Source organism: Actinomycetospora chibensis, assembly GCF_028737215.1.
Classification (GTDB): Bacteria; Actinomycetota; Actinomycetes; order Mycobacteriales; family Pseudonocardiaceae; genus Actinomycetospora; species Actinomycetospora chibensis.
Map to the genome: position 1 here is coordinate 1 of NZ_JAQZAM010000032.1, position 43,058 is coordinate 43,058.

52 protein-coding genes are annotated in these 43,058 nt (G+C 74.9%); 25 read left to right on the top strand and 27 right to left on the bottom strand.

Translation table 11 applies throughout. The features are described 5' to 3' along the window. Positions 1–253, bottom strand: a 253-nt coding sequence (locus PH189_RS28625; protein WP_274192269.1) for a hypothetical protein, incomplete at its 3' end; no start/stop codon positions are given. A 464-nt stretch (positions 254–717) separates the two neighbouring features. Here PH189_RS28625 and PH189_RS28630 point away from each other — a divergent pair. Then, positions 718–1,569 carry an acyl-CoA thioesterase gene (locus PH189_RS28630; RefSeq protein ID WP_274192270.1) on the top strand — a complete coding sequence of 284 codons (852 nt, stop codon included), beginning with the start codon at positions 718–720 and terminating at the stop codon, positions 1,567–1,569. Here PH189_RS28630 and PH189_RS28635 read toward each other — a convergent pair. From PH189_RS28635 to PH189_RS28650, 4 genes are read right to left on the bottom strand one after another with little or no spacing between them, the layout of a single operon-like run. After that, on the bottom strand, positions 1,550–2,032 hold the full coding sequence (locus PH189_RS28635) for an NUDIX domain-containing protein (protein ID WP_274192271.1): 483 nt from the start codon (positions 2,030–2,032) through the stop codon (positions 1,550–1,552). The two genes, PH189_RS28630 and PH189_RS28635, sit on opposite strands and share 20 nt — an antisense overlap. Positions 2,033–2,056: 24 nt before the next feature. After that, on the bottom strand, positions 2,057–3,619 hold the full coding sequence (locus PH189_RS28640) for a flavin-containing monooxygenase (RefSeq protein WP_274192272.1): 1,563 nt from the start codon (positions 3,617–3,619) through the stop codon (positions 2,057–2,059). After that, positions 3,606–4,601 carry an alpha/beta fold hydrolase gene (locus PH189_RS28645; RefSeq protein WP_274192273.1) on the bottom strand — a complete coding sequence of 332 codons (996 nt, stop codon included), beginning with the start codon at positions 4,599–4,601 and terminating at the stop codon, positions 3,606–3,608. The genes PH189_RS28640 and PH189_RS28645 overlap by 14 nt, the downstream gene beginning before the upstream one ends. 26 nt (positions 4,602–4,627) lie before the next feature. Beyond that, positions 4,628–5,527: an AurF N-oxygenase family protein gene (locus PH189_RS28650; RefSeq protein ID WP_274192274.1), complete on the bottom strand. Its 900-nt coding sequence runs from the start codon at positions 5,525–5,527 to the stop codon at positions 4,628–4,630. A 100-nt stretch (positions 5,528–5,627) separates the two neighbouring features. Between PH189_RS28650 and PH189_RS28655 the strand changes: the two genes are divergently transcribed. Genes PH189_RS28655 through PH189_RS28665 form a run of 3 tightly spaced genes read left to right on the top strand, consistent with a single transcriptional unit; the run spans position 5,628 to position 7,314 of the window. After that, positions 5,628–6,437, top strand: a complete 810-nt coding sequence (locus PH189_RS28655; RefSeq protein WP_274192275.1) for a TetR/AcrR family transcriptional regulator — start codon at positions 5,628–5,630, stop codon at positions 6,435–6,437. Then, positions 6,434–6,784 carry a DUF4873 domain-containing protein gene (locus PH189_RS28660; protein ID WP_274192276.1) on the top strand — a complete coding sequence of 117 codons (351 nt, stop codon included), beginning with the start codon at positions 6,434–6,436 and terminating at the stop codon, positions 6,782–6,784. Before PH189_RS28655 ends, PH189_RS28660 begins: the two co-directional genes overlap by 4 nt. After that, complete coding sequence (locus PH189_RS28665; RefSeq protein ID WP_274192277.1) at positions 6,784–7,314, top strand: hypothetical protein; 531 nt, start codon at positions 6,784–6,786, stop codon at positions 7,312–7,314. The genes PH189_RS28660 and PH189_RS28665 overlap by 1 nt, the downstream gene beginning before the upstream one ends. A 55-nt stretch (positions 7,315–7,369) precedes the next feature. Here PH189_RS28665 and PH189_RS28670 read toward each other — a convergent pair whose 3' ends face one another. Further along, on the bottom strand, positions 7,370–8,764 hold the full coding sequence (locus PH189_RS28670) for an FAD-dependent oxidoreductase (RefSeq protein WP_274192278.1): 1,395 nt from the start codon (positions 8,762–8,764) through the stop codon (positions 7,370–7,372). A 208-nt stretch (positions 8,765–8,972) separates the two neighbouring features. Between PH189_RS28670 and PH189_RS28675 the strand changes: the two genes are divergently transcribed. Further along, complete coding sequence (locus PH189_RS28675; RefSeq protein ID WP_274192279.1) at positions 8,973–9,269, top strand: hypothetical protein; 297 nt, start codon at positions 8,973–8,975, stop codon at positions 9,267–9,269. Positions 9,270–9,272: 3 nt separating this feature from the next. Here PH189_RS28675 and PH189_RS28680 read toward each other — a convergent pair whose 3' ends face one another. Then, complete coding sequence (locus PH189_RS28680; RefSeq protein WP_274192280.1) at positions 9,273–10,019, bottom strand: class I SAM-dependent methyltransferase; 747 nt, start codon at positions 10,017–10,019, stop codon at positions 9,273–9,275. A gap of 211 nt (positions 10,020–10,230) precedes the next feature. On the opposite strand from PH189_RS28680, the gene PH189_RS28685 reads away from it, so the two are divergent. Next, entirely contained in the window at positions 10,231–10,473 is a 243-nt protein-coding gene (locus PH189_RS28685; protein WP_274192281.1) for a hypothetical protein, read from the top strand. 75 nt (positions 10,474–10,548) lie between these two features. Next, on the top strand, positions 10,549–10,812 hold the full coding sequence (locus tag PH189_RS28690; RefSeq protein WP_274192282.1) for a hypothetical protein: 264 nt from the start codon (positions 10,549–10,551) through the stop codon (positions 10,810–10,812). An 85-nt stretch (positions 10,813–10,897) separates the two neighbouring features. Here the strand turns inward: PH189_RS28690 and PH189_RS28695 are convergent, their stop codons facing one another. Next, complete coding sequence (locus PH189_RS28695) at positions 10,898–11,104, bottom strand: DUF2795 domain-containing protein (RefSeq protein WP_274192283.1); 207 nt, start codon at positions 11,102–11,104, stop codon at positions 10,898–10,900. Between the two features lie 91 nt (positions 11,105–11,195). Here PH189_RS28695 and PH189_RS28700 point away from each other — a divergent pair, with 91 nt between their 5' ends. Both PH189_RS28700 and PH189_RS28705 read left to right on the top strand, forming a co-directional pair. After that, complete coding sequence (locus PH189_RS28700; RefSeq protein ID WP_274192284.1) at positions 11,196–11,663, top strand: HAD family hydrolase; 468 nt, start codon at positions 11,196–11,198, stop codon at positions 11,661–11,663. 4 nt (positions 11,664–11,667) lie between these two features. Continuing rightward, the gene (locus PH189_RS28705) at positions 11,668–12,975 is read left to right on the top strand and encodes a DNA polymerase IV (RefSeq protein WP_274192285.1); all 1,308 of its coding nucleotides are present in this window, start codon (positions 11,668–11,670) and stop codon (positions 12,973–12,975) included. Here PH189_RS28705 and PH189_RS28710 read toward each other — a convergent pair. Continuing rightward, the gene (locus PH189_RS28710) at positions 12,914–13,570 is read right to left on the bottom strand and encodes a TetR/AcrR family transcriptional regulator (protein ID WP_274192286.1); all 657 of its coding nucleotides are present in this window, start codon (positions 13,568–13,570) and stop codon (positions 12,914–12,916) included. The genes PH189_RS28705 and PH189_RS28710 overlap by 62 nt on opposite strands. Before the next feature lie 83 nt (positions 13,571–13,653). Between PH189_RS28710 and PH189_RS28715 the strand changes: the two genes are divergently transcribed. Next, entirely contained in the window at positions 13,654–14,706 is a 1,053-nt protein-coding gene (locus PH189_RS28715; protein WP_337994204.1) for a zinc-binding dehydrogenase, read from the top strand. A gap of 12 nt (positions 14,707–14,718) precedes the next feature. Here the strand turns inward: PH189_RS28715 and PH189_RS28720 are convergent, their stop codons facing one another. Continuing rightward, positions 14,719–15,873: an epoxide hydrolase family protein gene (locus PH189_RS28720; RefSeq protein WP_274192287.1), complete on the bottom strand. Its 1,155-nt coding sequence runs from the start codon at positions 15,871–15,873 to the stop codon at positions 14,719–14,721. Between the two features lie 180 nt (positions 15,874–16,053). On the opposite strand from PH189_RS28720, the gene PH189_RS28725 reads away from it, so the two are divergent. From PH189_RS28725 to PH189_RS28750, 6 genes are all read left to right on the top strand, one after another. Then, positions 16,054–16,278: a hypothetical protein gene (locus PH189_RS28725; RefSeq protein ID WP_274192316.1), complete on the top strand. Its 225-nt coding sequence runs from the start codon at positions 16,054–16,056 to the stop codon at positions 16,276–16,278. 126 nt (positions 16,279–16,404) lie between these two features. Beyond that, positions 16,405–18,018: a benzoylformate decarboxylase gene (mdlC, locus tag PH189_RS28730; protein WP_274192288.1), complete on the top strand. Its 1,614-nt coding sequence runs from the start codon at positions 16,405–16,407 to the stop codon at positions 18,016–18,018. A 155-nt stretch (positions 18,019–18,173) separates the two neighbouring features. Further along, complete coding sequence (locus tag PH189_RS28735) at positions 18,174–19,190, top strand: ABC transporter ATP-binding protein (protein ID WP_274192289.1); 1,017 nt, start codon at positions 18,174–18,176, stop codon at positions 19,188–19,190. Further along, on the top strand, positions 19,187–19,981 hold the full coding sequence (locus PH189_RS28740; protein ID WP_274192290.1) for an ABC transporter permease: 795 nt from the start codon (positions 19,187–19,189) through the stop codon (positions 19,979–19,981). Before PH189_RS28735 ends, PH189_RS28740 begins: the two co-directional genes overlap by 4 nt. After that, the gene (locus tag PH189_RS28745) at positions 19,981–20,550 is read left to right on the top strand and encodes a dimethylsulfonioproprionate lyase family protein (protein ID WP_274192291.1); all 570 of its coding nucleotides are present in this window, start codon (positions 19,981–19,983) and stop codon (positions 20,548–20,550) included. Before PH189_RS28740 ends, PH189_RS28745 begins: the two co-directional genes overlap by 1 nt. Positions 20,551–20,594: 44 nt before the next feature. Then, on the top strand, positions 20,595–21,299 hold the full coding sequence (locus tag PH189_RS28750) for a DUF2267 domain-containing protein (RefSeq protein WP_274192292.1): 705 nt from the start codon (positions 20,595–20,597) through the stop codon (positions 21,297–21,299). 42 nt (positions 21,300–21,341) lie between these two features. Here the strand turns inward: PH189_RS28750 and PH189_RS28755 are convergent, their stop codons facing one another. Further along, entirely contained in the window at positions 21,342–21,962 is a 621-nt protein-coding gene (locus PH189_RS28755) for a maleylpyruvate isomerase family mycothiol-dependent enzyme (RefSeq protein ID WP_274192293.1), read from the bottom strand. A 49-nt stretch (positions 21,963–22,011) separates the two neighbouring features. Further along, entirely contained in the window at positions 22,012–22,626 is a 615-nt protein-coding gene (gene wrbA, locus PH189_RS28760) for an NAD(P)H:quinone oxidoreductase (protein ID WP_274192294.1), read from the bottom strand. A gap of 117 nt (positions 22,627–22,743) precedes the next feature. Between wrbA and PH189_RS28765 the strand changes: the two genes are divergently transcribed. Next, positions 22,744–24,063 (top strand): PucR family transcriptional regulator, encoded by a 1,320-nt coding sequence (locus PH189_RS28765; RefSeq protein ID WP_274192295.1) that lies wholly within the window; start codon positions 22,744–22,746, stop codon positions 24,061–24,063. Continuing rightward, a complete protein-coding gene (locus PH189_RS28770) occupies positions 24,060–26,012 on the top strand; it encodes a homocysteine S-methyltransferase family protein (protein WP_274192296.1) in 1,953 nt (650 codons plus the stop codon). The genes PH189_RS28765 and PH189_RS28770 overlap by 4 nt, the downstream gene beginning before the upstream one ends. 3 nt (positions 26,013–26,015) lie before the next feature. On the opposite strand, the gene PH189_RS28775 is transcribed toward PH189_RS28770, so the two are convergent. Then, positions 26,016–26,162, bottom strand: a complete 147-nt coding sequence (locus PH189_RS28775) for a hypothetical protein (protein WP_274192297.1) — start codon at positions 26,160–26,162, stop codon at positions 26,016–26,018. Between the two features lie 212 nt (positions 26,163–26,374). Then, entirely contained in the window at positions 26,375–27,142 is a 768-nt protein-coding gene (locus PH189_RS28780; RefSeq protein ID WP_274192298.1) for a tyrosine-protein phosphatase, read from the bottom strand. 98 nt (positions 27,143–27,240) lie between these two features. Between PH189_RS28780 and PH189_RS28785 the strand changes: the two genes are divergently transcribed. Beyond that, complete coding sequence (locus tag PH189_RS28785) at positions 27,241–27,768, top strand: GNAT family N-acetyltransferase (RefSeq protein WP_274192299.1); 528 nt, start codon at positions 27,241–27,243, stop codon at positions 27,766–27,768. Between the two features lie 90 nt (positions 27,769–27,858). Here the strand turns inward: PH189_RS28785 and PH189_RS28790 are convergent, their stop codons facing one another. Beyond that, the gene (locus PH189_RS28790; RefSeq protein WP_274192300.1) at positions 27,859–29,073 is read right to left on the bottom strand and encodes a methyltransferase domain-containing protein; all 1,215 of its coding nucleotides are present in this window, start codon (positions 29,071–29,073) and stop codon (positions 27,859–27,861) included. Between the two features lie 88 nt (positions 29,074–29,161). Between PH189_RS28790 and PH189_RS28795 the strand changes: the two genes are divergently transcribed. After that, complete coding sequence (locus PH189_RS28795; protein ID WP_274192301.1) at positions 29,162–29,908, top strand: Clp protease N-terminal domain-containing protein; 747 nt, start codon at positions 29,162–29,164, stop codon at positions 29,906–29,908. Here the strand turns inward: PH189_RS28795 and PH189_RS28800 are convergent. Genes PH189_RS28800 through PH189_RS28820 form a run of 5 tightly spaced genes read right to left on the bottom strand, consistent with a single transcriptional unit; the run spans position 29,896 to position 32,921 of the window. Continuing rightward, positions 29,896–30,327, bottom strand: a complete 432-nt coding sequence (locus tag PH189_RS28800; protein WP_274192302.1) for a pyridoxamine 5'-phosphate oxidase family protein — start codon at positions 30,325–30,327, stop codon at positions 29,896–29,898. The two genes, PH189_RS28795 and PH189_RS28800, sit on opposite strands and share 13 nt — an antisense overlap. A gap of 20 nt (positions 30,328–30,347) precedes the next feature. Beyond that, positions 30,348–31,082, bottom strand: a complete 735-nt coding sequence (locus tag PH189_RS28805) for an energy-coupling factor ABC transporter ATP-binding protein (protein WP_378014888.1) — start codon at positions 31,080–31,082, stop codon at positions 30,348–30,350. Next, a complete protein-coding gene (gene cbiQ, locus PH189_RS28810) occupies positions 31,079–31,843 on the bottom strand; it encodes a cobalt ECF transporter T component CbiQ (RefSeq protein WP_274192303.1) in 765 nt (254 codons plus the stop codon). Before cbiQ ends, PH189_RS28805 begins: the two co-directional genes overlap by 4 nt. A 2-nt stretch (positions 31,844–31,845) precedes the next feature. After that, positions 31,846–32,241 carry a PDGLE domain-containing protein gene (locus PH189_RS28815; RefSeq protein ID WP_420791504.1) on the bottom strand — a complete coding sequence of 132 codons (396 nt, stop codon included), beginning with the start codon at positions 32,239–32,241 and terminating at the stop codon, positions 31,846–31,848. Further along, positions 32,238–32,921 (bottom strand): energy-coupling factor ABC transporter permease, encoded by a 684-nt coding sequence (locus tag PH189_RS28820; protein WP_274192319.1) that lies wholly within the window; start codon positions 32,919–32,921, stop codon positions 32,238–32,240. The genes PH189_RS28815 and PH189_RS28820 overlap by 4 nt, the downstream gene beginning before the upstream one ends. A 214-nt stretch (positions 32,922–33,135) precedes the next feature. On the opposite strand from PH189_RS28820, the gene PH189_RS28825 reads away from it, so the two are divergent. Beyond that, complete coding sequence (locus PH189_RS28825) at positions 33,136–34,476, top strand: FAD-dependent oxidoreductase (RefSeq protein WP_274192304.1); 1,341 nt, start codon at positions 33,136–33,138, stop codon at positions 34,474–34,476. Here the strand turns inward: PH189_RS28825 and PH189_RS28830 are convergent. Continuing rightward, positions 34,407–34,802 carry a VOC family protein gene (locus tag PH189_RS28830; protein WP_274192305.1) on the bottom strand — a complete coding sequence of 132 codons (396 nt, stop codon included), beginning with the start codon at positions 34,800–34,802 and terminating at the stop codon, positions 34,407–34,409. The two genes, PH189_RS28825 and PH189_RS28830, sit on opposite strands and share 70 nt — an antisense overlap. A 9-nt stretch (positions 34,803–34,811) precedes the next feature. Continuing rightward, positions 34,812–36,170: a cytochrome P450 gene (locus PH189_RS28835; protein WP_274192306.1), complete on the bottom strand. Its 1,359-nt coding sequence runs from the start codon at positions 36,168–36,170 to the stop codon at positions 34,812–34,814. 186 nt (positions 36,171–36,356) lie between these two features. Here PH189_RS28835 and PH189_RS28840 point away from each other — a divergent pair, with 186 nt between their 5' ends. Then, positions 36,357–37,547, top strand: coding sequence for an isochorismate synthase (locus tag PH189_RS28840; protein ID WP_274192307.1), 1,191 nt, complete (start codon positions 36,357–36,359; stop codon positions 37,545–37,547). A gap of 17 nt (positions 37,548–37,564) precedes the next feature. Then, positions 37,565–38,290: an RluA family pseudouridine synthase gene (locus tag PH189_RS28845; protein WP_274192308.1), complete on the top strand. Its 726-nt coding sequence runs from the start codon at positions 37,565–37,567 to the stop codon at positions 38,288–38,290. 42 nt (positions 38,291–38,332) lie between these two features. Here the strand turns inward: PH189_RS28845 and PH189_RS28850 are convergent, their stop codons facing one another. Continuing rightward, positions 38,333–38,782: an SRPBCC family protein gene (locus PH189_RS28850; RefSeq protein ID WP_274192309.1), complete on the bottom strand. Its 450-nt coding sequence runs from the start codon at positions 38,780–38,782 to the stop codon at positions 38,333–38,335. 43 nt (positions 38,783–38,825) lie between these two features. On the opposite strand from PH189_RS28850, the gene PH189_RS28855 reads away from it, so the two are divergent. Next, complete coding sequence (locus PH189_RS28855) at positions 38,826–39,362, top strand: O-acetyl-ADP-ribose deacetylase (RefSeq protein ID WP_274192320.1); 537 nt, start codon at positions 38,826–38,828, stop codon at positions 39,360–39,362. 252 nt (positions 39,363–39,614) lie between these two features. Further along, the gene (locus PH189_RS28860) at positions 39,615–40,085 is read left to right on the top strand and encodes a L,D-transpeptidase (RefSeq protein WP_274192310.1); all 471 of its coding nucleotides are present in this window, start codon (positions 39,615–39,617) and stop codon (positions 40,083–40,085) included. A gap of 123 nt (positions 40,086–40,208) precedes the next feature. Here PH189_RS28860 and PH189_RS28865 read toward each other — a convergent pair whose 3' ends face one another. From PH189_RS28865 to PH189_RS28880, 4 genes are all read right to left on the bottom strand, one after another. Then, on the bottom strand, positions 40,209–40,769 hold the full coding sequence (locus PH189_RS28865) for a copper resistance CopC family protein (RefSeq protein WP_274192311.1): 561 nt from the start codon (positions 40,767–40,769) through the stop codon (positions 40,209–40,211). Further along, entirely contained in the window at positions 40,766–41,422 is a 657-nt protein-coding gene (locus PH189_RS28870; RefSeq protein ID WP_274192312.1) for a hypothetical protein, read from the bottom strand. The genes PH189_RS28865 and PH189_RS28870 overlap by 4 nt, the downstream gene beginning before the upstream one ends. A gap of 85 nt (positions 41,423–41,507) precedes the next feature. Next, positions 41,508–42,476: an alpha/beta hydrolase gene (locus PH189_RS28875; RefSeq protein ID WP_274192313.1), complete on the bottom strand. Its 969-nt coding sequence runs from the start codon at positions 42,474–42,476 to the stop codon at positions 41,508–41,510. 52 nt (positions 42,477–42,528) lie between these two features. Further along, complete coding sequence (locus PH189_RS28880) at positions 42,529–42,945, bottom strand: organic hydroperoxide resistance protein (RefSeq protein ID WP_274192314.1); 417 nt, start codon at positions 42,943–42,945, stop codon at positions 42,529–42,531. Positions 42,946–43,058: the final 113 nt, after the last annotated feature.

A 43,058-nucleotide genomic window follows, 5' to 3' on the forward strand; every position in this document is an offset into this window, starting at 1 on the left:
TGAGGATGTCGTTGCAGACGATGTTGAGGGCGTTGGCGCCACCCACCGGGGCCTGCGCGAGGACGTTGCCGGCGAGCGCGTCGCCGTCGATGCCGCCGTTGGCCTCGGCCGAGCCGCCGGTGACGTTGCAGGACCCGGAGTCCTTGTGCCCGCCGTCGTGGTCGTGGCCGCCCTCGGTCGCGGAGGCGAACGGCGCGGCAACCATGAGGCCCGCGGCCACACCGACGGTCACGACACCCAGCTTCTTGATCACATGAACTCCTCGAAGAACTTGTCGGGGGAGCGGGACGCACCGGCTGGTCCGCCCGGACGGAGCCGGAGGGACGTGGACGGTGTGTCCCCGCAGGAGTCATCGCTCCGGGCCTGATCGGCCCCGGGGATGACGCCAGGGGTTCCAACGAGGTGGTCACGAGACGGTTACGCAGAGGATCGAGGTCACGCGGTTCTGTCACGGTGCGTGGTAGCACTGCGCTGATCGTCCCCACGAGCCGCCGACCGGCCGGAGGCCGTGGGACGTCACGATCGGACCAACGACGCCGCCGCGGGTGACCGGAGTGGGGGCTCCGTCACCGCATCGGGCCCATCCCGTCATCAGATCCACCGACGCTCCGGGTGACGCACCACTCGGACCTCTCTGCGCCACACGTGCGCGACGATGTGCGCCGCAGACAGGACTTCGGAGAGGCGGTGGGCGTGGGTCAGGCCCTGAGGGAGCTCGTGGACGACGTGCTCGACCTCGAGCGCATCGAGCGCGACATCTTCCGGGGCCGCAGCCCTCGGGAGTCGTTGTTGCGGGTGTTCGGCGGCCAGGTGGCGGGGCAGGCGATGGTCGCCGCCGGCCGCACGGTCGACGACGACCGCGGGGTGCACTCGTTGCACGGCTACTTCCTGCGGCCCGGGGACCCGTTCGCCCCGATCGTCTACGAGGTGGACCGCACCCGCGACGGACGCTCGTTCACCACGCGCCGGGTCACCGCCGTCCAGCACGGCGAGACGATCTTCACGATGTCGGCGTCGTTCCAGCGTCCCGAGCAGGGCGTGGAGCACCAGGCGCCGATGCCGGAGACGCCCGGCCCCGAGGGGCTGCACCGCCGGGACATGCCGCCGGTGCCGGCCGACCGCCCGGCGTGGACCACGACGGGCAAGGCGCTGGTGTGGCCGCTCGACGTCCGTTACGTCGACCACTCGCCCTGGGACGAGACGGCGGAGCGCGACCCGACCAACCGCGTGTGGGTGCGCGCCGACGGCGAGCTGCCCGGTCCCGACTCGCCCTACGGCCGGCTGCTGCACGTCTGCGTCCTCACCTACGCCAGCGACCTGACCCTGCTCGAGGCGGCGGTGTTCCCGCACGTCGTCGGCGGCGCGGCCTCGGGCGAGGTCAGCCTGGCGAGCCTCGACCACGCCGTCTGGTTCCACCGCCCGTTCCGGGCCGACGAGTGGCTGCTCTACGTGCAGGAGTCGCCGAGCGCCGGCGGCGGCCGCGGTCTGGCGGCCGGGCGCTTCTACACGCGCGACGGGGTGCTCGTGGCCTCCGTCGTGCAGGAGGGGCTCATCCGGCGCCGCTCGTAGCGCCCGCTGTCGGTCCCGTCGCCGGGCGCGGCAGGCCGTGCTCGAGATATCCGCCGCCGGCGAGGGTGCTCGTCACCCGGCGGCACAGGGGTGGCGGCAGGTGGTCGGCGAGGTCGGCCGGGGCGACCCACGCCCATCGATCGAGCTCGTTCTCGCCCAGCACGATGCGGTGCTCGTCGTCGCCGAGCGGGCCGCCGTCGAAGAGGAAGAGAATCTTGTCGTACCCGTCTCCCCGGGTGTGGTCGACGGAGAGGAAGGCCCCGGTCGCCCGGTCCAGGCCGAGCTCCTCGGCGATCTCGCGGCGGCAGGCCTCGGCCGGAGACTCGCCCTCCTCGACCACGCCGCCGGGTACGTCCCAGCCGGGCTTGTAGGTGGGGTGCACGAGCAGCACCCGCCCGGCGGCGTCGCGGAACAAGGCCCCGGCGGCGACCACGGGGCGGGCGGTCCCCGGCGGGAGCGGCATCCGCGCGAGCCTACGGGCGGGGGATCAGGCGGGCACCGTCTCGGCGCGGCCCGTCGACGCCTCCTCCGGCGTCGGCGCGGCCGCGGCGTCCGCGGCCCGGCCGAAGAGCTCGAAGTCGGACGGGGCGAACCGCCGGGTCTCCCACCAGTACCGCACGGTGAAGCCCGGCCAGATCGTGCGGTTGACCCCGGCGGCGTCGAGGTACCAGCTGGTGCACCCGCCACGGGTCCAGATGCCCGTGGCGAGGCGCCGCTGGACGGCGGCGTTGGACCGCTGCTGAACCTCCGCGCGGACGTCGAGCCCGCCCATCCCCATCGCGTGGACCGTGCCGATCGCCTGCGCGACGTAGCGCGTCTGGCACTCGATCATGAACACGACGGAGTTGTGGCCGAGCCCGGTGTTGGGGCCGAGCAGGAAGAACATGTTCGGGAAGTCGGTGACGGTCAGGCCGAGGTGCGTCGCCATCCCTTCCCGCGCCCAGACGTCCCGCAGCGTCCGCCCGCCGCGCCCGGTGATCTCGAGCGAGTCGAAGGCGTCGGTGACGTGGAAGCCGGTGCCGTAGATGATCACGTCGACGTCCCGCTCGGCGCCGTCGCCGTCCACGATCGACGACGCCCGGACCTCGCGGACGCCGGCGGTGATCACGTCGACGTCGGGGCGGTTCAGCGTGGGGTAGTAGTCGTTGGAGACCAGCACCCGCTTGCAGCCGATCGAGTAGTCGGGCGTCAGCTTCGCGACGAGCTCGGGGTCGTCGATGTGGCGCTCGATGTTCTTGGTGGCGAGCCACTCGACGGGCCGCAGGGCCGCCGGGTTCGAGGTGAAGCCGAGGGCGCGCGACTCCAGCGCCGCGTACATCACCGAGCGGTACGCCCGGTGGGCGCGCGGATGGCGGGCGAAGAAGCGCCGGCGGCCCTCCGGGAGCGGCTTGTCGTTCTTGGGCAGGACCCAGGCCGGGGTGCGCTGGTAGAGCTGCACCTCCGCCGCGACGCCGGCGATCTGGGGCACGAACTGGATGGCGCTGGCCCCGGTGCCGACGACCGCGACCTTCTTGCCCCGCAGGTCCACGTCGTGGTCCCACCGCGCGGAGTGGAAGGAGGGCCCGACGAACGAGCCGGCCCCGGGCAGGTCGGGCGTCTTCGGCAGGTGCAGGGCCCCGACGCCGTGGACGAGGAAGCGGGCGCGCCAGCTCCGTCCGCCCCGGGTGTGCACCGTCCAGGTACGGCTCTGCTCGTCCCACGTCGCGCCGGTCATCTCCTGGCCGAACCGCACGTGGCGGCGCAGGTCCTCGGCGTCGGCCACCCGCTCGAGGTACTCGCGGATCTCCGGCTGGGGCGAGTAGGACCGCGACCAGTCGGGGTTGGGCACCGTCGAGAGCGAGTACATGTGCGACGGGATGTCGCACGCGCACCCGGGATAGGTGTTGTCGCGCCAGGTGCCCCCGAGCGCGTCGGACTTCTCGAGCAGCACGACGTCGGTGATGCCGGCGCGGCGCAGAGCGAGCAGCTGATCGAGGCCCGCGAACCCCGAGCCGACGACGAGGACCTCGTGGACGCGCTCGGCGGTCCTGGACGTCTCAGGCGCTGACACGGCCGGCGTCCTCCTGCGGGATCACGGTGGTGGTCGGGGCCTGCGCGGCGGGCAGGGCGAGCAGCCCCGCGACGTGGGCGGCGACCTCGGTGCTGCGCTCGAGGTTGATCATGTGTCCGGCGCCGGGGAGCAGGACGATCCGGGCGTCGGGCAGTGCGTCGGCGATGTCGCGGGCGCGCTGCTGGGGGCAGAGCCGGTCGTGGTCACCGACCAGCACCACGACGGGGATCCCGCGCAGCGCGGCCAGCGAGCCCCGGCGCCGGTGCTCGCCGATCGAGGCGCGGAAGGCGGCGACGCTCGGCGGGTGCGCGGCGAGCGCCTGCTCGGCGACGGAGAGGACGTCGTCGCGGCGGGCGTGGCGCCCGAACACCAGCGCCCGCACGCCCGGGGCCAGCAGCGACGCCCGCACCCGGGGCGCGTGCTCGCGGGAGCGGCCGACGGTGCCGATGCGCCGCGACGGGGCGCGGCGCCCGAGCCGGGCGGTCAGCGGGATGAGCACGTGCTCCCCGCGGGCGACCAGCCGGCCCCGCCGCCCGGGCAGCCCGAGGGTCAGCTCGTCCATCTCGTCGCTGGCGGTCGCCACGAAGGCCACGGAGACGACCCGGTCGGCGACGAGACGGGGGTGGCGCTCGGCCAGGGCCATGAGCGTCATCCCGCCCATGGAGTGCCCGGCGAGCACCAACGGACCGTCCGGGACGCGCTCGGCGATCATCGCGGCGAGGTCGTCGGCGGCGCGCCCCACCGTCGCGGTGCCCTCGGCGGCCGCGTCGGACCCGCCGTGCCCGCGGTGGTCGTAGCGCAGGATGCGCCCGGCGAACCCGGTGCGGCGCAGGTCGTCGACCACCCGGTCCCACGTCCGCAGGTCCTGCGACCAGCCGTGGACGAGCACGAGCGTCGGCCCCCCGGCGCCGTCCCCGGACTCCGCCACGCGCAGGTGGGTCCCGTCGGACGTGGTGAACCGGTCGACCTGTTCGCGCAGCACCGAGCGTTCCTTTCTCTCGCGTCGGATCAGCCCTCGGACAGGAGGAACGACCGTCGCCACCAGGTCATGCCCGGCCGGCCGACGAGTCCGGCCTCCGTGAGGAACGGCATGATCTTCTCGCCGGCCCAGCGGATCATCTCGCGGTGGTGGGGGTTGGCCAGCGCGGCGCGGCGCCCCTCCTCCGGGTCGATGCCGACGGCGGCGTAGACCTTCGGGTTGATCAGGCTGCGCACCACGAACATCGAGATGAACGCGACGATGAAGCGCTGGTAGGCCAACTCGGCGGGCGAGAGCTGCGCCACGCCGCGGGTGACCTCGTCGCGGGCGAAGGAGACGTGGCGCGCCTCCTCCATGATGTGGATGCGGTTGACCTGGCGCATCAGCGGCTGGACGCGGTCGTCGTTCGCCTGCTCGCGCTGCAGGCGGTCGAGCACCTCCTCGGCGACGAGGATCGCGCCGTAGGACGCGGGGCCCCAGCTGACGACGGAGAAGAGCTTGCCGAGCTGGCGGATCGACTCCCGCGGCCCGTAGGGCTCGACGCCGGCCGCGTCGACCATGCGCGCGAACATCTGGGAGTGGCGGCACTCGTCGGCCACCTCGGTGAGGGCGTACTGCGCCCGGGGCGACGTCGGGTCCTCGGCGTAGAAGTCCTTGAGCAGGCGCTGCATGAGCAGGACCTCGAACCAGAGGCCGACCGAGGCGACGCTGCAGGCCTCGTGCTTGCCGAGCTCGACGCGCTGCTCGGGGGTGAGGCGCTCCCAGAGCTCGGTGCCGTAGAGGGAGACGCGGTGCTCGGGGACCCAGATGCCGTCCGGCACGAGCGGGGCGTCCCAGTCGATGTCGACCGCGGGGTCGTAGGACTTCTTGGCCGACGACTTCAGGAGTCGTTCCGCGGTCTGGTGCCGGTCCGCCGTGGGCGCACTCATGGCTGGGTCCTCCTGCTCGCCGTGGACCGGACTCCAGGTATCACGCACCTGGTGTACGTCTTACCGCTGGTAACTGTAACTGGTGGTAGCGTGCGGACCCGTGCCGGACGATGTCAAGCCGAACCGCTCGGGTCCCACCGCTGGGCGTGACGGACGTCGCACGCGGTGGGAGAAGCACCGGACGCAGCGCCGCGCCGAGTTCGTCGAGGCCGCCATGCGCGTGCTCGCGGACGTGGGGCCGGACTTCGGGATCGAGCAGGTCGCGGTCGAGGCGGGCGTCACCAAGCCCGTGCTCTACCGGCACTTCTCCGACAAGGCCGACCTCGTGGAGGCCATGGGTGAGCGCGCCACGGAGATCCTGCTCGACCGGCTGATCCCCGCGCTGAACAGCGAGGAGGCGCCGCTCCCGCGCATCCGCAAGTCGATCGACGCGTTCTTCGGGACCCTCGACGAGTACCCGAACCTCTACTGGGTGCTGGCGCGGCACACCCCGATCGACGGGCGTGGCTCCGACGTCGTGCGCGAGGACAAGGAGATCATCGCGACGGCGCTGTCGGCGCTGCTCGGCGACTACCTGCGGTCCTTCGGGCTCGACTCCGGGCCCGCCGAGCCGTGGGCGTACGGCGTGGTCGGCTTCGTGCAGAACGCGGCGGAGTGGTGGCTCGAGCGGCGTTCGATGAGCCGCGAAAGCGTCACCGAGTACCTCACGACGTTGGTGTGGTCGGCGATCGACGGGTTCGCCCGTCAGCACGACGTCCTCATCGACCCGAACGCACCCCTCGCCATCAACAAGGTCATCCAGTTGCACGCGGGGGACGTGCGGGCCCCGGCGAGGCGGCTGGGGGAGTCAGGCGGCCCGAGTGGCGGCCGAGCGAGTACCGATCGAGCAGTGAGGAGCCCGGAGCGATGACGCCAGAGGCAACACCCGCGCACGACCACGACGAGGACGGCTACGCCGGGCCCGCGACCCTCGAGGTCGACGGCACGGAGTACGACGTCCACGTCACCCTGCTCGGGCACTTCGAGCCCCTCGACGGGCGCTTCCACTGGTACGGCCGCGTGGCCGTGCACGCCGAGCTGCACGCGGCCCTCGACGGCCGCAAGCGCCCCACCCGCGTCACGACCCCCGTCGGCGCCGCGGACGGCGAGCTCTCCGACGTCGACCCGTGGGGCCGCTACCGGATCGCCGGCGTCTCGACGCCGCCGTTCCCCGTCGGTACGGAGGACACGCCCGCCGAGATCGTCGGGGTGCGCTGATGACGCCCGGAGAGGCAGGGCGCGCCGTCGCGGAGCAGGTCTGCGATCCCGCCACCGTCCGCTCGCTCGCCACCCCGGAGCGCGCCGTCCGGGTCGTCGGCGGCCTGATCGGCGACCGGGTGACCTTCGGTCCGGTGCCCGCCGGCCCGCACGACATGGCCACCGCGTACGCCGAGGGCGCCGTCGGCCGGCTGACGGCGCGCCGCGAGGGCGAACAGCGCGTCGTGGTCCGGGTCCCGGTGTCGCTCGACCTCACGGTCGTCATCGGCACCCGCCGGATCCCCGCGGACGTCGCGCTCCTCGTGCGCGTCGGCCTCGTCGCGCGGGCGGCGCCGGACGCGGTGGAGATCGACGTCGAGCCGGTCCGGTACGAGGACATCGACGCCGACATCCGCACCAGCGGCGTCGGCGGCGTGTTCCTGCGCCGCCTCGGCGACCTCGACTCGGAGATCCGCCATCACGTCGGCGTCTACGTCTCCACCGTGCTGGCCACGCCCGAGGCCGTCGCGGAGTGCCGCATCGCCCTGTGAGCCCCGCTCCCGTGAGCGATGTTCGGGGCCATGGCCCCGAACATCGCTCACGGGGTCAGCGGCGGGAGAGCTCGATGAAGTGGTCGCGGTCGACGACCTTGACCCGCGGGCGGCCGTGGGGCTCGCCGCGCCCGCGCTCGTGGGCGTCGATGGCCTCCCAGCCCTCCTGGTCGACGAGGTCGGGGCAGCGCTCGCGCAGCCAGGTCTCGACGGCGTCGTGGTGGTCGTCGGCCTGCTCGATCGGCGCGCGCTCGGCGAGGTCGGCGAGCAGGTGGCGGACGGTCTCGTTGGCGTCCTTCTTGTTGGTGCCGATGATCCCGGTGGGCCCGCGCTTGATCCACCCGACGACGTACTCGCGGTCGTGGCCCTCGACGCGGCCCTCGGTGTGGGGCACGGTGCCGCTGTCGTCGTCGAAGGGCAGCCCGGGCAGGGCGACGCCCCGGTAGCCCACGGCGCGCAGGACGAGTCCGGTCGCGACGGTCTCGCGCTCGCCCGTGTCGACGGCGCGGGTGCGCCCGTCCTCGCCGGTCTCGAGGCGGTTGATCCCCAGGACGATCTCCTCGACCCGCCCGTCGCCGCGGATCTCGACGGGCGAGCGCAGGAACCGGAACTCCATGCGGTGCTTCGCGTCGGGGTCGGGGCCCTTCTGCGCCCAGCCGCTGAACAGCTCGAGGTTGCGGCGCGCGCCCTTGGTGAGGGTGTCGTCGTCGGCGATCCCGGGCGGGGCCTGCTCGGGGTCGACGACGACGGTGAGGTCGGCGATGTCGTCGAGCTCGCGCAGCTCGGTGGTGGTGAACGCGGCCTCTCGCACGCTGCGGCGCCCGCAGATCAGCGTCTCGCGCACCCCCGAGGCGACGAAGGCGTCGAGGGCGTGGTCGGCGGTGTCGGTGGCGCGAAGGTCGGCCTCGGGCAGCAGCAGCATCCGCGCCACGTCCAGGGCGACGTTGCCGGCGCCGATCACCACGGCGCGCTCGGAGTCGAGCTTCGGGTCGAGGGCGGCGTGGTCGGGGTGGCCGTTGTACCAGCCGACGAAGTCGACCGAGGCGATGCTGCCGGGCAGGTCCTCGCCGGGGATCCCGAGCCGGCGCTCGGTCTGCGAGCCCACCGCGTAGACGATCGCGTCGTAGCGCTCCAGCAGCTCGTCGCGGGTGATCACCCCGCCGCGCTCGCCGCTCGAGCGCAGCTCCTCGTCGTCCCCCAGGTGCACGTGCCCGAAGAACCGGAACTCGTCGCGGCGGGCGGTCTTGTCGTACTGCGCGCTCACTGACTTGATCTTCGGATGGTCCGGGGCGACCCCGAGTCGCACCAGGCCCCACGGGGTGGCCAACCGATCGAACATGTCCACCCGTACGTCGAGCTCCGCGTCGAGCAACGCGGCCGCGGCGTAGAACCCCGACGGCCCGGAACCGACGACGGCGACGTGGTGGGGTCGCGTCGTGTGATTCTCCACCGGAGCATCGTGGCCCACCCGGACCTGCCGCGCACCCGTCTGCCGGATCGGTCGAAACCGGGCGTGCGGCGCCACGCCGCGGCCGGACACGCCGACGGACGAGTGATCCCGAGCCGGGGCGTGGCCGGAACCGTCCTCGGTCGAGGCATCACTCCATGGGATCATCGAGCGCGAGAATGCCGCGCCACCAGGGCTAACGTCCCTCGTGATGATCAGCGACGAGGTCGGGACCCGGCACGGTGCCCACGAGGACCGAGCCGGCACCAGCGTGCCGTGGCGCCGCGGGGTCGACGTGCTCGACGACTACGCCGGTGGTGGCGTCCTGTCCGAGGAGCTGGCCGACGACCTCGTCAACGATCTCGTCGGGCTCGTCGGCGCAGCCCGGCCCCGCCGCTCGCGCCGGGGACCGCACACCGGGTCACGGCCCGGCCCCCAGCCCAGCCGCCCGGCGGTCACGCCGCCGGCGCACCGCCCCCGGCTCACGCTGGTGCGTGGCGGGGGCTGAGCACTACTCCTTGACGGCCACCAGCACGAGGTAGTGCAGCTCGGCGCCGGCCATCGACAGGCGGTGCCGGAAGGTGCGCCGGACGACGATGCGCGAGGGGTGCTCGGACCCCTCGGTCGTAGCCAGCATCGCCTCGACGTCCGTCGCGTCCTGGCCGGCGTCGCCTCCGGCGAGGGTCAGGGCGAGGAACGAGCCGGGCGGGAACGCGTCCCACAGCTGCGCGAGGGCGTCGACGGGGACGTGGCCCTCGCCGACGGCACCCGCGGCGACCAGCGCGGTCAGCCCCTCGTCGCGCACCAGCTGCCTGACCTCGTCGACGTCGAGCCGCTCGCCCACCAGGTAGTGCGCGTAGAGGCCGGGACGGTCGCGGTGCGCGGCGTCGCGGGCCTCGGGGACGCCGTCCGCCCCGGCGACCACGGTGACGCCGCGGGCGCGCAGCTCCTCGCCCACCACGCCGTTGCCGGCGCCGAGGTCGAAGGCGCGCAGGTCGTCGACCGAGGAGCCCGACGCGGCGACGGCCTCGGCGAGCGCGGCCGCCACGGTGGCGGGCGACGCGCACTGCAGCCGGTGCTGGACGACCTCCTCATAGAGGCCGGGCACCGAGTACACCCGCGCGTAGTCGTGCAGGACGAGGCGCTCGTCCGTCCCGTCGGGGTGGTGGAGGACGAACTCCTCCTGGGCCTGCCGACGTCCCGGGGTCGTGTCGAGCTCGACGGTCCAGCCGGCCGCCGGCTCCTTCGCTGTGGCCATGGCGGTCATCATGCCCGGCCGCGGTGGCCCGGACCGGGCCCTCGGCTGTGGCGAACGTCCCGGTGCGAGCGCTGTGGTCCGGATCCCGCTGTCGTTCCCTCCGGCCTCGCCGCTCGGTCACGCTCGGTGCGTCAGGCACGCGCCGACGTCGTCGCGGCTCGCCCACCCGCCCCGGGTCCGTCCGGTCGACGGCCCGGCAGGGGAGGTCGTCATGAGTGCTGTGCCCGCCCACTCGCCCGTTGCCGCGCTGCTGCGCCCGGGGACGCATCCGCGTGCGGTCGCGGTCGACGCCGCCGACCGGGAGCACGCCGTCACGGTCGTCGCGCACCTCCTCCACGCCGAGTGCGAGCAGTGGAGCTGGACGACCCACCACTCCGACACCCACCGGCCGGAGGCGCTGCGCATCGTCGGTGCGCTCACCCGGGAGGGGTGGGCGCCCCGATCAGCTGCGTGAGTGGGCGTGTCCGACGACCCGGACGGTCGGTAGATTCCTGCTCCGATCGGCCCAACGGAGCCTGAAGGGGTGGGCATGGCCATCGAGGTGGACGGCGTCTCCGTCAAGGAGACGACCCGGGGGTCGGGGGCCGCGTGGCGGTGGAGCTCGGTGGGACCGAGCCCGATCGACTACGAGATCCAGTGGGTCGAGAACAAGGACACGTTCCTCTACTCGACGCGGGTGCGCCCGGGCGGCTGGAACGTCTCCCAGCTCGACCCGAACACGTGGGTGGGGGACGGGACGCTCGAGGGCGCCCGGGAGATGGTCGAGCGCGGCCTGCCGACGCTGCCGCACTGAGGCGGGCGCCGGGACCGGACGAACGAACGGCGGGTTCGCTGCTTGCGTAGCAGCGAACCCGCCGTTCGTTCTTTCCGGAGGTGGCTCAGCTGCCGCCGAGCACCCCGGCGTCGCCGAGCTTCGCCATGACGGCGTTGGGGCCGTCGAACTGGTCCTTGTCGAGACCCTTGAGGGTGTCGACGAGCTGCTGGTCGGCCCCGTTCGAGGAGGCGTGGTCGGCCAGCTCCTGCGGCCCGCCCGGGTACTGGAACCCGGCGAGCGTCTTCTGCACCTGCGTGACGTCGTAACCCATGACGGCGGTTAGCCGACCGCCCGTCGCTCGAACCGTCGGGCGCTCGAACCGTTGGGGCGCTCGAACCGTCCGGTACGCGACACTCCCGGCCGTGGCGTCCCCGTTCCCGGCCGTGGTGTTCGATCTCGACGGCACGCTGGTCCTCACCGGGACGAACCGGCCCGCGCCCGGCGCCGTGGAACTCGTCGAGACCCTGCACGCGCGGGACGTGCCGCTCGCCGTCGCGACGTCGGCGCCGGTAGCGCTCGCCCGCCGGGTGCTCGCCGGGCTCGGGGTCCTCGCGTGCTTCACCGAGGTCGTGGGACGCGGGGCCGACGGCGTCTACGCGGGCAAGGACGCTGTCGTCGGCGAGGCGCTGCTCGGGCTCGGGATCACGACGGCCGAGCCGGGCACGCCGATGCTCGGCGACAGCCCCGCCGACCTCGACGCCGCCGTCGCGCACGGCCTGGTGCCCGTCGGCGTGGCCTGGGGCGGGTCGCGGCCCGACGTTCTGCGCGCCGCCGGGGCGCGCGCCGTGCTCGGGCACCCGGACGAGCTGTGGTCGTTGCGGGCATCCTGAGACCGTGCCCCGCTGGGTCCTGCACCTCGACCTCGACTCGTTCTTCGCGTCGGGCGAGCAGCTGACCCGTCCGACGCTGCGCGGGCGCCCCGTGCTCGTCGGCGGTCTGGGTCCACGAGGGATCGTGGCCGGCGCGAGTGGCGAGGCCAAGGCGTGCGGGGCGCGCTCGGCGATGCCGATGGGCCAGGCGCGGCGGCTGTGCCCGCACGCCGTGGCGCTGCCCCCGCGCACCGCGCTCTACCGGGTGCTCTCCGAGCGCTTCTTCGGTGTCGTGCGGGCCTGGGCGCCGGTGCTCGAGCAGATCGCCTACGACGAGACCTTCGCCGAGCCCGAGGCCCTCGCCGACGCGGGGGCCGACGACGTGCGCGCGTTCGCCGAGCGGCTGCGCGCCGAGGTCCGCGCCGTCACCGGGCTCGCGGTCTCGGTGGGCGCCGGGTCGGGCAAGCAGGTCGCGAAGATCGGGTCGGGCCTCGCCAAGCCGGACGGGGTGCACGTGGTGGCCCAGGGCGGCGAGCGGGCGCTGCTGGACCCGCTGCCGGTCCGGGCGCTCTGGGGCATCGGCCCGGTCGCCGAGACGACGCTGCACCGGTCCGGCGTCGACACGGTGGCGAAGCTCGCCGCGCTCGACCTCGCGGACGTGACCTCGCTGCTCGGGACGGCCGTCGGGACGGGCCTGCACCGCCTCGCGCGCGGCATCGACGACCGGCCGCTGGTCGAGCGCGGCGAGGCCAAGCAGGTGAGCGCGGAGACGACGTTCGACGCCGATCTCTCCGACCTCGGCGCCGTGCGCACCGCCGTCGCCGAGCTGGCCGAGGGCGCCCACCGCCGCCTGCTCGCCTCGCACCGCGCGGCGCGCACCGTCAGCGTCAAGATCCGGAGCTCGTCGTTCGGGACGACGAGCCGCGCTGAGACCCACACGGTCGCGACGACCGACCTGGCCACGCTCACCGACACCGCCCAGCGCCTTGCGGTCGCCGCGCTGCCCGACGCCGGCGTGCGCCTCGTCGGCGTCTCGTTCTCCGGGCTCACCACCGCCGTGCAGGAGGCGCTGTTCCCGGAGACCCCGACGGCCCCTGCCCCGGTGCCGGAGGTGGTGCCCCTGCCGGAGCCCGAGCCGGAGCCCCGTCGGGAGTGGCGCACCGGCGACGACGTCGCCCACCCCGAGCACGGGCACGGCTGGGTGCAGGGCGCCGGCCACGGCCGCGTCACCGTGCGCTTCGAGACCGCGTCCTCGGGTCCGGGGCGGGCGATCACCTATGCCGCCGACGACCCGGCCCTGACTCGCGCCGATCCGGCGGCGAGTCTGAGCTGACGCTCACGCCTCCCGCGCCACCGGCCGCCTCCGCCAGCTGCCGTGCGATCGCCGAGGCCGCCCGGGGGGCCGTCGGCTCCGCCGCCACCGCGTGCGTCACCAGCGCGCCCTCGTGCACGACGAGCAGCTGCAGGGCCAGGCCGTCCGGGTCGGCGACCCCCGCCGGCCCGAGCTCGCGGGCGAACAGCTCCCGCAGCCAGCGCTTCTCGTCGTCGATGACGGGGCGGCCGGGGTGGTCGGTCCGGTCGAGCTCGGCGAAGGCGTTGACGAACGCGCACCCCCGGCTCGCGTCGTCGACCCAGCCCTCCAGCACGGCGAACGGGGCCAGCGCGCGGCGCACGGGGTCGGTCTCCGCCTCGACCGCCGCCACGACCCGCGCGCGCCACCGCTCGTCCCGGGCCCGCAGGTAGGCGGCCACGAGCTCGTCCTTCGAGCCGAAGCGGTCGTAGAGGGTGCGCTTGGTGACGCCGGACTCGGCCGCGATCGTGTCGACGCCGACCGCGTGGATGCCGTGGCGGTAGAAGAGCGCCGAGGCCACCTGGAGGATGCGCCGCGCCCCGGGGGTCAGGCGCGGCCCCTCGCCCGTCGTCGTCATGCGCGGCCTCCTCCCGTTGTGTTCACCGACCTGTGAACCTACTCTGCGCCGGGAGTGGTTCACAGACCTGTGTAGGAGGATCGGTGGAGGACACCATGCTGGCCGCGGTGCTCACGGGCTTCGGCGGACCGGAGGTGCTGGAGCTGCGCAGGGTCCCGGTGCCCGTCCCGGGCGCGGGCGAGGTGCTCGTGCGGGTGACGGCGGCCGCACTCAACAACACCGACCTCTGGACCCGCCGCGGCGCCTACGGGCTCCCCGGCGACCCGGACGCCCTCGCGGGCTGGCGCGGCCCGGTGGACTTCCCGCGCATCCAGGGCGGGGACATCGCCGGCGAGGTCGCGGCCGTGGGCGACGGTGTCGATCCCGGACGGGTCGGCCGGCGCGTCGTCGTCGACCCCGCGTTCTACGACGGCCCGGGCCCGGACGCCGGCCCGATCGGTCTGCTCGGCAGCGAGGCCGACGGCGGCTTCGCGGGCTACGTCGTCGCCGCGGACGGGCGCGCCCACGACGTGACGGCCTCACCGTTGTCGGACGAGCAGCTCGCGGCGCTCCCGGTCGCCTACGGGACGGCGGCGGGGATGCTCGCGCGCGGCCGGATCGGTGCGGGCGAGACGGTGTTCGTCACCGGGTCGTCGGGCGGTGTCGGCCTCGCGGCGGTCCAGCTCGCGTCGGCCCGGGGCGCGCGGGTCGTGGCGCTCACCGCGGCCGGGAAGGAGGACGCCGTCCGCGAGGCGGGCGCCGCGGCCGTCGTGGTCCGCGGGTCGGACCCGCACGCCGTGGCCGGGGCCGTGCACGACGCCGCGGGCGGGGCGCTCGACGCCGTCGTCGACGTCGTCGGCGGTCCCCTGCTGCCGGCCCTGCTCGAGCACGTCCGCGACGGCGGGCGGTGGGTGGTGGCGGGCGCGCTGGGCGGCGCGTCGGTGGACCTCGACCTGCGCCGGCTCTACCTGCACAACGTGTCGCTCGTCGGCTCGTCGATGCACACGCCGGCCCACTTCGCCGAGCTCGTCGAGGAGGCCGTCGCCGGGCGCGTCCGGCCCCGGATCGCAGCGTCGTACCCGCTGGCGTCGATCCACGCCGCGCAGGAGGAGTTCAGCCGCGGCGACTACGTGGGCAAGATCGTCGTCCGGGCCTGACAACGGGCGTCCTCAGGCCCGCGCGAAGGCCGCCCGCAGTTCGTCGACGAAGTCACCGGGGACCTCGAGCGAGGCGAAGTGCCCGCCGGTGGGCAGGGCGTTCCAGTGCCGGAGGTCGACGTAGCGGGCCTCCACCCAGGCGCGCGGCGGCTTCACCATCTCGGCCGGGAAGATCGAGACCGCGCTGGGCACGGTGACCGGGCTCGAGGTGTCGACGCCGCCGAAGCTCTCCCAGTACAGCCGCGCCGACGAGGCGCCGGACGCGGTGAGCCAGTAGATCGAGGCGTTGTCGAGCACGCGGTCGCGGGGCACCCCGCCGAAGCCGTCGCCGTCGGTCCAGGCCACGAACTTCTCGGCGATCCACGCGAGCTGGCCCGCGGGCGAGTCGACGAGGCCGTAGCCGAGGGTCTGCGGACGCGTGCGCTGCTGGCCCGAGTAGCCGGAGCCGACACGGCGGAACTCGGCGGACTCGGCCAGCCAGCGCTGCTCGGTCTCGGAGAGGGTCGCGTCGTCGAACCCGTCCGGGCGCGGCGCCATCGGCATCGTCGTGTGCATCATCGCGACGCGGTCGGGGTGGCGGACGGCCAGCGCGGTGGTGACCATCGCACCCCAGTCGCCGCCCTGGGCGAGGAAGCGCTCGTAGCCGAGGCGGGTCATGAGCTCGGCCCAGGCGTCGGCGATGCGGTCGACGCCCCAGCCGGGACCGGTCGGCTTGTCGCTGAACCCGAAGCCGGGCAGCGACGGCGCGACCACGTCGAAGGCGGGGACGGAGTCGTCGCCGGGGTCGGTCAGGGCGTCGAGGACGTCCAGGACCTCGATGACCGAGCCGGGCCACCCGTGGGTGACGAGCAGTGGCTGTGCGTCACTTCGTGGTGACCTTACGTGCAGGAAGTGGATGCCGAGACCATCGATCGCGGTGCGGAACTGACCCCGCCGGTTGAGCTCGTCCTCGACGTGGCGCCACTCGTGCTCCTCGAGCCAGGCGCGGCACAGCTCGGCGACCGCGTCGAGGCCCAGCCCCTGGCCGGCGTCGGTCGCGGGCTCGGGCAGGCGCACGCGTCGGAGGCGTTCGTGCAGGTCAGCGATCTGTTCGGGGGGCACGTCGAGCACGAACGGCACGATCTCGACAGTGGGGTCCCCGGCGGGCACGGGAGCGTGGGTGGCCACGGGTCGGCACGGTAGCCACACGACGCCCCCCTCGCCGGACGGCCGCGTAGGACACCTCCGAACGCGTGGTGCGACGACACGCCGAAGGCTGGAGTTCGTGACCCGAACGAGCCAACTTCGCCCCGAGGTGTCACACCGGGCCTCATGGTGGCGATGCACGAGGTGGAGGTGATCAGCGTGATGAACGATCGGTCGGCGGCCCTGCTCGCCGCAGCAGTGGATCTGGACGAGTGCGACGGCTACGTGGTCCTGGTGTTCGACCCCGAGACGGGGGAGCTCGACGCCCACGGGCCCTACGAAGGGGTCGAGGCCACTCTGCGCGCCGAGGAGATGCGGCGCGAGTTCGACAACGACGGGCTGCGCGACGTCGTCATCCGTCTCTCGCGCCTCCACCGCCCCCGCTGAGGGCCGTCCCGGTGCCGTGTCCCCCCACCGGCACCGGGATGGTCCTCAGATCGAGGGGTACTCCTGCCGCCGGCAACGGAGCACGGTGATCATCGCCGTGATCGGCCACGATCGGCGGGAGGACGCATGGCGCAGGGACCCACGGTCCGGGAGGCCTCGCTGGAGGTGCTCCGGGCGCACGGGATGACCACGATCTTCGGCAATCCCGGGTCCACCGAGCTCCCCATGCTCTCCGAGCTCCCCGACGACTTCCGGTACGTCCTCGGGCTCCAGGAGGCCGCGGTCGTCGGCATGGCCGACGGCTACGCCCAGGCCCGCGGACGTCCGACCCTGGTCAACCTCCACACCGCACCCGGCGTCGGCAACGCCGTCGGCGCCCTGGTCAACGCGTCCGCCAACGGGGCGCCGCTGGTGGTCACGGCCGGGCAGCAGGTGCGGCCGATGATGAATCTCGAGGCCCTGCTCACGAACCCGGACGCGACGGTGCTGCCGCGGCCCACGGTCAAGCTCTCCCTCGAGCCGGCCCGCCCGGCCGACGTCCCCGCCGTGCTGGCCCGCGCGATCCACGTGGCGACCAGCCCGCCGTGGGGCCCGGTGTTCGTGTCCGTCCCGATGGACGACTGGGACGCCGTGCTCGACCCGGCCACCGAGGCGGCCGGCCTCGTCGCGGGCCGCCGGGTGCACCAGCGCGCGGCCCCGGACCCGGCGGGGCTCGACCTCCTCGTCGAGGCCCTCGACGCCGCCCGCGCCCCGGCGCTCGTGGTCGGCGGTGACGTCGACGCCACCGGCGGCTTCCACGACGCCGTGGCGCTGGCCGAGCGGATCGGCGCCGCGGTGTTCGCCCCGCCCGTCGAGGGGCGCGTCGGCTTCCCCACCGACCACCCGCAGTTCCAGGGCCCGCTACCGATGGCGATCGCCCCGGTGGCGCAGGCCCTCGAGCCCTTCGACGTCGTACTCGTCGTCGGCGCGCCGGTGTTCCGCTACTACCCCTACGTGCCCGGCCCGTTCCTGCCCGAGGGCACCCGCCTGCTGCACGTCACCGCCGACCACGACCAGGCCGCCCGCGCCCCGATGGGCGACGCGGTCGTCGCCGACCCCGCCCTCACCGTGCGCGCGCTGCTCGAGCGCGTCGGGCCGGGACCGGCGGACCGGGCGGCGCCGCCGTCCCGCCGGGAGCTCGACGCGCCGCGCCCCGGCGGCGAGGGACGGCTCTCGGCCGAGGAGCTCTTCACCGCCCTCGCCGACGAGTGGCCGGACGGCGGCGTCCTGGTCAACGAGGCGCCCTCGCACCGGGCGATCCAGCAGGAGCGTCTGCCGATCACGCAGCCCGGCAGCTCGTACTTCACCACCTCGGGCGGGCTCGGCTTCGGCCTCCCGGCCGCGGTGGGGGTGGCGATCGCCGACCCGTCGCGCCCCGTGGTCGCCGTGCTCGGCGACGGCTCGCTGCAGTACGCGATCCAGGCGCTCGCCACCGCGGCCACCCAGCAGGCGCCGGTGACGATCATCGTCCTGGACAACCGTGAGTACGCGATCCTCAAGTGGTTCGCCCAGCGCGAGCAGACCCCGAAGGTGCCGGGGCTCGACCTGCCCGCGATCGACCACCTCGCCCTCGCGCAGGGCTACGGGGTGCCGGCCGAGACCGTCGGGACGGTCGAGGAGTTCCGCGCCGCGGTGCGCCGGGGCGTCGCCGGTCCGGGTCCGCGCCTCGTCCACGTGCCGGTGCCGCCGGCGGGGGGCTGATCTCGTCCGCTTGACCTCGACCGCCGTCGAGGTCGCACGGTGACGAGTCATGAGCGTCACCGAGGACCGAGATCGACACGAGGTCCGTCGTGCCCCGGGCGTAGCGTCGCTCAGGCGCGCTGGCGACCGGTCCGGGGCGCTGGGGAGGACCAGGCGTGAGCACGGAGACCACGACGCGGCCGTCGGCCGACGAGCTGACACCGGACGCCGCGCCCGCGGTCGAGGTGCGCGATCTCGTCAAGCGCTACGGCCGCAGCACCACGCCCGCGGTCGACGGGCTGAGCTTCGCGGTGCGCCGGGGCGAGGTGTTCGGGCTGCTCGGCCCGAACGGCGCCGGCAAGACCACGACGGTCGGCGTCCTGACGACGCGGGTCACCAAGACCTCGGGGCTCGCCACCGTCGCGGGCATCGACGTCGCGACGAACCCCGTCGGCGCGCGCGCCGTGCTCGGCGTCGTGCCGCAGCGGCCGAACCTCGACCGCTCGCTCGACGCCCGCGGCAACCTCGTCTGGCACGCCGCCTACCACGGTGTTCCGCGGGCGCAGCGCGGTCGACTGGCCGACGAGCTGCTCGAACGGATGGGGCTCGCGGAGAAGGCGAAGACCAACCCGGACGAGCTCTCCGGCGGCCAGGCCCAGCGCCTGATCATCGCGCGCGGCCTGATGCACGACCCGCAGGTGCTCTTCCTCGACGAGCCGTCGACGGGGCTCGACCCGCAGGCCCGCCTCTTCGTGCACGACCGCGTCACCGAGCTCGCGGCGTCCGGCGTCACGGTCGTGCTCACGACGCACGACATGGACGAGGCGGCGAAGCTCGCCGACCGCGTCGGCATCGTCGACCACGGCAAGCTGCTCGCGCTGGACACGCCGTCCGCGCTCGTGGCGGCGCTGCCCGGCGAGGCCACCATCGATCTCACGATCACCGGTGCCGACGTCGACGTGCTGGCCGGGCGGCTGGGTGAGCTGCGCGGGGTGTCGAGCGTCGAGGACCTGTCCGGCGAGGCGGCGTCGGCCACGCACCTGCGGGTGGGCTGCGACGGCGAGGCCGGTGCGGCGCTCCCGCCGGTGCTCGCCGCGGTGGCCGACGCCGGAGCCGTCGTCACCCAGGTCGAGCTGGGCGAGCCCACGCTCGAGGACGTCTTCATCGACCTGACGGGGAGGGGGCTGCGGTGAGCGTCCCGGTGAAGGTCGGGCCCGGGCAGGGCCGCGCGTTCCTCGGTGTCCTGGGCCGCGACCTCGCGGTCACCGGCAAGGAGTTCGGCAGCTTCATCAGCCAGGTGCTGATGCAGCCGTTCTTCCTGCTGTTCGTGTTCGGCGTGGTGCTGGGGCAGCTCGGCTACGTCACGCCGGGCTACGCGCAGCTGCTGCTGCCCGGGCTGCTGGCCCTCAACGCCTTCTTCGTGGCCGTGCAGGCCACCGCGATCCCCCTGGTCATCGACTTCTCGTACACCAAGGAGATCGAGGACCGCCTGCTCGCGCCGCTGTCCACGCGCCTCGTCGCGGTCGAGAAGATCGTGTTCGGGGCCTCGCGGGGCCTGTTCGGCTCGCTCGTGATGATCCCCGTCGGCTACATCGTGCTCGACGAGGTCAACTGGGTGCTCTCGGGCCTGCCGTTCGCGGCGGTGCTGCTCGTGCTCGGCTCGCTGTCCGGCGGGGCCGCGGGGCTGGTCCTGGGCACGCTGGTGTCGCCCAGGAAGATCAACGTGGTGTTCGCGCTGGTGATCACGCCGCTGCTGTTCACCGGGTCGACGCAGTTCCCGTTCCTGCAGCTCGAGAACCTGCGCTGGTTCCAGGTGATCTGCGCGCTCAACCCGATCACCTACGTCTCCGAGGGCCTGCGCGGCGCGCTGACCCCCGCCGTGCCGCACCTGCCGGGCTGGCTCTGCCTTCTGGCGCTCGTGGCCTCGTGCCTGCTCCTCGGGGCGATCGGCATCCAGGGGTTCGTGCGGCGCGCGCTCGACTGATGGCCGGCGCGCTCGACGCCCTGCGCGAGCGGCTCGCGACGGCGATGACCGCCCGGGGGTTCGCGGCGCAGGCGGCGGCCCTCGGGCGGCTCGCGGCGCGGTCCGAGGGTCCGGACGGCGTGCTCCCGGTGCTCGCCCACCTCGACGACGCCGTGGCGCGGGCCGGCGAGGAGGTCGACGCCCACCTCGCCGGGGCCCTCGCTCCGCTCGCGGCGGCGGCGGCGTGGCAGCAGACCGCGGCCTACGTCGCGAGCCCGCCCGACGCGTCGTTCCTCGACCTCTACGCGCACGCCACGCTGGCGGACGCCGAGGACGTCGCGCTGGGCCTGGTCCTGCTCGGCCCGGGCGTGCGATATCCGCCGCACCACCACCCGGCCGAGGAGTTCTACCTGCCCGCGGGCGCGATCCGGTGGGTGCACGCGGCCGGCGCCGACCCCGCACCCGAGCCCGCCGGCGTCCTGGTCCACCACGAGCCCTGGCAGCCCCACGGGATGTGGACCGGGGACCGCGCCGTCCTGCTCCCCTACGTCTGGATCGGTGAGGTGGGGACGTCCGCGGCGTTCTGCTGACGACCTCGATTGTCGGGCGGGGTGCTCCGGGTAGGCCCGGAGCCATGCGACACCAGGAGTTCCTCACGGGCGTCGCCACCCGAGGTGGCTTCGCCGAGACCGACGACGCGCGCCGGGCTGCGGACGCCGTGCTGGCCACGCTGGCCGAGCACCTGCCCGGCGACGACCGCACCGCGCTCGTGGAGGCGCTGCCCAACCTGCTCGAGGTCGAGTCCGGCGTCGACCGGGCGAACGGCGGCGGGGGCACGCCGACGGAGGCCGGCCTCGTCGACGAGGTCGCGCGCCGCAGCGGATGGGCCCCCGAGCGCGCCCGCTACGCGCTGATCGCGGTGATCGGCCAGCTGGGGGCCGAGGACGCCGACCTGGGCGAGCGGATCGGCCGGGTCGTGCCCGCGGACCTGCGCGGCACGGGGCCGACGCTCCCGCCCGACGCCGCGTCCGAGGGCGCCCAGGGCCGCCCGCAGCCGGTGGACGCCGACGAGCTCGCCCGCGAGCTGCAGCGCCTGCCCGAGTGGTCGGGCGACCTGAGCGGCATCGAACGGACCGTCGAGCTGCCGCCCGAGCGCCTCGACCTCGTGCTCGAGCGCCTGCGGCGCACCGAGAGCGAGCTCGGGGCACGGCTGCGGATCGTCGACCGCACCCCGACCTCGCTGACCGTGCGCGCCCGCACCGAGAGCCTGCAGGCGGTCGCCGCCATCGACCTCGACCTCGCCGCCCGGTTCGACGAGATCGTCGGCGCGGTCGGCTGATGTTTCGCACGTGCGTGATCTTCTGAGCTACAGCTCAGAAGATCACGCACGTGACGAGACCACCGAGAACCCCGGCGGCAGGCCGCCGCGGCCGGTGAGGGCGTGCAGGAGCATCGGGCCGTGGCCGAGGCGCACGCCGGTGCGGGTGAGCACCGTCGCCACCTGGGTCGTCGTGTGCGCGCTGAACGCGACCTCCAGCCCGGTCGCCGTCGCGATGTCGTACCCGTGCACGACGAGTTCGATGGTGCGCGTCGGCACGTAGGACGCGACGCGCAGGCCGCCGGCGATCGTGGTGATGAGCGCGTCCGGGTCGGCGGCGCGCGTGGCCGCGACGGCCCGCTCGGCGAGCGTCGCGAACGCTGCAGCCGGGTCGTCCCCGAGCGCCACGCCCGCGTCCCGTCCGCGCTGTGCGACGGCGGCCTGGTCGATCCCCTCGCCGGTCATCGACGACATCAGGGCGTAGTAGCCCTCGGGCGAATCGATGTCCTCGGTGTCGGCGGGCCGCTCCAGGTAGGTGAGCACGGTGACGAACGCGCGGCTGGTGTGCCCCACCAGCGAGCGCAGGTCCCACTCACCCAGCGCCGGCGCGTCCCAGGCGTCCGGCGGCACCCGCCCGACCAGCTCCGTGACCACCTGCGCCGCTTCGGCGTAACCCTCCAGCATGTGAGCGATTTTCGGTGCTATTGCCCCGGAAAGCACTCACGAGACGACGTCACAGCAGCTTCGCGGCCACCTCCGCGAGGCGGGTGCCCTGGATCCGCGCGGCCTGGAGGGCGGCCTCGTCGGGCGCGGCGGACTTGCGCGACACCCAGGAGGCGCCGTACGGGTTGCCCGACGACATCAGCGACGCGTCGGCGGCGTAGCCGAGCGGCATCACCAGCGCGCCCCAGTGGTAGAGCACGTTGTTCATCGACAGGATCGTCGCCTCGAGCCCTCCGTGGCCCGTCGAGGCGCTGGTGAACGACGTGCCGACCAGGCCGGCGAGCTTCCCCTGCGCCCACAGACCGCCCGTGGTGTCGAGGAACGCCTTGAGCTGCTCGGCGCTGTTGCCGAAGCGGGTCGGGCTGCCCATCGCGAGGCCGTCGGCCCACTCCAGGTCGTCCAGCGAGGCGACGGTGTCGTAGGGGTTGTCCTCGACCCAGGCCTTCCAGCGCCGGTTCGCCTCGATGGCCTCGGCGGGGGCGCGCTCCGCGACGGGCCGGACGCGGGTCTCGGCGCCGGCGTCCCGGGCGCCCTGCGCGAGCGACTCGGCGAGCGCCGCGACGTTGCCGGTCGCGGAGTAGAAGACGACGACGATGCGCGGCGCCCTGGTGGTCGAGGCGGTCACGGAGCCCTCCCGGGTCGGTGGTCGGACCCCGATCATCACCCGGACGTCCGCACCCCGCGGCCCGGGGGTCACCCGCTCGGCTCCCACGAGCGTCGGAGACGGAGCAGGATGGGCCGGGTGACGACGCGGGAGGCCGGCGGGGCCCGGACCGGTGCGCCGACGCCCGGCCGGGACGTGGCCGGGCCCCGCGGTCTCGTCGCGCTCTACCGCCGCCTGTCCGGCCTCGTCGCCGCCCCGTCGGCCGACGCCCAGGCCGTCGCGGCCGTCGTGGCGGGCGAGCTGGGGGTGCTCGCGGCCGTCGTCGGTCCGCAGCGCGAGGTGCTCGCCGCGGCCGCGCCCGGCATGGGCGTCGCGGAGGCCTCGGCCCTCGTGCGCGCCGACGCCCGCACGGCGGCGTGGCCCCGCACCCTGGAGGTGGCCGCCGCGGCCGGGCGGGCGCTGCGCGTGCCCGGGCCCTGGCTGCGCGCCCAGGTCGTCGCCCCGGTGCTGCTCGGTCGCGAGGTGCCGGCGTTCGTGTTCGCCGAGGAGGACACCGCCACCCGCGACCGCCCCGAGGCGCTGACCGGGGACGACGTCCTGCTGCTGGTGGCCGAGCACGCCGCCACGGTCGTCGGGGTGCTCCACGGTCGCGACCGCGTGCTGGCCACCGCGGCGGGCCAGGTGCGCGGCGACCTGGTGTCCGGGCTGCTGCTCGACCGCGCCCGCGACGCCGACCAGGCCGCCCAGTGGGCCGAGCACGTGGGCTACGACCACGGCGTCGCCCACCGCGTCGTCGTCGTCTCCCCGGACGACGACGACGCCTACGGCGCCGGGCCGGCGAGCCTGCTCGGCGAGGCCGAGGAGCACCTGCTCGCGGCCGCCCCGGCCGCGCTGACGGTCGTGCGCGACACCGAGACCGTCGCCGTCGTCCCCGAGACCGCCGACCCCGTGGCCGTCGGCGCCACGTGCGCCCGCCGGCTGGCCCGCGGCCGCGTGCCCGACCCCGACGCCCGCTGGCCCGTCACGGTCGCCGTCGGCGGCCCCGTCTCCGAGCCCGCCGACATCGCCGCCTCCTACGACCAGGCCCGCCGGACCCTGCTCGCCTCCCGCCGGCTCGGGCGCGCGGGGAGGGTGCTGCGCTTCGACGAGCTCGGGGTGCACCGGCTCCTGCTGCAGATCCCCGACCCCGACGCCGCGCGCGCCTTCGCCCGCGAGGTATTGGGACGCCTCGCGACCGACCGGTCCGAGCGCACCGTCGAGCTGCTGCGCACCCTGGCCCGCTACTTCCGCGAGGACGGCAGCCCGCAGCGCGTGGCGCGGGCGCTGAACGTCCACCCCAACACCGTCGGCTACCGCCTGCGGCGCGCCGAGGAGCTCAGCGGCCTGGACCTCGACTCCTACCGCGACCGCCTCGCCGCCCAGGTGGCACTCGAGATCCTGGGGGAGATGGAGGCGTGAGCGGGTCCTTCGCCACCGAGTCCTTCACCGCAGCGCTCGCCCGGCGCGTGCTGCTCTGCGACGGCGCGATGGGCACGCTCGCCCGGGCCAGCGGCGTGCGGGTCGAGGGGCCCGGCGCCGAGCTGTGCGTCGTCGCCCCGGAGCTGGTCACGGCGCTGCACGAGCGCTACCTCGCCGCCGGCGCGGACGTCCTCCAGACCCACACCTTCGGCGCCTCGCGGCCGCGCCTGGAACGCCACGGCCTGGCCCGGCGCACCCGCGAGGTCAACCTCGCCGGGGCGCGCCTGGCTGCCGCCGCGCGCGACGGCGCCGGTCGTCCCGCATGGGTGGCGGGCTCGGTCTCGCCGGTGACCCAGCCGGGCCGGGGCAGCGCCGTCGACGCGCCGGCGGCGGCCGCGGCGATCCGCGAGCAGGTCGAGGCGCTGGTCGAGGGCGGCGTCGACCTCGTCGTGCTCGAGACGTTCAGCCGCGCCGACGAGCTGCTCGCCGCGGTGCGCGCCGTCCGCGAGGTGACCGAGCTGCCCGTCGTCGCGGAGGCCACGTTCGTCGACGAGGACGGCAGCCCGCTGACCACCGCCGGCGAGTCACCGGCCGAGGTCGTCGCACGCCTCGCCGACGCGGGCACGGTGGCGATCGGCAGCAACTGCACGCTCGGTCCGCAGGGCCTGCTCGACGTCGTGCGGCGGATGGGGCCGACGGGCGGGCTCGCGCTCGCCGCGCAGCCCAACGCGGGCCTGCCGCACGTCGTCGCCGACCGCAGCGTGCGCTTCGCGGGCGACGCGGAGCACTTCGCACGCTACGTGCTGCGCTATGTCGAGGCCGGCGCGCGCTTCGTCGGCGGGTGCTGCGGCACGACCCCGGAGCACACCGCGGCGGCCGCGACGGCGCTGACCACGCACGACGCGTGGGCGCCGGCGCCCGCGCCCGTCGCGGACCCGGCCCCCGAGAACGGGCCGATCCACATCGTCGAAGGCCGCCGCGCGGCCCCCGAGCCCGAGCTCGACGACCCGGGGCCCGGCTCCGGCCCCGACGCCCGCGGCGCCGTCGAGCGCTGGCTGCGCCACCGCGGGTCGGGCGAGTTCCTCGTCGCCGCGGAGGTCGCCGGGGCGGGCGGGCCCGCCGAGCACCTCGCCCGGGCGCGCCGCGCGGTCGCCGGTGGCGCCTCGGTGCTGTGGGTCAGCCGACCCCGCGCCCGGCGCGCGACCACCAGCAGCGCCGCGCTCGCCGTCCACCTCCACGACCGCGTCGACGTCGACACCGCCCTGACGGTCACGAGCTGGCAGACGGGCCTGCTCGCGCTGCAGGCCGACCTCCTCGGGCTGCACGCCCTGGGTCTGCGCACGCTGGTCTGCGAGACGGGGAACCCGCCGGTGCACGCCGAGCAGGCCGTGCGCGACGGGGTGTGGGAGGTCGACGGGGCCGAGCTGCTCCGCACGGCGGCCGGCCTCAACCGCGGCGTCGACATCGACGGGGTACAGCTCGGCACGGCGACGGCGTTCCGGCTCGGCGCGCGCTTCACCCCGGGTTCGGACGACCTCGAGCACGAGGCCGCGCGGGCGATCGCCAAGGTCGAGGCGGGGGCGGAGTTCCTCGTCTCGCGGCCGGTGTTCGACCTCGACGGGCTCCGGCGGATCGTCGACGCGCTCGCCGACGCGGGCGCCCGCGTGCCGGTGCTCGCGTCGGTGGGGGCGCTGACCGGCTACACCCAGGCCGAGCACATGCGCCACGAGGTGCCCGACGTCGTCGTCCCGGACGCCGTCATGGACACGATGCGCCGCGCCGGCGACGGCCCGGAGGCGGCGCGGGCGGGGCTGTCGCTGGCCGCAGACCTCGTCGGTGCGGCCGCCGACGTGGTCGAGGGCGTCGTCGTCCGGTGGTCCGGGCCGGCCTGGCCCGGACTCGACCCGGCGACGGCGGTGGCGCGGCTGCACGCCGCCGCAGGCGCCTGATCGTCAGACGGCGACGGGGGCCCGCCGGACGACGGGCGTCGGCTGCGGGGTGCCGCGCAGGTGGGCGATGGTCGCGCGCAGGTAGGCCACCTCGCGCGTCAGCGAGGCGACGGTCTCGCCGTCGTAGTCGTAGGACATCTCGCGTGGCATGACCACGACTCCGCAGCAGGGGCACGTCGTCGGGGCGTTCATCCTCGTCACCTCGGTGCTCACGATCCGGTGGGGTCACGGGTCCTGACGGCCCCGGCCCCTTCCAGTCTTCGCGTCCGACGGCAGCCGGGCACTGTGTCGGCCCACAGAGATCACGGCGGCGGCGTTGTGTCCCGGCACAGGGTGCGCCGGTCACTGCGCCGGATGCCGCGTCAGGCTCCTTCGACCAGTCGAGCGCGCCACGCGTCCAGGTCCGCATCGGAGACGCCGGCCTCCCGGAACGGCGTGCGGGGGTCGTCGTCGAGCCGGTCCAGCACGGGCTCGAGGTGCGCCGGGTCGACGCCGACCCGCTCGGGGTCGGCACCCGGCGCCGCCGAGCCCTGGCGGACCAGCCGGTCGCGCAGGGCGACCCGGTGGTCGTTGGTGGCGGCGAAGTCCGCGGCCACGACGTCGCGCGGGACGCCGGCGGCGCGCAGCAGCAGCGCCACCGCGACGCCGGTGCGGTCCTTGCCCGCCGCGCAGTGCACCAGCAGCGGACCCGGCCCGTGCGCGGCCACGCCGACCAGCGCGGGCAGCCACGCCTCGCCGATCCCCAGCAGGAGCATGTAGAGCTCGTCGAGACCCCGGCGCTGGCGGCTCTCGGGCGGTGCGTCGCGCATGAGCACCTCGGGGGCGAGGGCCTGGATCAGCGGGAGCGGCGTCAGCTCGCTGCCGAGGGCCACCAGCGGGTGCGGCCGCCCGTCGAGCTCCTCGGGGTTGCGCAGATCGATCACGCTGCCGGGCGGCCAGGCGAGCCCACCGGGGCCGTGTGTCGTGGCGTCGTCGGCCAGCGAGGCGTCGGAGCGCCACAGCACCCCGGGCCGCGTGCGCAGGCCGTCGACGGTCGGCATGCCGCCGACGTCGCGGAGGTTGGCGAGGTGCCGGATGTCCGGGAGGTCTCCGGTGTCGGGGACGGTCTGGTCCGTGCGCGTCGCGGGCACCGGGCTTCTCCTTCGTCGGGCCCTCCATGATTCCGCGCACGACCGCCGCGCCCGGCCCGTCGTGCGCGACCTCACCTCGCGGGTGCCAGGGTGATCCCGTGGAGGGTGACGACACGCTCGTGCTCCGGGCGCCCCGCCCGTCCGACGAACCGATGGCCCGCGAGGCCCAGGCCGCCCTCGCCGCGGACGGCTTCGACTTCGGTCTGCGCCCGGACTCCGAGCCCTGGCTGGCCTATCTGGACCGGCTCCAGCGTGAGCACCGCGGCGAGGACCTGCCGCCGGGCCGGGTGGCGTCGACGTACCTCTACGGCGAGGTCGAGGGACGGGTCGTCGGGCGCACGTCGATCCGGCACACGCTCACCGACACGCTGCGCGCCGAGGGCGGGCACATCGGGTACGCGGTGCTGCCCGCCGAGCGCCGCCGCGGCTACGCGACCGCGATCCTGCGCCGCAGCCTCGAGGTCGCCCGCGACCTCGGCATCGATCGCGTCCTCGTCACCTGCCGCGAGGACAACGCCGGCTCCCTGGCCGTGATCGCGCGCTGCGGCGGCCGGCCCGATCCGGAGTGGCCGGTCAACCCCCACGGCCCCGGTGGCGTGCCCCTGCGGCGGTTCTGGATCGACTGACCGGCGCCACCGGGCCGCCGACCGTGTCCCGAGGACACGGTCGCGCGAACCCCCTCGACGACCTGGGGGAGCCTGATGCGTCGCCGCGCTCTACGCGCGGCCGGGGTTCGTCGGGGTGGTCGACGTGGACGCGGCCCTCGTCCCGGTCGCGCGGAAGAACGTGTAGCTGAAGGTCCCGCCGGGCTCGGTGGTGCGCAGGAGGTCGCGCACGCCGGCATCGAAACGCTCGGACGTGATGAGCCCCGCGGCCAGGGCCGGTTCGCGCACCCCGGCGACCATGGGGGTGAAGGTCCGGCGCACGAGGCTGTCGGCCAGGTCGGGGCGTCCGGCGTGGGCGTGGGCGGTGCGGGGCACGACGGCGACGTCGTCGAACCCGGCGGCCGCGAGCAGCGGGTGGAGCCGCCGGCCGATCCCGGCGTCGCCCCCGGCCTGGCGCTGGAGCACCTCCTGACACGCGATGACGGCGCGGGCGTCGTCGGAGTCGGGGTGGAACGAGGTGGCGCCGTGGTCGCCCTCGACCACGGTGATCGTCCCGCCGGGCCGCAGCACCTGCCGCAGCGCGACGAGGGCCTCCTCCGGGCGGGGGAGGTGCTCGAGCAGGAAGAACACGACGACGTGGTCGACGGACCCGGGCGGCACCGGCGGGGCGTGGACGTCGCCGGCCCGCACGTCGACGCGGTCGGCGAGGCCGGCCGCCTCGACGCGGGCACGGGCGGCGGCCACCTGCGTCTCGGTGAGGTCGATCGAGGTGAAGCGGGCGCCGGGGCTGCGCGCGGCGAGCACGACGGTCTGCGCGCCGACTCCGCATCCGGGCTCGAGGACGTGGGCGCCGTCGGGGAACGTGACGCCGTCGTGCAGGAGGTCGGCGAGGGTGGCGGCCTGGTCGCGCAGCCGCGTCGCCTCGGTCTCGTGGTAGCCGTGGACGTAGGACCCGATCATGGTCATCTCCCGGAGCACGGTGGAAAGGACGTCGTCGCCGGTGTCCGCGAGGACCTCGGCGAGCCGGTCGCGCACCGTGCGGCGCCGGCGCAGGTCGGCGTCCACCCCCGCGAGGTGGGCGCGCAGCGTCGCGGCCGGATCGGGGTCGGTGCCGTTGAGCAGCGCCGCGACCCGGTCGAGCGGGAGCCCGAGCGCCCGCAGGGTGATCGCCCGGTGGAGGCGGACGACGTCGTCGGCGCCGTAGAGGCGGTGGCCCGCCGGGGTGCGCGACGGCGAGACGACGCCCCGCTCGTCCCAGTGACGCAGCACCCGCACCGACAGGCCGGTGGCCTCGGCGAGCTCGCCGACCGTCCGCCCGCGCGTCATGGGCGGAACGCTAGGTCCTCACACGGTGAGAGGAGCAAGCGTCAACTCAAGATTGACGATTTAGCGATCGTCAACCTAGGGTGGACGGATGGCACCGACTCCCGCCCAGCCCGTCCGTCTCGACGACCTCATCAACGCGATCACCTCGGTCCACTCCGACGCCCTGGAGCAGCTGCAGGACGCCGTGCTCGCCGCCGAGCACATGGGCGAGGTCGCCGACCACCTCATCGGCCACTTCGTCGACCGCGCCCGGCGTTCCGGGGCGTCGTGGACCGACATCGGCAAGCGCATGGGTGTCACGAAGCAGGCCGCCCAGAAGCGGTTCGTGCCCAAGGGCTCCAGCGGCGAGATCGACTTCGAGGAGGGCTTCGGCCGCTTCACCCCGCGGGCGCGCAACGTCGTCGTCTCCGCGCAGGAGGAGGCGCGGTCGGCCGAGAACGCCGAGATCACGCCGACGCACCTCGCGCTCGGGCTGCTCCACGAGCCCGAGTCGCTGGCGGTGCTCACGATGACGGCGCTCGGCGTCGCCCCGGAGACGGTCCGGCGCACGCTGCTCGGCACCCTGCCGGCCCGGTCCGACGAGATCGGCGCGCTCATCCCGTTCGACGGCGCGGCCAAGAAGGTCCTCGAGCTGACGTTCCGCCAGGCGCTGCGGCTCGGGCACGACTACGTCGGCACCGAGCACATCCTGCTCGCGCTGCTCGAGCACGAGGACGGCGCGGGCACGCTCACCGGCCTGGGGTTGGGGCGCGAGGCCGTCGAGAGCCACGTCGTGCGGGTGCTGTCGAGCCTGTCGGGCTCCCCGCAGGACCCCGGGACGACTCAGACCCCGTAGATCCGCGTCGGGGTGACGAGCACGGCCGCGCGGCGCTCGCGCGCCATCGTCTCGTCGTAGGAGATCCAGTCGTCGTGCGTCCCACCGGCGGCGACGAAGACCTCGCGCAGCAGGGCGGGGACATCGGTGACCCCGGTGAGGGCGTCGTCCGGCCCGGCGATCTCGGTGGAGCCCTCGACGGTCGTCCAGCGCCACCCGGCGCGCACCGTCACCGTCATCCGCGGCCGGGCGCGCAGGTGGGCGAGCTTCACCGATCCGCCTGCCGCCACGAGCGCCACGATCGGCGTCCCGTGCACCGGGTGGTCCATCACGCCGGCGTTGACGACGGACGACTGGATCGAGCCGTCGGCCCGTGCGGTCGACACGACGACCAGGAAGTGCTCACCGGCGGCCCGCTCGCGGAAGTCGTCGAGGTCCATGGCGTGAGCCTGGCACGCGCTCAGTCGAGAGCGAAGCCGAACGGGAGCTCCAGCCGGTGGGCGCGCAGGAAGTCGGCGTCCGCGAGCAGGTCGCGGGTCGGGGCGTCCGCGACGACGACCCCGCCGTCGATCACCACCGAGCGCGGGCAGAGCTGCAGCGCGTAGGGCAGGTCGTGGGTGACCATGAGCATCGTCCGGTCGAGTCCCAGCAGGACCTCCGCGAGCTCGCGGCGCGCAACGGGGTCGAGGTGCGTGGAGGGCTCGTCCAGCACGAGGATCTCGGGATCGCACGCGAGCACGGTGGCCAGGGCGGCGCGCCGGCGCTGACCGCCCGAGAGGTGCATCGGCGAGCGGTCGGCGAGCTCCGCCACGCCGACGGCCTCGAGCGCCTCCTTGACCCGCAGCGCCAGCTCCGGCTCGGTGACCCCGAAGTTGGCCGGCCCGAACGCGACGTCGTCGGCGACGGTCGGCATGAACAGCTGGTCGTCGGGGTCCTGGAAGACGATGCCGACGCGGCGGCGGATTTCCTGCACGTGCTCGCGGGTGACCTCCATCCCCCCGACCCACACGGTGCCCGCGCCCGCCCGGTGCACGCCGTTGAGGTGCAGCACCAGCGTCGTCTTGCCCGCCCCGTTCGGCCCGAGGAGGGCGACGCGCTCGCCGCGCTCGATGCGCAGGTCCACGCCGAAGAGGGCCTGGTGGCCGTCGGGGTAGGCGAACGCCAGCCCCGAGACCTCGAGGGAGGGGACCGTCACCAGACCCAGTATCCGGACAGCGCGAGCAGCGCCGCCGCGACGGCCGGCACCAGGGCCACCGACCAGGTGGCCGTCGAGGCGGACGCCGTGGTGAACGCCGGCATCGTCCCGGTGTAGCCGCGGGAGAGCATCGCGAGGTGCACGCGCTCGCCGCGCTCGTAGGAGCGCAGGAACAGCGCCCCGACCGACCGCACCGTCGCCCCAAGCTGCCAGACGAAGCGCGGGTCGTGGCCGCGGGACACGCGGGCGAGGCGCATCCGCCGGGCCTCGGCGGCGATGACCTCGAGGTAGCGCAGCATCAGCGTCGCGATCACGCAGACCATCGACGGCACCCGCAGCCGCGAGAGCCCGGAGACGAGGTCGCGCAGCGGGGTGGTGGCGGCGAGCGTCACCGAGACGAGCACGCCGAGCGTGCCCTTGACCAGGATGTTCCACCCGGCGAGGAGGCCGTCGACGGCCAGGGACATCCCCATCCACTCGACCCGCGGGCCCGTCGCGAAGAACGGCAGCAGCACGGCGAGCACGACGAACGGTGCCTCGATGAGCGCCCGCGCCGCGAGCCACCCGGGAGGGATGCGGGCGACCGTCCACACCCCGACGAGCAGCAGGAACTGCAGCCCGAACACCGCGAACGCCTCGCGCGGCGTGGCCACCACCGCCAGGACGAAGACGAAGGCCACCACGATCTTGACGTGGGCGGGCAGGCGGTGGACCACCGAGTCCCCGGCCCGGTAGAGCGGGTGGGCGTGACCGGCACCCACGGCTACTCGACCCGGCTGGGCGTCTCGTCCTTCGACGACCGCCGTCGCAGGGCCCAGAACAGGCCGCCGGCCAGGATCAGCGTGACGAGCACGCCGATCACGCCGGCGATCCCCGTGGTGCCCTCGGAGCCGCCCACGGTGTAGTCGGCGAGCGGGCTGGCGGCGGTGGCGTGCTCGCCGGCGTTCTGCGCGATGCACGTGCCGCCGACGGGCTCGCCGGACTCGTCGAGCTCGCAGCCGGTCTGCGTCACGGCGTCGAGGCCGTCGGGGCTGCTGCTCGCGGCGTACGAGACGACGCCGGCCAGCAGCAGGGCGACGACGAGGAAGCCGGCGTAGAAGGCCACGGGGAGCCGGGAGACGGAGCGGAGCGGAGCTCGACCCGATCCAGCGCTGCTCACGAGCGCACCCCCTGGCTCTTGATCGTCAGCGAGGGCGCGGCACTGCGCGTCAGGTAGACGAGGTCCGGGCGCACGGCCGCGACGGCGCCGACGGTGAGCGCGGTGATGATCCCCTCGCCGATGCCGATGAGGGCGTGGAACCCGGTCATCAGCCCGAACACCGTGCCGAGCGCCAGGCCCTGCCCGCCGATCGCGTACTCGAGCACGAAGCCCAGCGACGCGACGACGGTGTTGACCCAGGCGGCGACGAACGCGACGACCACGAGGCCGCCCCGGCTGCGGAGGGCGACGCGACGCAGGGCGACGGCGACGCCGTAGCCGACGAACGTGCCGATCAGCGCCATGTTCGTGATGTTCGTGCCGAGCGCGGAGAGCCCGCCGTCGGCGAAGAGCAGCGCCTGGAGCAGCAGCACGATCGACACGCAGATCGCCCCGACGTAGGGGCCCACGAGGATCGCGCACAGCGCGCCGCCGAGCAGGTGGCCGCTGACGCCCGGCAGGATCGGGAAGTTCAGCATCTGGACCGCGAACACGAACGCGGCGACGAGTCCGGCCATCGGCGCGGTGCGGTCGTCGAGGTCGCCGCGGGCGCGGGCGACGCAGACGGCCAGACCGAGCACGGCCACCAGCCCGAAGATCACCGAGGTCGGTGCGTTCACGATCCCGTCGCTCATGTGCATGGCGACGAGGTCGGTGTGCGGTTCCACGACTCACCCCCGCGTCCGGCGTGACGCCACCCGGACGGGCGACGCCGGTCAGTGTGTCGCAGGAAGGTCGTTGTCGCACTACTCCTGCGACAACCGGGTACTGGCCGAACGGAGGGTGTGCGCGGACCGTCGTTCTGTTCGCCCGGTTCGGGCATGCTGGCCGGGCGCCGAGCGAGGGAGGGCCCCCATGGCACAGCAGCGGACGACGTGCGCGATCGTCGGTGGCGGCCCCGCCGGGATCGTGCTGGGGCTGGTCCTCGCGCGGGCCGGGGTCGAGGTCACCGTGCTGGAGAAGCACGGCGACTTCCTGCGGGACTTCCGTGGCGACACCGTCCACGTCTCGACGATGACGCTGATCGACGAGCTGGGTCTCTGGGACCGCTTCGCCGAGCTGCCGTGGAAGCCGATCGAGCAGGCGCGGGTCGTCCTCGACGCGGGTCCGGCGACGGTCGCCGACCTCTCCCGGCTCCCCGTACGGCACCCGTTCATCGCGATGGTCCCCCAGTGGCACCTGCTCGACATGCTCGCCGCGGCCGCCGAGGAGGAGCCGACGTTCACGCTGCTCCGCCACGCCGAGGTCACGGACCTGCGCCGGCGCGGTGGCCGGGTCGCCGGGGTGCGGTGGCGCGACCGCACCGAGGGGTCAGGGGACGCCGGGGACACCGAGCACGACCTGGCCGCCGACCTCGTCGTCGCCTGCGACGGGCGCAGCTCCCGCGTGCGCGACCTGACGGGCCTCCCGCTGCGCGACCACCCCGTCCCGATGGACGTGTGGTGGTTCCGGCTGCCGCGCGGGGAGGGCGACGACCCGGCGGGCGGTCTGGGGCGCGTCACCGAGGGCCGCTTCGTGATCATGCTCGACCGGGGTGACTACTACCAGGTCGGCTACCTCATCCCGCGCGGCGCGGACGCCGAGCACCGGCGGCAGCCGATCCAGACCCTGCGCGACGACCTGCGGGACCTGCACCCCTGGCTGGGCGACCGCGTCGACGGCGTGGCCTCCTGGGACGACGTCAAGCTGCTGCGCGTGACCCTGGACCGGTTGCGCCGATGGTCGGCCCCCGGCGTGCTGTGCCTCGGCGACGCGGCGCACGCGATGTCCCCGGTCGGCGGCGTGGGGATCAACCTCGCCGTGCAGGACGCCGTGGCCGCCGCGCGGCTGCTCGCGCCGGTGCTCGCGGCCGCGCCGGCCGACCCGGCCATGGTCGACCGCGCCGCGGCCCGCGTGCAGCGCCGGCGCTGGTGGCCGACCTGGGCGACCCAGACCGGCCAGCGCCTCGCCCACCGCGGCGTCATCGCCGCCGTGCTCGGCGAGGGCGAGCAGGCGCCCGGCCGCGAGCGCCTGCCGCTGCCGCTGCGCCTGCTGCAGCGCGTGCCGGCGCTCCAGGTGATCCCGGCGTACCTGGTCGGGGTCGGGGTGCTGCCCGAGCACGCGCCGTCGTGGGCGCGCCGGGACGGTCAGCCGGCGAGCGCGAAGAACTCCAGCGCGTTGCCGTCGGGGTCGACGAACGACAGCGCCCAGCCGTAGTCGGCCTCCACGACGCCGCTGTGCACGACCCCGATCTGGTCGAGGTGGGTCTGCCACGCGGAGACGGCGGCGCGGTCGGCGCAGGCGAACCCGACGTGGTCGAGGCCCGGCGCGACGACGTCGAACGTGTCGCCGGAGCGGGCGCCGTCGTGCGCGGTGAGCCCGAAGAGCTGCCCGCCGGCGAGCGCGAAGACCTTCCGCTCGAACGGGCCGTCGGACAGCGTCATCGCCGGCTCGACGCCGAAGAGGCGCTCGTACCAGGGCTGGCTCGTGGCGAGGTCGGTCACCGAGAGCGCGACGTGGGAGATCGAGGGGAGTTCGGGCACGGCGACAACCTAGTCCGCGCGGACCGGGAAGTGGACCGGCCCGCGCAGCACCGTCGCGACGCGGGGCTCGATCTTCCCGGCGGGTCGCAGGCCCGGCATCCGCTCGGCGAGCATCTCCAGCGCGACCTCGCCCTCCATCCGGGCCAGCGCGGCGCCGAGGCAGTAGTGCGCGCCGCCGGAGAACGCCAGGTGCGTGGTGGTCTGCTCGCGGCGGGGGTCGAAGCGGTCGGGGTCGGGGTGCGCGGCCGGGTCACGGCCCGCGCTCGCGAGCAGGACGAGCACGCCGGAGTCGCGACGCAGCCTCCGGCTGCCGATCTCCACGTCCTCGTGCGCGAACCGCGCGGTGAGCTGGACGGGCGGGTCGAAGCGCAGCGTCTCCTCCACGGCGCCGGCCGCGAGCCCGGGGTCGGCGGCGAGGTCGTCCCAGGTGCCCGTGGCCTGGAGCGCGCGTACGGCGTTGCCGACGAGGTTCGTCGTCGTCTCAAAGCCGGCGACGAGCAGCAGCTGGGCGAGCGAGACGAGCTCGTCGAGGGTCAGCGTGTCCTCGTCGAGGGCCGCGACGAGCTGGGAGATCACGTCGTCACCGGGGTCGGCGCGGCGGCGCTCGACGAGGTCGGCGAACAGCGCCCGCAGGTCGGCGGTGGCCCGGGACAGCGCGTGCGCGTGGCGCACCGAGCGGACGCCGTCGAGCGCCGCGCCCAGCGCCCGGCCCCACCGGGCGAAGCGCGGGGTGTCGACGTCGGGGATCGCGAGCAGCTCGGCGATGACGCTGATCGGCAGGGGCGCGGCGAGGTCGGTGGTGAGGTCGAACGTCCCCTTCGCGGCGGCGTCGTCGAGCAGGCGGCCGGTGACGGTGCGGGCGGTCTCGCGGTACTGCGCGAGGCGCTTCGGGGCGAACGTCGGCTGGGCGAGGCGACGCAGCCGCGTGTGGTCGGGCGCGTCGAGGGCGAGCAGCGAGAGGTCGATCGGCTCGATGAGCGCGGTGCCCGGATCGGTCGGATCGTGACCACTCGCCGAGCCGGCGTCGTCGGTGGGGTCGAACGGCATCCGCCCGTCCGCGAGCCGCACCCCGAAGCGGCGGTCGCGCAGGACGGCCGTGCAGGCCTCGTGCGTGGCGACGGCGTTGATGCCGGTGCGGCTGCGGACGACGCCGCCCGTCTCCGCCGCCGCGGCGCGCAGCCGGGCGTAGGTGGGGTAGGGGTCGAGGCGCCAGGGCCGGTGCATGAGGCGGGCGACGGGGTCGCCGCGCAGGGCCAGGGCGAGGCCGCCGGCGCGCATCACGGCGATGCGGGTGCCCAGGCGGAGGTCGGCGCGCCATCGGGGCGTCGCCCGCCGTGTCACGGGCGGGGGTGCCTGATCCGTCGTCACTGGGTCGTCGCCTCCTCGGAAGTGCGGCGGGTACCCGCCGTACCGTGGCGCACCGGTCCCGGCCGCCGGTGCGGAGCGTCACGTCGGCTCCGCTGGACCGGACAGGACCCGGCGCGGAGGGTGAGAACGGACGGCTCCACGATGCCACCGGGGCGCCGACGGGACCGACACGACAGGAGGCGGGACGTGACGAGCACCAGCGCGGCTCGACGTCCGTCCACCGAGAGCCCCACCGATCCGGTGCGCCTGCTCCGGTCCTGGGCGCCCGGCGAGGGCTCGTGGTTCTCGGGTCCGCGCGGCGCGATGCTCACCCGCGGCGTCCGCGCCCGCCCGTCGTCGGCCGACCCGGACGCCGTGCTGGCCTGCCTGCGCGAGGTGGGCACACGATCGGGATCGCCCGCGGTCGCGATCGGCGCGCTGCCCTACGACGCCACGGCGAGTGCCCATCTCGTCGTCCCCGAGCACGTGGAGCGCGCCGGCCCGCTCGGCGCCGTGCTGACCGCCGAGCAGGCCCACGCCCCGGTCACGGGTGTCGCCCGGCCGGTGCCCGAGCCCGCCCGCTACGAGGCCATGGTCGCCGAAGCTCTGGCGCGCATGGAGGCCGGTCCGCTGGAGAAGGTCGTGCTGGCCCGGACGCTCGAGGTCCTCGCCGACCGGCCCGTCGACACCGTCCCGATGCTGCGTGCGCTGGCCCGCCGCGACCCGCGGCTGTACCTGTTCGCCGTCGACCTGCCCCCGGAGCGGACGGGGACGCCGCGGACGCTGCTCGGCGCGAGCCCCGAGCTGCTGCTCGCCCGCGAGGGACACCGCGTGACGGTCAACCCGCTGGCCGGCTCCGCCGCCCGGTCGAGCGATCCCGCGGAGGACCGCCGCCGCGGCGAGGCCCTGCTCGCCTCGGCCAAGGACCGGCACGAGCACGCCCTGGTCGTCGACGACATCGTCGAGCGCCTGCGCCCCCTGGCTGTCGACCTCGAGGTGCCCGACGGCCCGTCGCTGGTCGCCACCGCGACGCTGTGGCACCTGTCGACGACGCTGCGGGCGCACGTGGCCGGCACCGAGGTCTCCGCGCTTCACCTCGCCCAGGCCCTGCACCCCACCCCGGCCGTCTGCGGCGTCCCGCGCGCCGACGCGGCGGCCGCGATCGACGAGATCGAGCCCTTCGACCGCGGCTTCTACACCGGCACCGTCGGTTGGACCGACGCGCGCGGCGACGGCGAGTGGGTCATGGCGCTGCGCTGCGGCGAGGTGGAGGGCGACCGGGTCCGGCTCTGGGCCGGCGCCGGCATCGTGCCCGCCTCGTCCCCGCCCGACGAGCTCGTCGAGACCACCGTGAAGCTGCGGACCCTGCTCGACGCGCTGGGCCTCGACGAGGGCTGAGACGAGGGCCGGGCAGGGTGGAGACCTGGGACGAGCTCCGCGACGGCCGCGAGCTCCTGCGCGACGACGACCTGCTCGTGCTCGACAAGCCCGCGGGCTGGTCGGTGATGGGCGAGCGCCACGCCACCGACGTCGTGAGGCTGGCGCGCGACGCCGGCGAGACGCTGTGGCCCGCGCACCGGATCGACAAGGTGACCTCGGGGCTGGTGCTCTTCGCCCGCCGGCTGGAGGCTCACGGCGACCTGACCCGCCAGTTCGCCGACCGCACCGTCGCGAAGACCTACCTCGCCGTCGCGACGGGCACCGGCCTGCCCGAGCGCGGGACGATCGAGCTGCCGCTGTCGGTGGGTCGCAAGAACCGCGTGAGGATCGCGGCGCCGCGCGAGGCGATCACCCGCGACGGCACCTCCGACGGCGAGACCTGGACCGTCCCCGCCGACGCCGTCCTGCCCGGCGACCACTACCCGTCGACGACGGCCTTCGAGCGGCTGTGGGTCGGCCACGAGCGCACCCTGCTCGCGGTCACGCCGACGACGGGGCGCCGCCACCAGATCCGCGTGCACCTCGCCTGGATCGGCCACGCCCTCGTCGGCGACCCGCTGTTCGCGAAGAACCCGCCGACCCGCACCGGCCTGCACGCCTGGCGCCTGGCCTTCACCGGCCCGGACGGCACCCGCCACGAGCTCGAGGCGTCCCCGGGCGAGGACTTCCGGGAGCTCGCGGCGGCGTACGACTTCTCCTAGAGACGCTTCGGTTCCCGAAGCATCCCCAGGAGCGGTCCTCGGTCAGGCCAGCGCCTCGGCGAGGTTCTCGATCGTCGCCCGCATCTCGTCGGGCGTGACCTCTCGGATGCGGTCGAGCAGCGCGGGGTCGGTGACGTCCGCCCAGTCGTGGTAGTGGGTCACGGCGGTGCGGTCGTCGCTGTCGGAGGCGAGCTCCCAGCCCCAGACGTGGCCCGACGGGCGCTCGCCGGGCTTCGCCGGCATCCAGGCGAGGGCACGGTCGGGCTCGTAGCGGACGACGTGGTTCTCGACCCGGTAGTGACCGCGGGTCGGGTTCTCCATCTCCATGACGAACACGTCGCCCTCCTCGGTGATCGCGAGGTGGGTGTGGGACGCCCGCACCGTCCCGCTCCCGTCGATGTCGGGGTGACGGTCGGGGTCGGCGAGCAGGGCGAAGACCCGCTCGACGGGGGCGTCCACGGTCGCGGAGACCGAGATCTGGGTGTCACTCACGCCGCCGATCGTGTCAGGTCCCCCGGCGGGGTACTCGAAGCGCATGGGCACCCCGGAGACCACCCCGGAGATCACACTGCACCGCGGCGACATCACCGCCGCCGACGTCGATGCCGTCGTCAACGCGGCGAACTCCGGTCTGATGGGGGGCGGGGGCGTCGACGGGGCCATCCACCGGGCCGGCGGGCCGGCGATCCTGGAGGCGTGCCGCGAGCTGCGGCGCACCACGCTGCCCGACGGCCTGCCGACCGGCCGGGCGGTCGCGACCACGGCGGGGAACCTGCCGGCGCGCTGGGTGATCCACACCGTGGGCCCGGTGTACGCGAAGTCCCAGGATCGCTCGCACCTGCTCGCCTCGGCCTACCGCGAGTCGCTGCGGGTGGCCGACGAGATCGGCGCCATGACGATCGCGTTCCCGGCGGTGTCGGCGGGCGTCTACGGGTGGCCGCTCGACGACGCCGCCCGGATCGCCGTGACGGTCGTGCGCGAGGCGAAGACTGCCGTGCGCGAGGCGCGGTTCGTCCTCTTCAGCGACGAGGTCTACGAGGCGTTCGCCCGAGCAGCCCAATCGAATGGGTGAATCGTCCCAGTGTGTCCGGAGCGCTTGCTCCGACGACGTGCCAGACCCACAGCGGTTGCGCCACGAACCGGTGTAGGTGACGTGCAACGGGCCACCTGAACGATCCGTGACCCCGTCGTCACCGGGTCGTTGTGCCCCATGGATCGCCGGGGAAAACCCGCGGTCCTCCCGTCCGGGCAGCGGGCGGGGTGTGCGGCGAGCGAGGGGCAGGACGGCATGGCGGGTAGGCATCGCAGGGGGGCGCATCGCGGGGTGCCGACCGGACGGATCGCGGTCTCGGCGGCCGCCGTCGGTCTCGGCGTGCTGCAGCTGGGCGGGATCGCCTCGGCGGCACCGGCCGCGGGGGGCGGCGGCGGGATCGACGGGACGTCGTGCACCGACGCCCGCATCAAGGCCTGCGTCGACCTCTCCGAGAACCGCGCCTGGCTGCTCGACGGCCAGGGCAACGTCGTCCGCGGGCCCGTGGTCAACAGCCACGGCTCCGAGGGACACGAGACCCCGACCGGCGACTTCGTGATCCAGCGCAAGGAGCGCCACCACGTCAGCCAGGAGTACGAGGGCGCACCGATGCCGTACGCCGTGTTCTTCGACAACGAGGGCCGGGCGTTCCACGGGGGCAGCACCGAGCGTCAGTCGGCCGGGTGCGTGCGCCTCGGCATGGAGGACGCGAAGCAGTTCTTCGAGCACCTGAACCCGAACGACCGGGTCCAGATCGTCGAGTGAGCCCGTCCGGGCGCACCCGATCCCTGATCGGTGCGCCGGACGCGACGGGACGAGGGGCACCCGAGGGGGGTGCCCCTCGTCCCGTCGTGTGTTCAGGCCCGGCGTCGTGTCAGTCCCGGTGTGTCAGGCCCGGCGGCGCAGGACGAGCGCCACGGCGCCGCCGACCACGACGACCGCGATCACGACGAAGACCCACGAGGGCACCCCGCCGCTCCCGGTGTCGGGACCGGCGGCGGCCGCGGGCGAGGGCGGCGCGGAGCCGTCGGAGTGACCCGAGTGGTCGGCCGGGGCCGCTTGGGCGGGAGCACCGGTCGTGGCCGCGCCGGCAGGTGCCGACGGCGTCGCGAGGTCGAACGTCACCGAGCCGGTCACCGGGTGACCGTCGCTGGAGACGACCCGGTAGCCGATCTCGTACTGACCGGCCTGCGGCAACGCGCCGACGGGCACCGACACGACCTTGTCCCGGACCGTCACCGCACCCTGCTCGTGGTGGGCGCCGTCCGGGCCGACGACGGTCAGGGCCGCGCCCTCGGGTTGCGGGGTCTCGTCGAAGGTCACCGAGACCTGCGTCGGCGCGGTCGGGACGGTCGAGCCATCCGCGGGGTCGCTGCCGGTGATCACGTCGTGCGCGTTAGCCGTGCCCGCGGTGAGCAGGAGGACGGTCAGGGCGAGCAGGCCCGTCACCAGGACGGCGAGCGGACCTCGACGGTGGGTGCGGGCGGACGGGGTCCGCGGTGGGGGCATGAGGGGGTCCTTCCGTGTCGGGGTGGCGTCGCGGCGCGGACCGGGCGGAACCCGGTCCGGTCCGGCGACGGCGGACCCCGACGCGGGTGGTGCCCGACGGCGGCCCGGCGGACCCGGGCGGCGGGCGCCGGGCGTGCGACCGCGGGCGTCGCTGCGGCCGGAGCGGGCGGCGGCCCGTCGAGCAGGCGGGTCCAGACGGCGACGCGCCACAGGTGACGTCGGGCGGCGCGGGCGAGGGCGCGGTCGGCGTGGACGATCCCGCCGGCGACCAGCACCGCGACGGCCAGGTGCGCGGCGACCATGCCGGGCCCGGCGCCGGCGTCGACCGCGTGGTGGTCGTGGCCCCCGGCGTCGCCCGGCAGGGCAAGGTGGAGGGCGAGCTGCCCGCCGGCGAGGACGGCGGCCAGGCGGGCCACCGGGTGCGGGCGGGCGCCCAGCAGGGCGGTGCCCAGCGCGACAGCGCCGACGACGGCGACCGCGGGCGGGCCGGCCACGACGGGTCCGCCGGCCTCCCCGTGCGCGGCGACCCCGAGGACGGCCGCGACGAGACCGAGCAGCACGGCGCGCGCCGGGGTCGCTCGGTCGGAGGTCACGGGCCTCCACGGTAGCCCGCCCCGCAGGGTGCGCAGTCCCGGACGCCTCGTGAGCGGACTTCGGGCCTATAGCCCCGAAGTCCACTCACATGGCTCGGAGGAAGGCCGCGATCTCGGCGACGGCCTGGAGCGAGGTCCGGGGGGTCAGGGCGCCGGTCGCGACGTAGCCGTGCGCGGCGCCCAGGTAGCGCGTGTGGCGCACCGGCACGCCGGCCGCGTCGAGGGCGTCGACGTAGCGCTCTCCGTGATCGCGCAGGGGATCGTGCTCGGCGGTCTGCACGAGCGCGGGTGGGAGGCCGGCCAGCTCGGCACGTAGCGGCGACGCGTACGGGTGCGTGCCGTCGGCGCCGCCGAGGTAGAGCTGGTGGAAGCCGCGGATGTCGGCGGCGGAGAGGATCGGCGCGACCGGGATCGCCCGCTCCGAGGGCAGCGCGTCGACCATCTCGGTGCCCGGGTAGACGAGGACCTGCGCGGCGATCGTCGGTGCGTCGAGACCGTCGAGACGCCGGTCGCGGGCCATGAGGCACACGACCGTGGCGAGGTTGCCGCCCGCGCTGTCGCCCATCACCGCGACGCGCGCCGGGTCGAGGCCCCAGACGCGGGCGTCGGCGACGAGTGCGGTCACGGCGTCGTAGCAGTCCTGCGCGGGCACCGGGAACGTGTGCTCGGGCGCAAGGCGGTAGTCGACCGAGACCACGACGACCGAGGCCTCGTGGGCCACGTGCGCGCAGAACCACTCGGACTGGTCGAGGTCGCCCTGCACGAACCCGCCGCCGTGGAAGTTGACCACCACGGGCGCGCGGGAGGTGCTGCCCGCGGGCCGGTAGACGCGCACCGGCAGACCCCCGGGCACGGCCTCGGTGGGCAGGCGGGCGTCGACGATCGCCACGTCGCGGGGAGGCGGGCCGATCACCGCCCGGCCTAGCGGGCCGTGCTGCAGGCGCAGCACGGCCTCCCGGGCGGCGGGGACGTCGGCGGGGGCGAGATGGGCCACCGAACCGCCGAGCCGGCGGCGGAGGGCACCGAGGAGACGCAGGCCGAGGGGGAGGCGCACGCCGGGGAGCCTCGCCCACCGGACGTGCGCCCGTCACGTCACGCCGCAGGCGTCACACCTGGGCGGTCACCTCGACGTCGATGTTGCCGCGGGTGGCCTTCGAGTACGGGCACAGCTCGTGGGCGCGGCCGGCGAGGCGGTCGGCGGTCTCCTGGTCGGCGCCGGGCAGGTGGACGGTCAGCCACACCTGGAGCCCGAAGCTCGTCGCGTCCGGGCCGATCCCGACCTGGGCGTCGACGCTCGAGGAGTCGACGTCGACCTTCTCCTGGCCTGCGGCCAGCTTCAGGGCCTGGTGGAAGCAGGCCGCGTAGCCGGCGGCGAAGAGCTGCTCGGGGTTGGTCGCCCCACCCGGCCCGCCCATCTCCTTGGGCATCGCCATGTCCTGGTCGATGATGCCGTCCGACGAGCGGACGTGGCCGTTGCGGGCGTCGCCGGACGAGGTGGCCTCGGCGGTGTACTTGATGTCCATACGACCCGGCTTACCCGCCATGGCTCCGCCACGTGAGTGAGATGGGTCGCCATGACGACCTGCTCGTGCTCAGGACATCGGAGACAGTTGATGTCTCAGCACATCGCGGACAC

Coding starts and splice junctions, on each gene's coding strand:
- PH189_RS28635 (WP_274192271.1), bottom strand. CDS start 2,032: ATGCCGCTCCCGCCGGGGACCGCCCGCCCCGTGGTCGCCGCCGGGGCC.
- PH189_RS28695 (WP_274192283.1), bottom strand. CDS start 11,104: ATGGGTTACGACGTCACGCAGGTGCAGAAGACGCTCGCCGGGTTCCAG.
- PH189_RS28755 (WP_274192293.1), bottom strand. CDS start 21,962: ATGCTGGAGGGTTACGCCGAAGCGGCGCAGGTGGTCACGGAGCTGGTC.
- PH189_RS28790 (WP_274192300.1), bottom strand. CDS start 29,073: ATGACGCGCGGGCGGACGGTCGGCGAGCTCGCCGAGGCCACCGGCCTG.
- PH189_RS28745 (WP_274192291.1), top strand. CDS start 19,981: ATGGCCGGCGCGCTCGACGCCCTGCGCGAGCGGCTCGCGACGGCGATG.
- PH189_RS28710 (WP_274192286.1), bottom strand. CDS start 13,570: ATGACGACGACGGGCGAGGGGCCGCGCCTGACCCCCGGGGCGCGGCGC.
- PH189_RS28795 (WP_274192301.1), top strand. CDS start 29,162: ATGGCACCGACTCCCGCCCAGCCCGTCCGTCTCGACGACCTCATCAAC.
- PH189_RS28775 (WP_274192297.1), bottom strand. CDS start 26,162: ATGCCACGCGAGATGTCCTACGACTACGACGGCGAGACCGTCGCCTCG.
- PH189_RS28690 (WP_274192282.1), top strand. CDS start 10,549: ATGGCCATCGAGGTGGACGGCGTCTCCGTCAAGGAGACGACCCGGGGG.
- PH189_RS28750 (WP_274192292.1), top strand. CDS start 20,595: ATGCGACACCAGGAGTTCCTCACGGGCGTCGCCACCCGAGGTGGCTTC.
- PH189_RS28650 (WP_274192274.1), bottom strand. CDS start 5,527: ATGAGTGCGCCCACGGCGGACCGGCACCAGACCGCGGAACGACTCCTG.
- PH189_RS28685 (WP_274192281.1), top strand. CDS start 10,231: ATGAGTGCTGTGCCCGCCCACTCGCCCGTTGCCGCGCTGCTGCGCCCG.
- mdlC (WP_274192288.1), top strand. CDS start 16,405: ATGGCGCAGGGACCCACGGTCCGGGAGGCCTCGCTGGAGGTGCTCCGG.
- PH189_RS28660 (WP_274192276.1), top strand. CDS start 6,434: ATGACGCCAGAGGCAACACCCGCGCACGACCACGACGAGGACGGCTAC.
- PH189_RS28675 (WP_274192279.1), top strand. CDS start 8,973: ATGATCAGCGACGAGGTCGGGACCCGGCACGGTGCCCACGAGGACCGA.
- PH189_RS28725 (WP_274192316.1), top strand. CDS start 16,054: ATGAACGATCGGTCGGCGGCCCTGCTCGCCGCAGCAGTGGATCTGGAC.
- PH189_RS28800 (WP_274192302.1), bottom strand. CDS start 30,327: ATGGACCTCGACGACTTCCGCGAGCGGGCCGCCGGTGAGCACTTCCTG.
- PH189_RS28665 (WP_274192277.1), top strand. CDS start 6,784: ATGACGCCCGGAGAGGCAGGGCGCGCCGTCGCGGAGCAGGTCTGCGAT.
- PH189_RS28680 (WP_274192280.1), bottom strand. CDS start 10,019: ATGGCCACAGCGAAGGAGCCGGCGGCCGGCTGGACCGTCGAGCTCGAC.
- PH189_RS28825 (WP_274192304.1), top strand. CDS start 33,136: ATGGCACAGCAGCGGACGACGTGCGCGATCGTCGGTGGCGGCCCCGCC.
- PH189_RS28880 (WP_274192314.1), bottom strand. CDS start 42,945: ATGGACATCAAGTACACCGCCGAGGCCACCTCGTCCGGCGACGCCCGC.
- PH189_RS28820 (WP_274192319.1), bottom strand. CDS start 32,921: ATGCACATGAGCGACGGGATCGTGAACGCACCGACCTCGGTGATCTTC.
- PH189_RS28855 (WP_274192320.1), top strand. CDS start 38,826: ATGGGCACCCCGGAGACCACCCCGGAGATCACACTGCACCGCGGCGAC.